We start from the raw sequence: 57,671 nt of genomic DNA, 5'->3' as shown, positions 1-57,671 counted from the left end.
GCTCTATACTTCAAACAAGGTCACTTCTACCTGCCCTCAATATATTAGTATATAACCTAAAATATAGTACAAAAGTACGAAAAATAAACTATTGGAAATAATTATAAATTGCAATTCCCAATTTTACCCAATGTATAGCAAACCATTTTCCCATAATCATTTTTTTAATTAAATCAAAGGCTTGCTTTGCAAATTGTTTTGCCATATATCTATCATATGCAGTGGGACTTCCTCCTCTTTGTTTATGTCCTATGATTGTTACATGTACTTTTCTGTTTAAAGCTTGTTGTAACAATTCGCTATAATGCATTGTTCTTTTTAGTCCTTCACAGATTGTTATTATTATGTATTTATTGCCATTACTAAATTTTTCCTTTACCATATTAACAAGTTCTTCATCACTAATTGGCATTTCAGGTATCATTGCTATATCTGCTGCACCTTGATCAAATGCAGCCTTTGCTATATTTCCAGAATCGCCTCCTAATGTTTCCACTATGTATATTTTGCCAGGCATAGCAGTAGCAGTATCTTCAATATCATTTATAACCTCCAGCGTTTTATTAATAGCGGTATCAAAACCTAGTGTATAATCTGTACCTTTGACATCATTATCTATCGTGGCTGGGACTCCAACTACCTTTATTCCTAAATCAGACAATTTTTTAGCAGCTCTTAAAGAGCCATCTCCGCCTAATACCACCAGCCAATCTACTCCACTCTTGTTCAAATTTTGCTTTAAATAAATCATTTTTTTGTCATCTTTTAAATTTTCATATCGACCTGTGAATAATATACTTCCTCCTCTTTTCCCTAATGACATACCACTTATACTATTGAAATTAAGATCGATAAAATTATTTTCCTCTACCCCTTTATACCCTCCAATATATCCAATCAAATCACAATCCGTTTTGCTACATAATTTTGCTAATTCCAATATAAACGCATTCATTCCGGGGCAATCCCCTCCACTTGTTACTACACCTATCTTCATGAAATTCACCTCGGAGATATCGATAATTATATCCTATTAAAACTACCAAATATCTCAATATATTGTTTTACAAGTTCTTTGATATCATTCTGAATAGTAGAAATTAAATGTCTTACATCATTTTTATTAATAGTTCCAATATATCTTTTTATAGTTTTAAAATATGTTATTTTTATTTCAGTTCCAATATTTACTTTACTTATACCTAATTTTATAGCTTTTTTTATATCTTCTAAAGGTATACCTGTGCCTCCATGTAAAACTAAAGACACTGATGAAATATCATTAATTTTTGAGAGTCTTTCAAAATCTAACTTAGGTTTGTCTTTATATAATCCATGTGCATTCCCAATAGCTATTGCCAAAGAGTCTACTTTACTCCTTTCTATGAATTCCACTACACTATCCGGGTCGGTTAATACATCATCAATATTTTCAACATTTTCTTCTATTCCTGATATTCTGCCTAATTCACCTTCTAATGGTATTCCTCTGTCATGGCATAATTCAGCTATCATTCTGGTATTTTTAATATTATTTTCAAAATCAAGCAGTGAGCCATCGTACATTATAGAATCAAATCCATCTTTTATACACTCTTTTATTATTTCTATATTTTTACCGTGATCAAGATGTAAAACAATAGGAATATTAAAATCTTCTTTTAGCTGTTTTACATAATTAACTATTTTTTTAACTCCTAAAAATTTAACTGTTCCCTCACTAGCCATCAAAAATACAGGAGAACTCAATTCATATGCTCCTAAAACTATGCCTAATGCATCATCATAAAAATTAAAATTAAAACCTCCAATAGCATACTTATTCTTTCTCGCCGCTATAAGTAAATCATTCAAATTATGGGCCCCCTTTTTCGCAATTTTTCTAATTTCTACTTCCTAAATTTATTCGTTAAGATATTTTAAGAATAGCTTTGGAGTTTTTAACAATATCCTCCGCTGTCAATCCATAATACTTTAAAAGCTCTTTAGGTGAACCTGATTGGCCAAATTGGTCTTTTATACCTATTCTCTTTATCTTTACTGGGCATTCTTCTGAAAAAACTTCTGCCACAGCAGACCCAAGTCCTCCTATTATGTTGTGCTCTTCTGCTGTTATAACTTTGCCCGTCTTTTTAGCTACTTCTACTATTAAATCTTTGTCTATCGGCTTTATTGTGTGGATATTGACAACTGTCGCTTCTATTCCCTCTTCTTTTAGTTTATCTGCTGCTTCAATCGCTATGGCTACCATTATCCCTGTCGCTATTATCGCTACGTCTTTCCCTTCTCTTATTACTTCACCTTTTCCTAATTCAAATTTGTAGTTTTGATCGTGTATATCTGGTACTGCCATCCTCCCCAACCTTATGTATACTGGCCCATAGTGTTCTGCAGCCGCAAATATGGCTTGTCTCGTCTCTTCTGCATCGGCTGGGTTTATTACCACCATCCCAGGTATTCCTCTCATAAGGGATATATCCTCTATTGATTGGTGTGTGGCCCCGTCTTCTCCTACTGTTATGCCAGCATGGGTAGCTGCTATTTTTACGTTTAAGTGTGGATAACCTATGGAGTTTCTCACTTGCTCATAAGCTCTTCCTGTTGCAAATATGGCAAAAGTGCTGGCAAAAGGAATTTTCCCACAGGTAGCAAGTCCTGCTGCTGTTACCATCATGTCTTGCTCTGATATTCCCATGTTAAAAAATCTATCTGGATATACTTTTTGAAAATCTGCCGTCTTTGTAGATTTTGATAAGTCTGCGTCTAATACCACTACATTTTTATTTTTTGCGCCTAATTCTACTAAGGCTTTCCCATAGGCTTCTCTTGTCGCCATAGCCATTTATACTCCACCCCCTTCGAGTTCTTGTATAGCTTTTTGTCTTTGTTCTTCATTAGGCGCACTGCCATGCCATCCTACTTGATTTTCCATAAAGGATACGCCTTTCCCTTTTATTGTATGAGCTATTATCAATGTAGGTTTTCCTTTTGTAGCTTTTGCTTCTTCTATGGCTTTGTCTATTTGGTCAAAGTCGTGGCCGTCTATTTCTATTACGTGCCATCCAAAAGCTTTGAATTTTTCATTTACTGGTTCTATGTTTTTTACTTCTCTGTTTGGGCCATCTATTTGTAAGCCGTTAAAGTCAAGTATTGCAGTCAAGTTGTCGAGTTTGTAATGGGCTGCTGTCATAGCTGCTTCCCATATTTGCCCTTCTTGTAATTCTCCATCTCCTAATATTACATAGACTCTATAGCCCTTTTTATCTAATTTACCTGCTAATGCCATTCCATTTGCAGCGGAAAGCCCTTGCCCTAATGACCCTGTGGTCATATCAAGTCCCGGTGTGGATTTCATATCGGGATGCCCTTGAAGTATTGAACCGAGCTTATCTAAAGTAGATAAAATCTTTTCTGAAAAATAACCTTTTTTAGCAAGAGTAGCATAAAGTGCAGGTGCCGCATGACCTTTTGACAGTACAATTCTATCTCTGTCTTCCCATTTAGGATTGTCTGGTTTTACATTCATTTTGTCAAAATAGAGTGTTGTTAAAATATCTACACAAGAGAGCGAACCTCCAGGATGTCCATGAGCCGCTTCTGAAATCATATTAATTATAGCTAATCGTATTTCCTTTGCTATTCTTTTTAAATTTTCTTTTTTATTCATGTTAAAAATATCTTCCCTTCCACTTTAATTTTAAAAATTTATTGAAAATTGACCAAGGAACATTTCCTTGGCCAATTTTGTAAAAATTAGATTAATTTACTTTGCATTTGCTATTTTTTGAGGTTTAGCAACAAGAGAAATTATAATAAACAGTAATATCAGTATTCCAATCAAAACATACACACCCGTCTTAGAAAAAAGCTTTGCCGCATATCCTACAATAATTCCAGTTACTGCAAAATCGGCATCACCAAAAGTCGTGTTTGCAAATCCAAGTTGACCCATAACTGGTAATAAAATTGCAGGAAGGAAAGTCAAGATTAAGCCATTGACAAAACCTCCTATAATTGTTCCCCTTAAACCTCCTGTTGCATTAGACAATACGCCGGCAGCTGCACCTACAAAAAACAACGGTATCAAACCAGGAATAATAACTGGTAATCCTATATGGGGTAATATAAGGAACATTACTATTCCACCTACAAGAGATGATAAGAAACCAACAATTACTGCATTAGGAGCAAATGGGAAAATTACAGGACAGTCAAGAGCAGGTATGGCATCTGGAACTATCTTTTCTGCAATACCTTTAAAAGCAGGCACAATTTCGGCAAGCATCATTCTAACACCTTGGAGAACAACTACAAAACCTGCTGTAAATGTTAATGCTTGAATAATAGCAAATATAAAAATGTTTTGATTTCCCGATGCTTCTAAAACTAGTTTTCTATCTGCGGAGTATAGCGTTACTAAGAAAATTATCATCATAATTATTGCTGTTGATATAGTATTATCTTTGAAAAAGCTTAATCCTTGTGGTACCTTAATATCTTCTGTTGACCGTTTTTTGTCTCCAACCAAACCACTGATATATGCGGAAATAAAATATGTCAAAGCATTATAATGACCCATTGCAACACTATCATTTCCTGTAACTTTTCTATAATAAGGTTGCACAATTGCTGGTGTAAGCACCATTGTAGAACCTAAAATTAATGAACCAACTATAACTAATTCAGTTCCTCTAAAACCAGCTGTACTCAATACTGCAGCCAAAAGACCTGACATAAATAATATATGGTGCCCTGTTAAAAATACATACTTAAGAGGTGTAAGTCTTGCTATAATTAGGTTTACTAAAAATCCAAATGCCATCATTAAAGCCATTTCTGTTCCAAACATTTTTTGTGCTAGTCCAATTACCGCTTCGTTTGTTGGAATAACTCCTTGTAAATGGAAAGCATTTTGGAACAATGGACCTAATACATTAAGTGAATTAACAATTGCTCCAGCGCCAATCTGTAAAATAATAAAACCAATTATTGTTTTTAAAGTACCATTAATAATTTCTTGCACAGATTTTTTCAAAGCAATTAAACCTATTAGGGCCATTATGCCAACCATTATTGCTGGTTGACTAAATAAACTGACTATAAATTCCATACTTATCCTCCTTTATTTTAATTTTTTTATTGCTTCTAACACTTTTTCTTCAATATCTTTTTTGTCAATTGCATTTTTTACAAATACTATATTAAAATTCAAATTTTTTAACTCGGATTCTAATTCGGAAGTTGAAACAACTAAATCCGCTACTTTCCCTTTTACAGAACCAAGGTCACACGCCTCTACATTAGCAGCAATTCCATTTTTTTTAAAATTTCATCAACAGCCATCTTGAGAATTAAACTAGTGCCAAATCCCATCCCACAAACCGTTACAATATTCATACCATCACTCCTTTATCAATTAGCTCACACAATTTTGCCTCAGCTTCTTCCAATATTATATGGCTAAGAGCCATTGCAAATTCTTCACAGAGATCAGACTCTTTATCAGGTATCGTAATACTTATATCTACTAGTTCACCTAATTTTCCTCCATTATTTCCTAAAAAACCTATTGTCTTAATATCCATTCTTTTTGCTTTCTCGACTGCTTTTATAACATTTAGAGAATTACCACTTGAACTAAGCGCGATAAGTATATCCCCCCGTTTACCTATTCCCTCTAATTGCCTTTCAAAAACTACACTATAATCGTAATCATTTCCTATCGCTGTTAAAGTACTTGTATCTACAGTTAAAGCTACCCCTGCAAACCCTCTCCTCTCTCTCTTAAATCTACCAACTATATCTCCTGTAATATGTTGGGCATTAGCTGCACTTCCACCATTGCCACATGTTAAAACTTTATTTCCATTTTTAATACATTCTACTATTTCTGAGCTAATTAAATGAATCTTGGCTATCATTTCATTGTCAACATAATTCAAAACTCTTATTCTCTTTTTTATAGCCTCTCTTGCATCAAGCAATTTCCTCGCCTCCTTTTTTATATTTTCCAATATATTCCAAAACCTCCTCCTTTCCTTCGGCTTTTTCTAATAAAGACACAAATTTCTCATCCCCCAAAAGTTCTACCAGTTCGGATAATGCTTTAAGGTGTGAAGAATGGTCAATTGCACAAAGAGAAACTACAATTTTTACTGGATCGTTTTCTTTGTTTCCAAATTTAACAGGATTTTTTAGTGTGATTAAGCTCATGCCTATTTTTTTTGCCCCTGCTTCTGGCCTTGCGTGAGGCATTGCTATTCCTGGTGCAATGACAATATAAGGGCCTATCTCTTTTACAGTGTTTATCATTGCATCAATATATCTTGGCTCAATTGCTCCGCTTTTCTCTAATAACTCACCTCCTATCCTCACTGCTTCTTCCCAATCTTTTGCTTCAACATTCAGTTTTATAGTATCCTCAGTCAAAAGGTCTTTTAACACTGGTTGCACAACTCCTCTCGCATTTTCATATGATGCTATATTTAAAAATTTTGATAAATCTTCCATCAATTTTTCACTATTGTTTATGACACAATGCTTTTCTATTATTTTTATCAAATCGTCAATAACTGTATGTTGTACTTTAGGTTTAATAACAAGATTTTTTAATAATTCTATGTCTTTTTCTGTAAGAAGGGGATTTACTTCAATAGTTTTAATATCTTCATAAGGAATTGGGACAGTAGATACTATCAAATCTATATCTTTTTCTTTCAATATTTCTTTTACCTGATGATATGCAACAGTATCTATTATATTTACATCAAAAACTGATTGTAATCTCGAAGAAAGAAGTTTCGCCGTACCTATTCCTGTACCACATACAACGAGGATATTAGGCTTAGGTGCTTTAGTAACTTTTAATCTTTCAATCGCAGCACCAAAATGTATTGTAAAATAACCTATTTCTTCGTCATTTAATGCTTTGCCTGTATAATCTTCTAAAGGTTTTAAACTTTCTTTGACTATTTCAAACAATTCTTTATAATTCGTTTTAATCTCATCCAAAATAGGATTTTTTAATTTAAGGCCGTGTCTTAACCGGTATACTGTCGGTCTCAAATGGTCCAAAAGCCCTTCAAAAAGCTGTCTATCTCCTGACAAATCTTGATGTATTTTGTTGCTGACATTTCTAATAATTTTTTCTGTTAATAGCTGATAACCAACCCAATTTTCATTACCATAAGGTCGCGTTTTTGTTAGATTACTCCCCAAGAAATGAACTGTAATATACCCAATTTCATCAAGAGGAATATAAACCTTAAAATGGTCCTCCAACATTTTTGCAATATTTGATGCAACAGCAAATTCCTTTGTAATTTCCAAAGCTTTTAATTCTTCTTTTGGCATAATTATGTCTTTCCCAAGTTGTATCCTTTTAATTGCTATTGCTATGTGTATTACAAGGCCAGAAAATGCAGCATCAGAAAAAACAGTTTCCAGTTCTCTTTCTGCTATTTGTATACATTCTTCGATATAAGGTATGTCTATATCCTCAAACAGCTTGGTAATTTGTTTATCAATTCCTACACTAGAACGAGTATAAATCGGAGATTTTACAATATCCAATGCCTTATCAGTATCAATTACCTCTGTTAAAAGTTCTATAGCGGCTCGTCTTAATTGTTTTTCATCCCCCACAACTTTGATTCCATATTTCGGTGCAGACTTTAACTGAAGTCCATGACGTGTAAGCCACTCTCTCACATCTTTTAAATCTTTTATAATGGTACTTCTTGACACCATCAATTTATCTGCAATGCTATTGATAGTGATATAGTCCTTTTGCTGTATAAGTTCACTTAATATGATATTTACTCTTTCTTTTTGAGATAAGTTGTAATAATAAATATTAAGATTATCAAGAAGAGATAAAACTTTATTTCTGTGTTCCAATAGTTCAGAAAATTTCATACCTACATTCGGTTTGCGAATCAATTGTGGCAAATTATTGTACTTTAAAAACTCATCAATTGTATCAAGGTCATATCTTATAGTTCTACTGCTTACATTGAATATTTTTGCAAGGTCAGAAATTTTAATAGGCGCATTAGAATTAATAAGTTTAATAAGAATTTGAGTACATCTTTCATTGAGTGTGATAATTATCACCTCTTTCATTTTAAATTATATTCTATTTATACTATAATGAAAAGCTTAACATTTTTCAATGTAAATGTGGCAAAAGTAAACTAAATAATAATAATAAAAATAAAATGCAGAAGGTATGCTATTCACCCTCCGCATTTTATTTTTTAAAACTTTGACATAAATTCTTTCATTCTTTTTACTGCTTCTTCTAAGTTTTCCATAGATGTTGCATAAGCCATGCGAACATATCCTTCGCCATTTTCTCCAAAAGCATTTCCCGGCACAACTGCAACTTTTGCTTCGTAAAGGAGTCTCTTAGCAAATTCTTCTGAGGTAAGACCTGTCTTTTTTATTGATGGGAATATATAAAAAGCACCTTTTGGTTCAAAACAATCAAGCCCCATTTCTCTCACACTTTGAAGTAAATACTTTCTTCTTCTGTCGTATTCTTCTCTCATCCTTAAAATATCTTCATCCCCATTTTTTATAGCCTCAATTCCGGCATACTGGCACATTGTAGCCGCCGCTGTTACACTATATTGGTGAACTTTTGTCATGTGTTTTACAAAATATTCCGGTGCAGCTATATATCCGAGACGCCATCCTGTCATCGCATATGACTTCGAGAAACCATTTATAGTAACTGTTCTTTCCCACATGTCTTTTAAAGAAGCAAAGCTTACGTGTTCAAAACCACTATATATTAGCTCAGAATAAATTTCATCAGTAACTACAATGAGGTCATACTTTTTGACCACTTCAGCTATCTTTTCCATCGCCTCTTTTGGCATTACTGCCCCAGTTGGATTGTTAGGATATGGTAAAATTAATACTTTTGATTTGTCTGTAATGTATTTTTCTAAAACATCTGCCCTTAGTACAAAGTCATCTTCTTCATATGTTGGCACAAAAACAGATTTGGCACCTGCGAGTATTGTACAAGGATGGTATGCCACAAATGAAGGCTCTGGAATTAATACTTCGTCTCCTTCCTCTACCAAAGTATTTAAAGCGACGTATATTGCTTCTGTAGCACCAATTGTGACTAAAATTTCAGTTTCCGAATTGTAAGAAAGGTTATACCTTCTTTTGAGATAATTTGAAATTTCCTGCCTTAGTTCAATAAGCCCTGGATTTACAGTATATCCTGTTTTACCTTCATCGAGGGCTTTTTTCGCTGCTTCCCTTATGTGCTGAGGCGTTACAAAATCTGGCTCTCCAATAGCAAGGGATATTGCTCCCGGTACCTCTCTAGCCATGTTAAAGAAATATCTTATGGTAGATATTTCTATGGACTTTGCTCTTTTTGCCACTCTGTCTTCAAAGTTCATCTCTAATCCCCCTAAAACAATAGTTTTATTATTATAGTTCTACAAAAATCTTAAAAATCCTCTATAATCAAAAGCACTCCACCGCAAAAAGGTGGAGTGCTTTTGATTATTATTCAACGACCACATCTGACAAAACTAATTTTACTGGATTTGCTAAAGAATCTCCTACTGGGCAAGTCTTTTCTATAAACTTTGCAAACTCTTCTACTTTTTCTTTCGGTGCATCTGTCTTTATGTGCATTTTAAATCTTATCTCTTGAAAACCTGGTCTTACACCAGCTTTTCCCATGAATCCGTCTACATCAAGATCCCCTTCTAATTCAACCCAAAAGCCTTGTAGGTCTATACCTTTTGCCTTTGCAAAAGCAGCTGCAACAATCGTCTGGCAAGAACCTAAAGCGCAAAGCAAAGCCTCTACAGGATTCATTCCTTTATTCGTACCGCCTAATTCTTTAGGCTCATCTAAGATTATTTTAAAGCCTCTTACCTCGCTTTCAACTGCTAAACCTTCTGGTAATTTTCTTGAAACTGCTTTAAAGGTTTCAATTGCCATTTCAAACTCCTCCTTTTATTTTTCAATTTTATGTATTTCGAAAGCTCTATAAGAGCTTCGAAAGCATATAGATAAATGACGTTAAAATTACACTTTGTGTACAGACTCACCAAAAATATCCTTCACAGCTTCCATAATAGTTTCACTTTTAGTTGGGTGAGCATAAACTGCTTTTTTCAGGTCTTCTACTTTTGCTCCCGCCTGACAAGCCGTTGAAAGTATGTGAATAAGTTCAGAAGCTCCACTGCCTACTACCCATGCACCAACTACTTCTCCATTTTCATTTGAAATTATCTTTGCAAAGCCCTCTGTTTCTCCATAAGTTTTAGCTCTTCCATTGTGTTTGAAATCAAATCTTCCTACTTTTATTTCTTTAAATTTCTTTCTCGCTTCTTCTTCGGTATAACCAAAATATCCAATCTCTGGCTCCGTAAACACTGCTGCAGGTATTTTCATATAATCTAAAGTAGATGATTCGCCAAAAATATTATCTACCGCAACTTCTGCTTGTGCTGAAGCAACATGAGCCAGCATCATTTTGCCTGTGACATCACCTACTGCATAAACTCCTTCTATATTTGTCTTCATGTGCTCATCAACTTTAATAGCTTTTCCTTCAAATTCTAATAATTCAGTAATTGGTCCAATATCTGTGTTTAATTTCCTTCCTATTGACACAAATACCTTGTCTGTATATATGCGTTTTATATTCTCTCCACTCTTAATTGTTACTATACTCCCACCGTTTTCTTCTTCATCTATTCTCTCAACTGTTGAAGAAGTATATATCTTGATTCCTCTTTTTTGTGCAACGAATTTAATAGAGGAACTTATCTTTTTATCAAGTGTAGGAAGAATATTAGGCATCATTTCAACAACTGACACTTTTACTCCAAATTGATTCATTATAAAAGCAAATTCCATGCCTATTACTCCGCCACCTATAATGCATAAACTTTGTGGCAAAGAGGTCATTTCAAGAATAGTATCACTATTCATGACATTTTTAGAATTAATGCCTTCAATAGGAAGTTCAGCAGGTGATGACCCAGTTGCAATAATAATGTTTTTCGCTTTAATTTTATTTTCTCCAAATAGTACATTCTTTTCTTTGTCAACTTTTGCTTCAGCGTAAAACAAGTCCACTCCATTAGCCTTCAGCAAAGCATTAATGCCTTCAACAAGCTCTCCTACAATACCATCTTTTCTCTTTACAACTTGAGTATAATCAAAAGAGTTTACTTTTACATCAAATCCAAATTCTCCAGCTCGTTTTAAAATGTCATACACTTCTGCAATTCTTGCATAAGCTTTTGTCGGTATACATCCTCTGTTTAAACAGGTACCACCTAATTTATCTTTTTCAAATAAAGCTACTTTTGCACCTTTTTTAGCAGCTTTAATAGCAGCAACATATCCTCCAGGACCTGCCCCTATTACAGCTAAATCATATTCCTTGTATTCATACTTAATTTCTTTTTGCGTCTCGGAAGGCTTGACTTCTTCAGACTGTGTAATAATTGCAATAATATTCCCTGGCTCGACTGTAGTTCCAGCAGGACAAACAATTTTTGAAATAATGCCTTCATAATCACTGTACACTTCAAAACTCATTTTATTTACTGCTATATCACACAAACAAGCTCCTTTTTCTACATATTGCCCTTCTTCAACATACCATTTTGTGATTCGCCCGCTTTTCATGGTATCTGACAAAGCAGGCATCTTTATTTCTATATCCATCAATATACCTCCACTTCCGTCTTTCTTAGTAATTTTGACCACTAACAATATCTCATTTGGCAAACTGTACCCTGGTGGGAGGGGATTAAATTTGATAAAATAAAAACGATAATTATTTAACAATTTCGTTTGTATATATTTTACCACTTTTCCGTTAAGAGTTCAACAACCTAAAAATATTTTTAACCTCTCAGAACATCACTTCTATTAAATTGTCAACAGTTATGTTGGCAAAATAATCATTCATGTCAATATTTGAAAGCACTTTTCTTATCTCTTCTTCTGAATGCTTTACTCCTTTTAAAAGGTTTTCTACCTCTGAAACATCGTATTTTCCAAAAAAGTCTCCATAAATTTTTATATCTTTTATTATTCCCTTTTCTACATTTAAATTTATTTCTACAGTGCCACCAGTAAATTTTTTCTCATTTTTAAAACTGTAATCTGGCGATGTTCCAAAATTCCATTCCCATGTGCTATACTTTTCTTTAACCAATTTCTCTATTTTTTTTATGTCTTCCTGCGTAAATTCATACATTTCACTTCCACCGGTTTGTTCTCTAATGTGATTCATAACGAGGTCTATAAACTGTTCTATTGTAATAGGCTCTTTTAGATGCTCACTTATGTTTGTAACTCTTTTAGACACAGATTTTACACCTTTATCTTCAAATTTTACAGGTCGCACTTTCAGTGCTGCTGACAAATCTGTAATGCTGGAAGAAAACAAAAGTGTTCCATGGTGTAATATTCTATTTTTGTAATAATACTGCGCATTTCCTGAAATTTTCTTGCCGTCAATTGTTATGTCATTTCTCCCTGAAAACTCAGCATTAACAGAAAGTTTTCTAAGCACATCTATAATTGGCTGTGTAAATCTTTTAAAATCACTGAAACTGCTGACATCCTCATTTACTATAAAAGTAAAATTTAAATTGCCGAGGTCGTGAAAAACCGCTCCTCCACCCGATAATCTTCTGACAACTGGAATTTTATGTTGTCGCACATAATCCAAATTTATTTCCGCTAATGTGTTTTGATTTTTGCCTACTATAATGCTAGGTTCATTTCTCCATAACATGAAACATTCTTCTTGGAATTCTTTTAAAACGTACTCTTCAGCAGCTAAATTAAAATAGGGATTTGTGTTCTTATTGTAAATATATAACATATCCACCTCTCCTCGTTTTGATTATTGACTATTACAGGGAATATAATATAATAAAAGTATAGCATATTTAAAAAAATTTAATACTGTTCTAGATGAAGATAGCGAGAGATATCTTTGTAAAAAGATAGCCGAAGGGGAAATATAAAGGCCCGCCAAGCCTTTATAGAAGCTCTCAGGCAAAAGTATCGCTATCGGATAGACCTCTGGAAAGTCTCGCAAGAGCACCGAAGGAGCAATACATAAGTAGAAGCTCTCAGGTCAAAAAACAGAGGAGTTGTGATGGCATATTCTCTTGTTGTGCTCATCATAACTCCTCTTTTAAATTTTATGAAAGGGTGTGGTATGTTTGGATAACCTCAAAAAAACACCTCTTTTTGAACTTTACAAAAAATATAATGGAAAAATCATTGACTTTGCAGGATGGGCTCTCCCTGTTCAGTTTGAAAGTATAATCTCTGAACACGAAGCAGTGAGAAATGCTGCAGGACTCTTTGATGTTTCTCACATGGGAGAAATAACTGTAAAAGGAAGAGAAGCTTTTAACTTTTTGCAAAATCTCATAACAAATGATTTGTCAAAACTAAAAGGCAATCAAGTCCTTTATACTTTTATGTGCAATTATAATGGCGGCGTTGTAGATGACTTATTAGTCTACAAATATTCTGATGAACACTTCTACTTGGTTGTAAATGCGGCTAATATAGAAAAGGATTACAAATGGATGAAAGACAATAAAGGCGTATATGAGGTAGAAATAGAAAACATTTCAGATGAAGTAGCAGAACTTGCCATACAAGGCCCAAAAGCAGAAGAAATACTTCAAAAACTTACAGATACTGATCTTTCAGAAATTAAATTTTTCTGCTTTAAAGACAATGTAAAAATAGCTGGAATTGAATGCCTGGTATCAAGAACAGGATATACGGGTGAAGATGGCTTTGAAATTTACATGCCTAATAAATACGCAGTAGAATTGTGGGAAAAAATAGTGGAAGTTGGAAAAGAATATGGACTTAAACCGGCAGGATTAGGTGCAAGAGATACTTTGAGATTTGAAGCAGGTTTACCTCTATACGGAAATGAACTTTCAGAAGAAATAACTCCTTTAGAAGCAGGTTTTGAGTTTTTCGTCAAATTTGACAAGGGCAATTTTATCGGAAAAGATGCTCTACTAAAGCAAAAAGAAGAAGGGCTTAAGCGTAAAATCGTAGGATTTGAAATGATAGACAATGGAATTCCAAGACATGGTTATGAAGTGCGTGCTCACAATCAAAAAATCGGCTATGTAACAACAGGGTATTTCTCTCCTACACTAAAGAAAAATATAGGTCTTGCATTGATTGATTCAAAATATGCCCAATTAGGAAATCAAATTGAAATTGTGATAAGAAATAAGCCACTTAAGGCTTTAATCATAAGCAAAAACTTTTACAAGAAAAATTATAAAAAATAGGAGGTTTTTGGTATGGAAGTTTTAGAAGGCTTGTATTACTCAAAAGACCACGAATGGGTCAAAGTAGAAGGAGATAAAGCATACATAGGAATAACTGACTATGCACAGCATTCCTTAGGAAACATAGTGTACATTGAGCTTCCAGAAGTAGGTGCAGAACTCTCGGCTGGCGATGTACTTGGAGTTGTAGAATCTGTAAAAGCTGCATCTGATGTTTACACACCTGTAGATGGAAAAGTACTTGAAGTAAACAATGCTATCGTTGACGACCCCTCTTTAGTAAACAATGACCCCTATGGCAGTTGGATGGCATTAGTAGAACTCAAAGACAAGTCACAGCTTGATAATTTGATGACAGCCGAAGAATATAAAAAATTTTTAGATGAGGAGTGAGAGCATGTTTCCTTACCTTCCTGCCTCCTCCAATGACGAAAAAGAAATGCTAAAAACAATAGGAAAAAATTCTATAGAAGAACTGTTTGAAAACATACCTCAAGAAGTTCGCTTAAAAAGGCCTTTAAATTTAGGTAAGCCCATGTCAGAAATAGAGCTTACAGCTCACATAAAGAAATACGTAAAAGAAAATAAAAGCCTTGAAGAGCTGACAAGTTTTTTAGGCGCTGGAGTATATGACCATTACATTCCTTCTGTGGTAAAGCACATAATATCTCGTTCTGAATTCTACACAGCCTACACTCCTTACCAGCCAGAAATAAGCCAAGGAACACTACAAGCTATCTTTGAGTACCAGACAATGATTACAAACCTTACAGGAATGGAAGTCACAAACGCTTCAATGTACGACGGAGCAACAGCCTGCGCAGAAGCTGCAATTATGGCTTGTGAAAACACCAAAAGGAAGTCTATAATAGTTTCAAAAACCGTAAATCCAGAAACGCGAAAAGTTTTAAAGACTTATATGCATTTTAGAGATATCCAAGTAATTGAAATAGACGATAATGAAGGAGTAACAGATTTAGAAAAATTAAAAGCGGAAATTGGGACTAACACTGCGGCAGTAATTGTACAGTATCCTAATTTCATGGGAATCATCGAAGACCTGCAAGAAATTGAGAAAATAACCCATGAAAATAAAGCAATGCTCATTACTTACGTACATCCAATACCTCTCGGCATACTTAAATCGCCAGGAGAAATTGGCGCAGATATAGCTGTAGGAGACGGTCAGTCTCTTGGCAATGGATTAAATTTTGGTGGTCCTTATCTTGGTTTTTTAGCTACAACACAAAAGCTTGTGCGGAAAATGCCAGGAAGAATAGTAGGCCAGACAAAAGACGTAGATGGTAGACGTGCTTTTGTGCTTACTTTGCAAGCAAGAGAGCAACACATAAGAAGAGAAAAAGCCACTTCGAATATATGCTCAAACCACTCATTAAATGCCTTAACAGCTGCAGTGTATCTAGCAACTATGGGCAAAAAAGGTATAAAAGAAGTGGCTTATCAGTGTACTCAAAAGGCTCATTACGCTTTTTCAATGCTTACCGCATCAGGAAAATATAAACCTGCTTTTAACAAGCCCTTCTTTATGGAATTTGCATTAAAGACTGATGTAGATGTAGACTTAATTAATAAAAAACTTTTAGAAAAGGGCATATTAGGCGGATACAACCTCCACAGAGATTACGACAAATACAAAAATACAATGTTACTAGCCTTTACAGAAAAAAGGACAAAAGAAGAAATTGATGAGTTAAAAGCTCTGTTGGAGGTGATAGTGTGAAAGAGTACAATAAATTGATATTTGAATTGTCAAAGGAAGGAAGAAAAGCCTACACTCTCCCTAAGTTGGATATAGAAGAAAAACCTTTAGAAGACATACTTCCGCAACAAATGATGAGAAAAGAAGAAATAGAGCTTCCCGAAGTAAGTGAAGTAGACATAATAAGACATTACACCCTTTTGTCAAATAAAAACTACGGCGTCGATACGGGTTTTTATCCATTAGGTTCTTGTACTATGAAGTACAATCCTAAAATAAATGAAGACATGGCATCCCTTATCGGTTTTACAGCTCTACATCCCTATCAACCAGTAGAAACTGTGCAAGGCGCTTTGAAACTCATGTATGAATTAGAAAACATGCTCTCTGAAATAACTGGAATGGACAAATTTTCATTACAGCCTGCTGCAGGTGCCCACGGAGAATTGACGGGACTCATGATAATTAAGGCCTATCACGAACACAGAAATGACAAAAAACGTAAAAAATAATCGTGCCAGACTCTGCTCATGGTACTAACCCCGCTAGTGCAGCAGTTGCAGGTTTTGACGTAATTGAAATTAAATCCAACAAAGAAGGGGCTATAGATTTAGAAGCCTTAAAGGCTGTTTTAAATGATGAAGTAGCAGGACTTATGCTGACAAACCCAAGTACTTTGGGGCTTTTTGAAGAGAACATAGTAGAAATCGCAAGATTAATACACGAAGCAGGAGGTCTTCTATACTACGATGGTGCAAATCTAAATGCTATAATGGGAATTACGCGTCCTGGAGACATGGGATTTGACGTTGTACATCTAAATCTTCACAAGACCTTCTCTACACCTCATGGCGGTGGTGGCCCGGGTTCTGGACCTGTAGGTGTCAAAAAAGAGCTTGCCGACTTTTTGCCAGTGCCTGTAATAGAATTTAAAGACGGCATATATAGCTTAAACTATGATAGGCCGCTTTCTATTGGAAAAGTGAGAAGCTTTTATGGCAACTTCAATGTGCTTATAAAGGCTTATTCCTACATTTTAACTATGGGAGCTGAAGGACTTAAGAGAGCCAGCGAAATGGCAGTTTTAAATGCTAATTATCTTAAAGAAAAACTCAAAAATCACTACAAAGTCGCTATTGACAAAGTATGCATGCATGAATTTGTTTTAGCTGGTCTTTTAGAAAAAGTCAATGATATCACAACATTAGATGTAGCTAAAAGACTTATAGACTACGGTTTCCATCCACCCACAATATATTTTCCATTAATTGTTGACAGCGCCATAATGGTAGAGCCTACTGAAACAGAAAGTAAAGAAACATTAGACGCTTTCATTGAAGCAATGATTAAAATAGCAGAGGAAGCAAAAGAAAATCCGCAACTTTTAAAAGAAGCTCCACACAACACGCCTGTAAGAAGGGTTGATGAGGTACTGGCTGCAAGAAATCCTGTTTTAAAGTGGAGCAAATAGAGGGGGACCATTGAAAAAGCGGGGGATAAAAAAGACGGGACATACCCGTCTTTTTTATCTTTCCTTGCTGCGAGTTGCTACATCAAATATGACAGCGGCAGCCAAAACTATTCCAAGAATTATATATTGAAGCGAAATATCCACCCCTAGAAGATTCATTCCATTAGTCAAAGTTGACATAACAAATGCTCCAATCAATGAGTTGATTACTTTTCCCACTCCGCCTGCTGCAGATACTCCTCCTATATAAGCTCCAGCAATAGCATAAAGTTCAAAAAGAGTACCAGCAGTAGTTGTAGCTGATTGAAGTCTGGAAGCAAACAATATTCCTGATAAACCTGAAAGAAAACCCATCGAAGCAAAGACAATAAGGGTAATTTTTTTCACATTAATTCCACTTAAAGCAGCCGCTTCTGGATTACCACCTACTGCATAAATATGTCTTCCCAAAACGGTTCTATTAGTAATAAAACTATAAATAACTGTGGTAATTATCATAATTACAAGGGTCCATGAAATCCCTCGATGAGCTGCTAAAATAAAAGTTATATATAACAATAAAGCATCAATAAAAAGCAATTCGATAAGGAAAATGTCTAGTGGAAGTACATCAAATCCTCTTTTTATTTGTTGGGCTCTATTCTTAAGAGAAAAATAAACAATTAGCACTGCTGCTACAATACCCACTAACAATGTAAGCTTATGATAATTAGGTAAAATATTATTTATAAAAGGCAAGTCTGGAATAAAACCATTGCCTATAGCATTAAAAGTTTTATTGGTAATTATAATAGTTCCAGATCCTTTTGTAGCCAACAAAAGAGCGCCACGATAAGCTAACCAACCTGCTAAAGTAGCAACAAAAGATGGGATTCTTAAGTAGGTTACTAGCGAACCGTTTAGTAATCCAGCTAATGTTCCTAATCCTAGCACTATTATAATGGCTGATAAAGCAGAAAAGTGATAAAATTGCATCAATATAGCTGCAATTGCTCCTAAAAATCCAGACAAAAATCCTACAGAAAGGTCAATATGTCGTATAACAATAATTAAAGTTTCTCCAATTGCAAGAACAGCTATATATCCCGTCTGATCCACAAGATTACTAATATTAACAGGTGATAAAAAATCGCCGCCAGAGAGGGCCGCAAAAACAGCCATTATTGCAAAAAGTGCTATAAACATAGCATAATCTCTTACATGATCTTTCAAAAATTCTTTTAAATGGCGAATAAATTCCTTCAATCTTAAACCCTCCTTTAGCTCACGGCATAAGCCATTACGATTTCTTGATTGGCTTCTTCTGATTTCAATTCCCCTGTAATTTTACCTTTGCTCATTATATATATTCTATCACTCATTCCCAATATTTCCGGTAATTCAGAGGATATAAGGAGAATGGCTTTGCCTTCACTTGCTAATTCTCTTATTAATGTGTATATTTCATATTTTGCGCCAACATCTATACCTCTTGTAGGTTCATCCAAAATAATGACATCTGGTTCAGCAAAAAGGCCTTTAGCTACCAAAACTTTTTGCTGAGTCCCTCCGCTCAAAGTAGAAACATTAACTTCAACATTACGAGCTTTTATATTAAGTCTTTTCTGAAAGCCTTGGGCTATTTCTATCTCTTTGGCTTCATCAACTGTAATTCCTTTCTTCAAAGCTTTTAAATTCGCCAAACTTATATTTTCCTTTATGCTGTTTATCAAAATCAGCCCTTTTTCTTTTCGATCCTCCGTTAAATAAAGCACTCCCTGCTTAATTGCATCTTCCGGAGTCTTGAACTTTACTTTTCTGCCCTTTAATATTATATCTCCAGAAATAATGTAGCCATATGGGTTCCCAAAAAGGCTAAGTCCAAATTCTGTACGTCCAGCACCAACTAATCCAAATAACCCTACTATTTCTCCTTTTTTTAATACAATGTTTGCATCTTTTACTAAATAGCGGCCTGTACTGGGTTCAATTACATTCCAATTTTTAGTTTCCATTATAGGTTCATCTAGAGGTTTGGCTATAGGCATTGGATAAAGATTTGTAATCTCTCTTCCAACCATATGTTTTATTATCTTTTTTTCATCTATTTCTTCAGTTTTGCAATTAAAATAGGCTACTGTTTGCCCATCTCGTAAAACAGTTATAGAATCCGCCACTTTCAAAACTTCTTTTAATCTATGACTTATAAGAATAATTGTAACTCCTTGTTCTTTAAGTTCTTTTAAAAGAATAAGGAGATTTTCACTTTCAGTTTCACTTAAAGCAGAAGTTGGCTCATCCAGAATTAGCACTTTGGGATTTTTTGAAAGTGCTTTTGCTATTTCAACAAGCTGCTGCATACTCACGCTAAGGTCTTTAACCTTTGCAGTAGGATTAATATTTTCACCTTTGACTTTTAATAAAAGTTGTCGTGCTCTTTCTATTTCCTCAAAAGTATCTACTATACTTCCCTTTTTAATTTCATTTCCCAAAAAGATATTCTCATATACTGTCATCTCTGGAACTAAAGAAAGTTCTTGATGGATAATGGAAATTCCGGCTTTTTCACTGTCTTTTATGCTAAAAAATCTTACAGGGTATCCCTCAAGTCTTATCTCTCCTTCGTATTCACCATAAGGGTATACCCCGCTTAAGATTTTCATTAAAGTACTTTTGCCGGCTCCATTTTCTCCAACTAAACAATGTATCTCCCTTGGTTGAACTTTAAAATTTACACCAAATAATACTTGTACACCTGAAAAACTTTTACTTACGTTTACAAGCTCTATAAGCGGGGTACCCATTCTTCACACCTCCAACATTATTTAGGCCAAGTAAAATCGCTTTCTTGGTAATATCCAGAATCTATTAGAACTTGTTTTACATTATTCTTATCCACTACTTGTACAGGAGATGGTTTAGAAGGAACATCTTTTACACCATTATTATAAGTTTTCGTAGCTTCTGGTGTTTTTCCGTCTAAATATGTCAAAGCAGCATTTATTGCATCCTTAACAAGAATCCTAACATCTTTGAAGACAGTCATGGATTGTTTGCCATCAATAATGTATTGAATAGATGGTTTTTCAGCATCTTGTCCAGTAATTACATAACTTTTAATGTCCGGATCTGCTTTAAAAGTATCTGCTATTGACCTTGCGGTACCGTCATTAGGAGCAAGTATAAATACATTACCCTTTAAATTTTTTGGCGCCTTAGCAAGGTTTGCCTGAGCAAGGTTTTTAGCAGTATTGAAATCCCAATTTGTAGTAATTTGTCCTATAATACTTGCCATTTCATCACGAGTTAAGTCTTTTTTATCTTTTAATGCAACTGCTTTGTCAGAATTTGCAATTACAAAAGTACCATCAGCGATCTTTGGCTGTAAAACTTCCCATGCTCCTTGGAAGAATAAGAAAGAGTTATTATCAGATAAAGCACCAGCATAGAGATATAGAGGATTGCCTTTACCTGTTGCATGATCAACTAAATACTGACCTTGTTCTTTACCTACCTGTACACTATCAAAAGTGACATAATAATCTACTGCATCTGTATTAAGTATTAACCTATCATAAGATATAACCTTTACACCTGCTTTTTTAGCCTCCTCTGCAGAAGCGGCTGCTGCATTTGCATCTTGAGGACATAGGATAAGTACCTTTATACCTTTACTTATCAAAGTTTCTACATTGGCTTTCTCCTTAGCAGGATCGCCTTGGCTGAAAAGAACTTCAGCAGAATAAGGGGTATTTTTTAATGCATCCTGAAAGCGAGTCTCGTCTTGAATCCATCTTGGCTCATCTTTTGTTGGTAATACAATACCAACAGCTATTTTGTTATTAGAAGCCTGGTTTGAAGAAGATGAATTAGAAGACGAATTAGAAGTTTGTTTTGAGGAAGAAGAACAACCACCTAGAAAAGCAGATACTAACAACAGGACTGCTATTACTACCACTACAAGTCTGCGCTTGTTACTCATTGTACATTACCTCTCCTTTCTAAAATTTTATTTTAATAATTAATTCTACTTCCCCCCTCAAAATGCCTCTGGAACTTTTTTTGATATCCTTTACTTTTTTGGCGATTTAAATTTTTTAACTTATCAATCTGTATTTTTTTAAGACAAAAAAATACAGGCTTAAAGCCTGAATAATCATTTAGAGACATTTCTGTATACCTCATCGCGGGTATGAAAACCATCTTTTATTACGGTATCGTCTATGTTGGTTTTATCAACAGCAATTGGTTCAAGAACATAATAAGGAACGTAATATTTCCCGTCATATATGGTATTTTTCACGTTTAATTTTTCTCCCTTTGCAAGTTTCATAGCCATTTTTGCGGTGGCTTCAGCCAATTTATCAATTGGTTTGTACACTGTCATAGCCTGAGTTCCTTCCACTATCCTTTGACATGCAGCAAGGTCAGCATCCTGAGCTGCAACCAATACTTTCCCCGCCAATCTGTGCTCTGATAAAGCCTCTATAATTCCTCCCGCTAAAGCATCATCCCCTGCTATTACGGCATCAATTTTTACACCCTTTTGCAACAATTCATCAGTAGAATTAAAAGCGTATTCCGTCATCCAATTAGGTGCCCAATCTTCTTTTACAATTTTTATATTTCCACTTTCAATCCTGGGTTTTAGGACACTGTCATACCCTTCCTTTATCATTTTTGTGTTATTATCCGTCGTAGCACCATTTATTATTAAATAATTTCCTCTCGGTACTCTTTTCACTAGATATTCCGCCATGAGTTTTCCAACTTTTACGTTGTCAAAGGATATATAAAGGTCTACATTTGATTTTGTAACAAGTCTGTCATAGGATATCACTTTTACCCCTTCTTTTTGTGCCAATGATACCGCATAAGACGCTTTTTCAAGGTCATTTGGAACAATGATAAGTACGTCGATTTTTTGGTCCAAAAGATATCTCACCTGTTTTAATTGGTCTTGGTCATCGTTGTTAGCATTTTGTACTAAAACTTCTGCTCCTAATTCCCGTAATTTTGCCATTACTATATCTCTGTCTTTAATCCATCTTTCTTCTTTTAAGGTACCAAGAGAAAAACCAATTTTAATTTTGTGCTCTTTGCTGTTTAATGCGTTAGAGCTTATATTTTTTATTTCTCTATATGCTATTACATGCTTAACAGTCAAAAAAACTAAAACACCAAAAATAATCATAAGGACAATTGCCACTATCACTTTGATTACATTTTTACTCTCCACCAACCACACCCCTTCCTTTGTAAATAGCTAACCTATATTCTGTAGGTGTCATCCCCGTGGCTTTTTTGAATATCTTGCTAAAATAATTTGGGTCGCTGTAGCCAACCTTGTAACACACTTCTTTTATGCTTACACTCTCATCCTCTAAAAGTTCTTTGGCTTTAGTTACTCTCAAATTTGTCAAGTAATCAATAAAATTTTTCCCAGTTTGATCCTTGAAAAATTTGCTGAAATAGTGGTAACTCATATTAACTTCTTTTGCAACGTCATCCAGTGTAATATCTTTATTAAAATTGTCCTCCATAAATCTAATTATTTTGGCTAAAAGGGTATCCATTTTTTCTTTGTTGATGGTTTTTATGCTGTCAAATAGATTTTTCAGAGTATTGATAAATATAAACTTTATTTTGTCAACATCGTTTATTTTTAAAATTTCTTCTAGTTCTCTGTTTTCAATAAAATTTTCTTCCTCAGCATAATAGGAAAGATTCCTTTTAATAACACCGATTATTTCTATAAGTTTGGACTTTATTTTGTCTACATCCTCTTGGTATTCCAAAACCATCCATTCATAAATTTCATTAAATATACTGAAAGATCCTTGAAGGTCTCCAGTCATAAGTCTATCAATAAAAAGTCTTTCTTTATTAATAGGATAAGGCTTAAATCTATCTTGTGGCATTGCGATATCATCAAAATGTGCAATCATTTCATTTTTTGCCATTTTTAATGCCATTTCTGCTTCATAATAAGATTTCAAAATATTTTCGAAATTGTAAACTCTACCTATTCCAATCCTGTAAGGAATTTTCACTTTTTGGTTCATAGCTTCTCTTAACCTTTGCGCTGTTTCTATAGAATTATTTTTAATCTCAAAGGAATTTTCCTCCTCAACAGGAAAGTATACAAATACTTTGTCAATAAAGGATAAACCTACTAAACATTTTTTAATATTTTTTACAATTGTTTTAAAATAATCATAAAAATTCTGTTTCTCTATGCTTAATTTTAGATTTTGACCTTTGAAATTGTTATCAACATCCTCCACTGTTACTATCATAGCATAACCACGTTTCAATTTAATTCCAAATATATCTTCATAAAAGGACACGTCCTCATAGGTTATACCACTAAAAAGAATAGTATACAAAAATTGCCCTTCCAAATAAGGAATAATCTTATTGAGTTTCTCCTTTAGCTCTAACTCTTTTAACATTGCCTCTCTTCTTTTTTCAATTACTTCTGAAGCTTTTTTTATAGTTTCTACGACTTTATTTCTATTAAGAGGCTTTAAAAGATAATCTAACACTCCAAGGTCTATTGCCTCTTTTGCATAATTAAAATACTCGTAAGCGGTAATAATAACAAAAATTATGTCCTTATGCCTTTCTTTAATTTGCTTTATGGCTTCAATTCCATCTATTCCTGGCATCTTTATATCCATAAAAACTACATCAGGTTTTAAAATTTCCACTTTTTCAATGGCTTCTCTTCCAGATTTAGCAAAACCAATTATATCAGCTTTTACATCATTCTTTTCTATGATAAATTTAATTGAATCTATAACTATTTGCTCATCGTCCGCAATAAACAATTTAATCATTTTCTTTATCACCCTTCATTAAAGGAATTTTTAAAGTAACTTTTGTTCCTTCTCCTATTTTGCTATCTATCTCAATTACATCTTCTATAGCAGAAGTGTTATAAAAAAGTCTTAGTCTGTTTATGATATTGTGCATGCCAATACCCGTAACATGCCTTTTAGATAAATCCTCATTGTCTGCTGATAATATTGCCCTTACTTTTTCTTCACTCATTCCTATCCCATTGTCAATAACCTCTATTAAAACTTTATCATTATCCTTCTTTACCGTAAGTTTAATAAAACCTCCTTTTTCTGTATCTTCTAATCCGTGAATAAAAGCATTTTCAACTACAGGCTGAATTATTGTACAAGGCATTTCTATATCTAAAACCCCTTCGTCTACATCTACTTTAAAATCTACTCTGTCGCCAAATCTCGTTTTCAAAATGTACATATATGTCTTTACATTGTTTATCTCGTCTTGCAAAGTAACTGTAGTATCCAATTTTTTTAGATTATATCTAAATAGGTTTGCAACGTTTTCTATAAACTCCGAAGATTTATCTGCCCCTTCCATCATCGCTAATTGTGCAGCTGCATTTAAGGTATTAAAGAGAAAATGTGGATTTATTTGAGACTGCAAAGCCTTAAGTTCTGCCTCTTTTAAAATATTTCTCATTTTGAGATTTTGCATCTCTTGTTCTTTTAATTTTTTCTCTACTTCTGCCTGATTTTTGATTTCCCCTATATAATTTTTTATGCTTACTACCATTTTATTAAAAGCTTCTGCAAGTATATTTATCTCATCGTTTGTCTTTATAGAAAGCGGTCTTACATCAAAATCTCCTTTTGAAACTCTCACTGCCAAATGGGAAAGGTCTATAAGAGGTTTTGTAATTCGATAGGTAAAAAATATTGCAAGAAATATGTTAAAAAGAATAGAACCTATTATCAAAAACACATTCAAATAGCTTATAAACTCCATGTTTTTTGTTATAGATGCATATTTTAAAGAGCCCTCTTGCAATTTACTGTTGAGAAGATTATTAATGTAAAGTTTTATATATTCACTTATTTTATTGGACCTCGTAAAATGTGCAATGTACTCGCTGCTTATCCTGCCTCTTTTAGCATTTATTGCTGCGTCAGTTTCATTCAAAAGGCTTTCAATCATATTCCCTATATCCTTTAACATTAAACCATCCTGGTCATAGTTTTTTTCATTTAAAATAACTGAAGCTTGTTCTTGAAGTTTGTTATTGAGGGTATAATAATTTAAAAGAGCGTCTGAGGATTTGGTAGATAAATACTTCTCCACTTCTGTTTCCAGCGTGTTTACATCGGTATTTAAATTGTTAAGGTATATATAATCCACAAAAACTGATTTTAAACGATTTATAACTGATTTTGCATTATAATATGAATAAAAACTTGTGATACCCATCAAAACAGTGATTAGGAGATAATAAACTATCAATTTTCGCCTTATGCCTGTAAATCTCCACATATCTTTTTTCATGCCATCACCTTACTCCATTGATTGTATTCTTTTGAAATATTCTTTGACATTGTCCTTAGTAATAACATTTACTCCTATATCAACAAATGTAGAGACATTATTTTTTTCTTTAATTTCCACCATGGATTTTACACTTTCATATCCTACTCTGTAAGGGTCACTCATAACTGTGCCGTATATTATTCCTTTGTCTATATACCTCAAAATATCCGCAGTATCTCCATAACCTACAATCGCTATGTCTCCCACTTTGTTAAAATCAACTATTACTTGTGCAGTACCAATGGTATCTACAGAATCTGTAGTGTAAATAGCACTTATGTTTTGTTTACTGCTTATAATTGACTGAGTAATCTCTTCTGCACTTAAAGTACCTAACTTGGAAGTATAAACCTTTACAACTTTCATTTGAGGATAATCTTTTATGGCATCTAAAAAACCATTGATTTTTAAATTTTGGTTTACAGAATCCAATTGGTAATCATTGCTAACGATTATAGCAATGTTAGCTTTTCCTTTGGTAGCCTTAATCATAAGCTTTCCGGCTTCTTCTCCTAATTGAAAACTGTTTGTACCTATAAAGGCCTGTCTTTTGCTGTCTTTTGCGTCATTTTCCATTGTAATTACGGGTATTCCTTCTTTATAGGCTTCTTCAATCAAATCTACAAACTCTTTACTGTTGGAAACATGAGTTATTATGCCATCAACTTTAGACAGTATAGCAATATCCAAATACTGAAGTTCCTCTTGGATGTTATTAAATTTGGGGGCATTAAATTCAATTGCGACATTGTAACGTTTTGCAGCATCCATAGCACCCATTTTTACCTCTTTCCAAAAAGGGTCTACAGAATTTTGGGCTACCATGTAAAAGTGATATTGCGGCGTTTTTGCAAAAATAGGTTCTTCTACCTTTTGAAGCTTATATAAAAAAATGCTCAATGCTGCTATCAAAATGACCAAAATTAAAATGACCTTGTCCATTAACTTAAAAAATTTCTCATTTAACGTTTTCATAAAGCTTATTATTTCCTCCCTATGTCCCTTTTACACTAATAATAAAATATTGACGATCAAATATCAACTTAAAATTATTAAATAGTTGTCACACAAAAATTGTCTAATCTTTTATATTTATTCGTTAAATTTTTCGAAAATCCTTTGTTAAAAAAATTTAAGAATGAGGCGCAATTTGCACCTCATTCTTTCTCCCATCTCTCTCGAAGTTTTTCAACAACATGAGGAAGGGTAGTGTATTCTAATTCTTCCAAAGGCAACCTGTGAGGCTCAAAGGGTCCCATCTTTCTTATGTAATCGGCTATTTCTAACGCTTTTTTCCTTGCATTATCAAAAGCGACATCTTTAAAGAAATCCTGCGGACCAATAAGCTTACCCTCTGCTAATTGAAAGCCAAGGGCGCATACTCTTGGTGGCCCATCAAATCTGGTAGGCACAGCGTTTTCCAATGAAACAGGTATCATAGGCCCATTATGAGACCCCCTCATCCAGCCAGCAACAAGATAGGGATTAGCAAAAGGTTCCAATGCTTCACCTACTGCTGGAAGACCATTTTGGCACCTCACAATAAGTACAGGGTCATCCTTTCCTATATATTTCCCCGCCATAAAATTCATCCTTTGAGTAGATGACACTGCTGCAATTTCATTGTTTTTTGTATACACTTTTCGTATAGAGTATCTCCCTGTAGCTCCAATGAATACCAACATATCATAGATATCCTGCGGAGTATCAAATATTATCTTTTTGTGTTCAATCATATCGTAAACTTCAAATCTAAATCCCTGGTGCATATTAGGGTCAATTACCAGTCCTACTGTATTGAAAGGGTCCGCAAACATCTTATAAAGTGGTAAATTCCACGCTCCGGGCTCTGTTTTGTCAGCCATAAAGATTATGACAGGTTCACTTTTTCTTTCTTCAAATTCCATCTCTGCAACTCCCGGTCCTAACCCCTTTATATTGCCTGAAAATGAATCTTTCAACAAATCTTGTCCTGCACCGTACAATTTAAGTTCTTTAGCTTTCTCACCACAAGACCAAAGTGCATCCCATGCAAGTTTATGAACTTCTTCGTTATCTATTCCTTCTCTATGAGTCATTATAAGTTCAATGTCATCTCCTACTCTAGTCACATGAAAGTCAATGAGCATTTTCCCTTTTTCTTTTAAATGTTTCTTAGCGATTTCAAGAAGTTCAGGATGTACGTCTGTATGCCCTACAAAGCCACCAACATCTGCTTTAATTACTGTTAATGTTATTTTTGGCATAAAATCTTCCTCCTTCTTAGTTTAGTATGTTATATTATATTAATAATGTTATACTATTTATGTTTATATTTTAAATTATTATACATATTTTTTCAACAGTATGTCCTATTTTTTGTTCTTATTGAGTTAGATAGGGTCTCAGACCCTAAAGAATATCTTAGTTATTCATTTATTTTAAAAATTAATTTCAAAAATAATTGAAGGAATTTTTAAAAGTTTGTCGAAATAGTAATGAATAGTGGTAAAAATACATAGAAAGGGATGATATAAATTGGGTTCCTATCTTGCTTTAATTTACGGGGTCATAGTCATTGCAGCCCTTGTCATAATTGGTTTAATTAAATTTATATTTTCACAAGATAAAGGCGATGAAAAAATGCAACAAATTTCAGATGCTATAAAAGAAGGAGCTATGGCTTTTCTAAACAGGCAATATAAAACAATTGCGTTTTTAGCCTTAATTGTAGCTGTAATAATTATTGTAGCTAATTATTATGGACATCTATCTGAAGGAACAAGTACTGCGTTAAGTTTTGCATGGCATGTAGGACTCGCTTTTATTACAGGTGCTTTTTGTTCAGCTCTGTCGGGTTACATTGGAATGTATATGGCGGTAAATTCGAATGTAAGGGCTGCTGCTGGTGCAAAATCTGGTCTTAATAGAGCTCTGCAAATTGCTTTAAAAGGAGGAGCTGTGACAGGTCTGGCTGTAACCGCCTTGTCCCTCTTTGGGGTTGCTACCTTGTTTTTGACATATGGTGGTTTGTCAGGTCAAGAAGACTTGATAAAAGAAGCTCCTTCTCTAATCGTCGGTTTTGGTTTTGGTGCTTCTTTTGTAGCATTATTTGCCCAGCTAGGCGGTGGTATATATACCAAAGCTGCCGATGTAGGTGCTGACCTTGTGGGTAAAGTAGAAGCTGGAATTCCAGAAGATGACCCTAGAAATCCTGCAGTTATAGCTGACCTTGTTGGAGATAATGTAGGAGACTGTGCAGGAAGAGGAGCTGACCTCTTTGAATCAACCGCTGCTGAAAATATTGGCGCTATGATATTAGGAGTAGGTCTTTATCCTGTATTCGGGTGGAAAGGAATACTTTTCCCATTAGTAGCTCGTGCAATAGGTATAATTGCCTCTATCATAGGCATCTTTTTCGTCAATGCAAAAGATGAATCAAAAGACCCAATGATAGCTTTAAATAAAGGTTACTTTGTCACTACAATTGTAAATTTAATTGCTCTTTTCTTTGCAGTAAAAATAATGCTTTCTGGCCATTTGCCTGATGGCAGTGAAGTTAATTATTGGTTACTGTATGGTGCAGTAGTAACAGGTGTTGTACTAAGTTACATCTTTGTATTCTTGACAGACTATTATACTTCTGTAAATAAACGTCCTGTACAGGAAATTGCCAAAGCTTCCACAACGGGAGCTGCTACAAACATAATTACAGGTATTTCTGTGGGTATGGAATCTACTGCCCTTCCAGTTATATTTATATCTGCAGCAATATTTATAGCTTATAAACTTGGTGAATTAGCACTTCCTCATATAGGGACTTCTGGACTTTACGGCACAGCTATTGCAACAATGGGCATGCTATCAACAACCGCCTATATACTTGCAATGGATACTTTTGGACCTATTACTGATAATGCTGGTGGAATTACTGAAATGTCAGGTGCACCAGAGCCAGTAAGACATGTGACAGACAGGTTAGACGCTTGTGGAAACACTACAAAAGCTTTGACAAAAGGATACGCAGTAGGTTCAGCCGCTCTTGCAACTTTCCTGCTTTTCTCAGCATATCTGGATGAAGTCAAAAAGATATTAGGTAAACCCATTGATTCTTGGTTTGCTGTAGATATAGGAAAACCCGAAGTTTTCATAGGAGCATTTATAGGAGCAATGATTGTATATCTCTTTAGTTCAACTGCAATAAGAGCTGTTGGTAAAGCGGCACAATATGTAATTCTGGAGGTAAGAAGGCAATTTAGAGAAATTCCCGGCATAATGGAAGGTACTGCAAAGCCGGACTATGCTAAAACAGTAGATATTGTAACTAAAGGCGCTTTAAAAGAAATGGTGATTCCGGGACTTATCGTAGTAGTAACACCAATATTAGTAGGTGTAATCCTCGGTAAGGAAGCCGCAGCAGCTTTCTTAATGATAGGTACTATTTCAGGTGTAATACTGGCTTTATTCTTAAACAACGGCGGCGGTGCGTGGGATAACGCAAAGAAATTTATAGAACTTGGCAATTACGGTGGTAAAAAGTCTGAAGCTCATAAAGCTGGAGTTGTAGGAGACACTGTAGGTGATCCATTTAAAGATACAGCCGGTCCTTCACTGCACGTTCTCATAAAGCTCATAAGCACAATAACCCTTGTCTTTGTGGCTCTATTTAGATAATAAAAAAGGCGGAAAACCCGCCTTTTTTAAATTAAACTCACTCCTCTTGAGTTAATTAAATAAGCAAAAGTTGAAGGGTTGCTTTTTGTGATATAATTATAGTGTAAAAAATAAAAATTAGAAGGATGTGGTTTTATGGGGTATAAAAGTGTATTAATTGAAAGAAGGTTTATGGGAAAATTTCCATACGGAAAAGACCTTTTAGAAGAAATTAATAAAGTCATCACCAGTGAAAATATACGTTCTGGTGAAGTACGCATAATAGGTGCTGTATCAAAAGCAGTATTTGGCTACTATGATGCACAAAGCAAAAACTACATCTACATATCAAAAGACGAACACATGGAAATACTAAATGCCATAGGAAATATTTCAGTAAAAGATGGCAAGCCCTTTGCTCATGTCCACATAACATTAGCAGATAAAAACGGAAACGCTTTTGGCGGTCATTTAATGGAAGGGACTATAATATTTGCTGCAGAATTCGTAATAACAGATTACGGTGACAATAATTTGGAAAGAGTTTACGATGAAACAACAGGACTTCAATTGTGGAATATTTAAGGCCCAGTTTAATCACTGGGTCCTGTTTGTTATTTTCACAAGAAAATGTAAATATTTTATCACATCTAAATTAGTTTTGTACATCACTCTTTTAACTATAGGATTTCCAATCACTTTTACTATTCTATCATAGTCTTCATTTTTTATACTATCCATCATCTTCCTAAAATCTACAAGTTTATCAACTTTATCTGTTATTTTCTTTACTTTTTTCTCATAATCTTCGCCATGTTTTATTGATTCAGCTGAATAAACCGCACTTTCTACAGCGTTTAAAAGTCCAAATCCTAAAAAAGGATCTAAAAAACCTCCTGCATTTCCTATTAGATATATATTGTCTATTTGGTGTCTATCTGTTATACTTATGTCTAATTCCGTCTCAAAAGTTTCTATCATCTCATAATTTAGTTTTTCTTGATACAAAAAGGTGTACCACATATTTTCAATCTCTTCTTTTTGCGTATAAGTAGCCACAAGAATTATTGACGCTTTATTTTGACTAAGAGGTACAAGATATCCAAACCCTGACCTCGCGTACATTGTGTTAAGCCATAAGTACACAGTATGAGGCTCAAAATCTCCTAAAGCAATTCCTCCTTTGATCCTTGAAGAAACTATATTTTCAACTTCTGTAAGTTGTTTTGCTATCATACTATTTCCTGTAGCAACTACCACATAATCGTAAGATTTGGCTAATTCCTTGTAATCCGCATTAATATTAAAATTTATCTTTGCATTTATTTTTTTTGCCAATTGGTTTTCTACACTTTCTTGCTCTTGACCTCTTTGCACAATATATCCAAGATTTTCTCCCTTAATAACTGTTATGTTTTTTGGAGATTTGATAATTATTTTTTTCACTTTGGTCAAAGGTATAATAGAAATTCTAAACTGACTCTCCATAAACTTAAGAGGATCTTTGTGAGGCCTATGAACAATTTGCAACAGCAATTCTCCAAAAGAATAGAGGCTTCCAATTGTATGCTTCCTTTCATAAATATCACACTGTACACCTAATTTTTCAAGAATGTAAGCGCAGCATAAGCCTGATACTCCTGCGCCGATTATTGCCACTTTCATTTTTATACCCTCTTTCTATGTTCATAAGGCTTATTGTGTAGCTTGTTTACTGTATATTCCATAAAAAGTGAACCGTATTTTATCGCATTGAAATTAGTATTGTAAACAAGTTTTTTCACAGGAGGAAAAGTAAGAATTTTTATAAACTTGTCCAATTTATCATTGTCCATAAGGTCTAAAGCTTTTCTAAACTCCAACATTTTTATATTAGCATTTGACAAAAAACTAATTTCTTTTTCAAAGTCAATTCCCTCTGCTATGCTTTTAGCAGCTATTGCCCCACTCATAATAGAGTTAAAAGTTCCAAATCCTAAAAAAGGCTCTATCGCCCCTCCTGCATTCCCAACAAAAAGCAAGTTTTCATATTGCTGTGGAAAACAATTACCCGAAGTATGCTGCAAATCCACCATATTGACAATATCTACATTCATTTTCTCTACCTTTAGAAAGGTATCCCAATAATACTGCAGCTCTTCTTTTGAAATGTAAGGTATAACCATAGCTAAAACAGCTCTTTTTTCATTGTAAGGAATCAAATACACATAGCCGCTCTTAGTGTATAAAGTATTTATCAACATTATAAGAGTTTTTGTATCAAAATTTCCTAATACATTTGCAACTCTCACCCAGGTCGTCACCAGCTCTTGCCAACACCCCAATTCTTTTGGAATTTGCGAACTTCCCGTAGCAATAATGACATAATCGTAATTATTTTTTAACTTTTTATAATCAGCTTCTATATTGAAATTAACTGGTATTTCTAACTTATTATACAATTGATTTTCAAGAGAGTTTGCGTCCTGCCCTCTTAAAATCATATACCCAAGATTACTCCCAGTAACAGAAGCCGTTACAGTTGGCCCCTTCATAACTATTTTGTCAATTGTGTTAATTGGCTTAACCTCTATTCCATAAACATTTTTAAGATGATGAAGCGGATCCTTTATAGGCCTATTTATCACTTTTAATAACCCCGCAACATGGTTAAATAATTCACCTATTTTGCACTTTTTTTCGAAAATATCTGGTGTAATACCATATCTTTGAAAAGTAATCGCCGCAGCCAGCCCTGAAACACCAGCGCCAATAATAGCCACTTTCATGTTAACTCATCTCCGGTGTATTTAAAACTGTGTTATTTGGAATAGAAGGTTTCGATTCCAGACTTTCAATCTCCATTTGAAGAATAGAAATAAATCTCATAACATCATCTCTCATTTGAGTAAACAATTGCCTTACATATGGATTAGTTATATTTACGACACTTTCGTTGTAAAAAGCCTGAATATTGACTAAATTTTTTAGTAAATCTTGAAGCATGTCTAAAGGCTCTTGAGACATGTTCTTTTTGGAAAGCGAGCCAATATGCATAGTTTTTTCTGCTTTCTTTATATCCTCTTTGTGGTTTTTGACCATTATTTCAATTTGTTTTAGCAATGCTTTTGTTTGATTGTCCATCACTTCTTTCCCATATTCTCTCACTTTGTCCAATAATATTTTTTCCAAATTTTGAACTTCAACAAAAGAACTTAGTATAATCTCTTGTTGTGTTATCTTTTGCACAGCCATCACATCCTAAAAAATCATTGTTTTAATTATTATATTTTCACACTGTGACTTTTTATATGCAAAAAAGAGGGTTTCCCCTCTTATATATCAAGCTCTTGTATTTCACTTTTTATAATTTCGGCTGACCTTCTAAAAGCAGCAATTTCTTCCTGTGAAAGTGGTAATTCAAGTATATTCACGATTCCATTTCGTCCAACAACGGAGGGAAGGCTCAAAGCCACATCTGTAACACCATATTGGCCGGTTAGCGGAGATGACACAGTCAAAATGGAATTTTCATCTCTGAAAATAGCTTCCACAATTCTTCTTACTGCGAGAGCAACCGCATAATATGTCGCACCCTTTTTTTCTATTATCGTATAAGCGGCTCTTACAACATTATTAAAAATCTCCTCTCTAAAATCTTTTTCACATACTCTTCCACATAAATTGCAATAATTATCAATTGGTATGCCTGCTATGTTTGTAATGCTCCAAGCTGCAAGCTCAGAATCGCCATGCTCCCCAATTATATATCCGTGTATATTCCTCGGATCTATGTTACAATGTTTGCTTAAAAGATATCTGAATCTCGCACTGTCAAGAACTGTGCCAGACCCCAATACTCTTCCGTATGGCAAACCAGATATTTTATAGGTAACGTATGTAAGAATATCTACAGGATTTGTAACTATAAGGTATATTGCTGTGTCATTTACTTTAATAAGTTTTGCCACTATGTCTTTAAAAATCATTGTGTTTTTCTTCACTAAGTCAAGTCTGGTTTCCCCCGGTTTTTGTGCTGCTCCCGCTGTAATAATTATTATGTCAGAACCTGCAGCATCACCATAATCTCCCGCGTACACTTCAACTGGACTAATAAACGGTACACCGTGGCTTATATCAAGAGCATCACCTTCCGCTTTGTCTTTATTAATATCTATTAATACAATAGTTTTGGCAATACCACTCAAAGCCAGTGTGTATGCAGTAGTAGCACCGACAAATCCAGAGCCTATTACAGATATTTTGCTCATAATATCTTCTCCTTTTCAACATTAATTTTCCATTAATAAAAGTCTATCAAACTTTAAAAAATAGTCAATTCTATTTTTTCCTCCAATAATTTAATGTATTCAACGTTTAAAATAATTCCTCTGTGGAATATTAAGAAAGAGGTGATATTTTATGGGAGATATACAAGAAATAAAGTCTTTGATGGAAGAACTCATAAAAAGCGAAAAAGATAAAGAAATGGCAAGTAAAAAAATGCAAGAGGTGCTTGAAAAGTCTATATCAGAAATAAAAAGTATATTTTTGGCAATAAAAAAATACATAGGAGTCGAAAATATAAAACTTAGAAGTTATAGCGGAAAAACCTTTGAAATAGGAGAAGGTATAATAATCTACGATAAAAGCATAGATGAAAAAATAGTTTTAAAACCTGACAACATTTTTTATCACTATAAAATAGAAAGTGAGGAATTAATCGCAGTTCCAATCTCCGACCTTGAAATACATAATTACATCACTTATGATGCGCTTTTTGAAACCGTAAAAAACTCTCTTAAAAAATGTATACAAAAAAATGAAGAAGATATACGCATATACAAAAGTACCATGTTTAAAATAGATAAATACAATAAAGAATTAGAGGAAATATTATCCCTTAAAAACTCCATAGAAAACGCAATAAAAGAAGACTCTCCTGAAACTCTGATATGAAAAGTATCAGAGTTTTTTGTAACCTTTTTGTAATAAAAACTTAATAATTTCTTAATAAATTTTAATATTTTCCGTGTTATAGTATTTATAGAGTGTTACAGTTATTTATAGAAATGTATATAAGCTGAAACCAAAAGCAAGATGAATGCGTCTTTTTATATAGAGAAAGGATGTGGAGAAATTGAAAGGAAAGACATTACAAACTTTATCCTTGATGCTTGTATTTATTGCAATGGGTCTCATGATTTCTATGCAATTTAAAACTGTACAAGGCGGCAATAGACCTCCTACCTCTATTTCAGCTACAAATTATGCAAGATTAGAAGAACTTACTCAGCAGCTCAAAAAAGCTCAAGAAGAAAAGGCAAATTTAGAACAGCAATTAGAAGAACTCACTAAAAGATTTAAAGAGTACGAAGATGCTGCATCAAAAGATGATGCCGCTTTAAAAAATCTACAGCAGGATGTTGAAAAATATAAAATTTTAGCAGGACTTACAGATATGGTAGGCCCAGGAGTTATAGTAACGGTAAATGACAGCGACTTACAGCCTCGAGACGGCGAAGACCCTAATTTGTACTTAGTCCACGATGAAGATTTATTAAATATTGTAAATGAATTGAAAGCGGGTGGTGCTGAAGCAATAGCTATAAATGACCAAAGAATAATTGCAATGTCTGAGATACGATGTGTAGGCCCCACAATAAACATAAACTCTACAAGGTACGCTCCTCCTTACGTAATAAAAGCAATAGGAGACCCTGACACATTACAAGCAGCCATTAATTTAAAAGGCGGAATAGTAGATACTTTAAGATTTTATGGTATCAAAGTAGATATACAAACTTCTGATAAAATAGTAGTGCCTAAATACAGTGACCCTATTAAATTCTTTTACGCTAAACCTGTGACTCCCTAAACCCTCTTACCTTCTTAATATAGGAAAGACAGGTTCTATCCACTAAACCTGTCTTTAATTTTTTTGATAATTTTGTTTTCCGCAATTATGTAGTAGCAGAAAAATTTGCCTGCCATTGTGGGCCTTGCCGCCACAAATCGCATATTTCGCTTTTTTGAAGAAGTCCAGTTTTTTTTGTACTCTTCATCTCCTCTTAAAAAGTCAAATATTCTATCTCCTTCTTCAATAGACTGCTTTATAGCAAGACCTAAAGTTATAGTGCCAACACTTCTTTTGCTATAATCCAAGTCATAACCGCTTATATAATAATACCTTTTACCCCCTACATGATAACTTAAAAGACTAGCAACTGTTTTTCCCCCGTCTTTTAATTCAAAAAGACTCAATTCTCCTTTTGATAACATGTCTTTTGCCACATCCTTGTGGAACTCCCTTATCCTCTTAGAATAAAAAGCTCCAGGCATGTGCCTTTGTCTCCATCGCCTTTGATGAAGAACTATTAAATTATCCATTGCTCTATCTATCGATTCTATATCCTTCACCATTGAAAAACTTCCGTCATATTCCTTAAAAAATCTTCTGATTTCATAATTGAGATTTCGTCTAAATTTTCCATCTAAACTATTTAAATATTCTTCCCAGCTTTGAGGTAATTCCACATAAGGACATACATCTTGCACATCATAATCGTAATAAAGGTTACTACCCATTATATAGGGGAAAAACTCACTCTTTTCAGGAATATGTTCCAAATCTAAAACAGTAAAAGCATCTATATATCTTTCCAAAAAATTTACTAAGCTTGTATAAAATTCATTTTCATGTCCTTTTCTCACGATAAAATCAAGATAATCACTATTGTTAGAACCTATAAATTTTATCCTTTTAACCAAAAGTCCTTTTTCAAAATATGTTATCATAAAAGGCGCAATTCCAATGGGCATATTTTCTTCATAAACCAGTAATACCAACATTTTTTTACCATATCCAAAATGTTTCCACCAGTTTAACACCCATTCAAAAGTATTAAAAGGATAAATTTCCGCCACATTCTCTAACTCATGCCATATATCCTCTATATCTAAAAGTTCAGAAACATTTGTTATCTTCTCAAAAATTACGTTAGATACTTTTCTTTCATCCAAAGAAGTACCCTCCAAACTATATATAAAAATATCATAAAGCCTATTGTAGAAGCAAAATATACCCAAGGCGGTTGACTTTTCGCAAAAAAGTCTATTTTAATCAATTGCATAGCAGCAAGATAAGACACTACTGCCCAAAAAGTAGACCATATAAAATCAGCAATAGCAGAAAATATCACATACACAGTAAAATTCATACGGGTTATACCTGAAGCCCAAATAGCCGGCGTCCTTGGAAGACCTACAAGCCTACCTAATAAAACCGTAAATCCTCCATATTTAGCAAACCATTTATCCATAGCTTCAAGGTCTTTTACTGTTATTTTTAAATATTTACCGTATTTTTCAACAACAGGCCTACCTTTATAATAGCCTACCAAATAAGCTATCACATTTCCTGTCACATTTCCTAAAGCAGCGATGACTATAACATAAAAAAGGTTCATATCCCCTTTTGTGACTAAATACGCTGCCGCAAAAAATAATATTTCTACAGGGCCTGGCATTCCCGTTCCTTCAATCATAAGCCCTATAAAAAGCGCTATATATCCATAATTTATTATTGCATTATAAAGAAAAGATTGTCCTTCCATCGCCACACCATCCATTATTTTTAAATTTATTATAGCACAAATAAACAAAGCAGGGCAATTGTCACCCCTGCCTTAGCGCATTTATTTTTTATATTTCTCTATTACATCCTTGTACATCTCATAAGTCTTTTTAGCAATGCTTTCCCAACTAAACATCTCTTCAACACGTTTTCTCCCATTTTCTCCAAATTTTATAGCTAAATCTTTGTTATTTAAAAGTATGTTTATATATTTTGCTAATTCTTCAGGATTGCCTGGTTCTACAAGGAATCCTGTCTCTTCATGAACTACAACCTCTTTAATTCCTCCTGTAGCACTTGCCACAACAGGAGTTTTACAAGCCATTGCTTCTAAGTTTATTATGCCAAAAGGCTCATAAACAGAAGGGCATGCAAAAACTTCCGCATTGCTGTATAACTCTATAATTTCTTCTTTTTCCACCATTTTATTTATCCAAATAATATTGTCGTAAAGTTTAACTTTTTGCTCTACTTCTTCTAAAACCTCTTGGGTATCTGGAGAACTAGCGCATAATACAACCTTTATATCCTTAGGTAGATACTTTACTGCATCTATTAAATGAGTAATGCCCTTTTGCCTTGATATTCTTCCTACAAAGAGAATGTATTTACCCTCAATTCCATATTTTTTGCGAGCAATATTTCTATCTGTTTTCTGGTATTGGTTCAAATCTATGCCGTTATATATAACTTCAACTTTTTCTTCTGGAATATTGTAATACTTCAATATATCTTCTTTCGACCCCTTGGAAACTGCTATAACCCTATCGGCGGCTTCAATTCCTGTTCTTTCCATCCAAGAACTTAGCTTATATCCATTGCCTAACTGTTCTTCTTTCCATGGCCTTAAAGGCTCAAGGCTGTGAATTGTAACCACAAGAGGTTTATCATACAATTTTTTAGCTAAAAAGCCCGCCATAAAAGTATACCAGGTATGGCAGTGTAAAATATCTGAGTCTATCTCATCCTTCACCATTGCCAAATCAATGGAAAAAGGCCCCAAAACTTTCTGATATCTTGGATCTGAATTTTCCTTTAACTTATCCCACTGTTTATATCCACGGACTTTTAGATTATCAGCCGTATAATCTTGGTCACCAAAGCATCTCACATCTACTTCCATCAGTTTAGACAGTTCCCTAACAAGATAATCTACATGAACACCAGCTCCACCGTAAATATTAGGAGGGTATTCATTTGTAAACATTGTAACTTTTAACTTATCCATAGTTTACCTCCGATCCGTGTTTTTCTAATTTCAAATCCTCAATACACCCTAAAATACCTTTTAAAGGTATTTTAAACCAAGAAGGTCTATTATTTACCTCATAAATTCCTTCAAAAAGAGCTTTATCTAATTTAAAAATAGCTAAAGCCTTATCGAAATTTTCACCTTCTGGTATAATGTCTGGTGCTTCCCTTGTCACCAATTCCAAATAGTTTTCTACAAAAGTCTCCGTGACAGCTTCTTCCCACACTGACAGCACTTTTTCTATTTTTTCATCCTGCAACTTACCTTTTGCATTAAGATAATTAAAATAAGCAGCATAAGCAGCATAACTAAAAGAACGTACCATGCCTGCCACATCTTTTAAGGGAGATATTTTTTTTCTCCTCACCTCAATAGGTTTTGTCGGTTCCCCTTCAAAATCTATTATCACATATCCCTCTTCAGTCTTTAAAATTTGCTCTAAGTGTAGGTCTCCATGACATCTTATATATTTGCCAAAAACAGCAGTATCTTTAAATTCTTCTAATTTGCTCATTAAAAACTCTTGTTGCCTTACAATCTCTTCTATCATTGAAGTTATTTGTTCATCAAAAGTAGACAATTTTATAAAATTTAAAAGTTTAGCGAAATTATTTTTTATGCTCTTCAACACTTCTTCAACATCTGATATTTCAACATTTCTTTTCGCAAAATCTTCTTTATCAATATAAGACAATTTAATATGCATATCGGCAATTATCCTTGCTATCTCTCTTACCTCTTCAAAGTAATTGCTCAAGTATCCTTCTACGTAACTTTCTTCAATTTCCTCATAATCGGATAAAGTAGAAATTACAGAAGACAGATACTCTTGCGTATATTGCCACATGTCTCCCATGTTTTTAATGTGTTCCACTATTATAGCAACAGTATACCTATCTCCGCTACTGTCTTCATATAAAAAATAACCTCTTATATCCTGAACATTTCCAAAACCTGCATTTTTAAGTTCAAAAGTCATTTCAAGGTCAGGATTAACTCCTTTTACAAATTTTCTATAAGTCTTTATTATTTCATCTTTTTGTAAAAATGTTAAACTATTACTGGACTTATTGCTCAGCCTTCGTGAACTGTATATATCGTCTTTTTTAAGATTATAAGGAATTAATTGGGCACCAGACTCAAATTTTATAACTGTTTCTTCACTTAACGCTTTATTTAAAAACTTAACATAATTTATATCGTCAATTCCATCGTATATAAAAGCTTTTAAATTTGGACTCTCAATAATATCTATTAAATCATTATTCCTAAAATAAGGAGTTATAATTAAAGGCACATAATAAAGCAAAGTAATCTCTTTCTTACTCGTTGGAGCTTTCACCACAAAAGCTATAATAGCTGCAATTATAATCTCAGCTTCCTTTTTAGACAATATTGCATAATCAAATAAAAATATATCTAAAATATTATAAGCCTTCTCCTGAAACCATCTAAACTTTTTAAAATTGTCTTTATCTATATTTTTAATTATATCTTTCAGTTTTGTAGGTATATCTTCAAAGTTGAAGGTTTTACCAATATACATTTGACCACTTCTTTCAATAGAATTTCATTCTATTCTTAAAACTGATGCTGCCAATTCTGGTGGCACAGGATTTATATAAACTCCTGTCCCTAACTCGAAACCAGCTGCCACAGTAAGCCTTGGAATAATTTCAATATGCCAATGATAATTTCTTATATCAGAAATTGGTACTGTATGAACCACAATATTATATGGCGGAAAGTTAAATTCTCTCTCGTACTTTTCTATAAGAGGCTTCAAAATTTCGGTCAAATTTGCAATATTTTCTTCTTTTAACTCTTCAAATCGCTCTTGATGCTCTTTGGGTATTATCCATGACTCATAAGGATATTGAGATGCATAAGGAGCGATAACAATGAAATTCTCATTTTCACCTATTATCCTTTTACCTTCTTCTTTTTCACATTTGACAATTTCACAATAAGGACATTTGCCCTTCTTCTTAATATATTCTTGTATACCTGTTACCTCTTTTTCTACTACATCTGGAATAAAAGAAGTAGCTATAATCTGCCAATGCCCGTGTTCTAAGGAAGCTCCTCCTCTTGCTCCAAAATTTTTAAACACTTGAATGTATTTTATTTTATCGTCTTGAGAAATTCTTTTGTATCGCTCAATAATCGCTATAAAAACTTTTTGCATTTGTTCTAAAGTTAATCTCCCAAAAGTTGCATTATGGTCTGGTGATTCTACTATTACCTCTGCTACACCATAACCATATTCCGCTTTATAAAGGGATGGTACCTCAAAACTCTTTAAATCTGTGTTCACTGTTGCAAATTTATTTTCAAATCCTCTAACTAACCACTTCCCTTTTTTATCCTTAATTTCAACTAAAGTAGGAGGAGTCATCTCTTCATTTCCTGGGCAAAAAGGACAAACGTTGTTTTTCTTTTCACTATGAACTATTTTAAAATCATGAGGTCTCTTTCCCCTCTCCGTAGCTATAATCACCATTTTACCAGTTATGATGTCATATCTTATTTCAGACATTATTTAATCTCTCCTATTCTTTTTAGTAAATGCAATCGAATGCATCGTCAGATTAAAAAAAGAATTTGATTAATTATGAAAATTAATCAAATCGGGGAGAAATGCTAAAACTTTTATGCAACCGAATGCATTCTACTATTATAATATACTTTTCCTTTAAAATTGTCAATGTTTTTTTGAAGATTGATAGTGTCAAGATACTGTAGGATTTTTTTAAGACAACCCCTGAAACTTAGTTAATTTCCGCCTTCAACTTATCATGCATTTTATATAACTTGCGCATATTTTATTGCTCTTAAAACCTTATATATTGGTGTTACTTTCCCTATATTCAAAACCGTAATATTATTTATTTTTTCATTTGTAGACGTTTTAACTCTCCTTACCGCCTCTTTTATTTGCTTCTTCGTTAATTTGTAGCTCCCTTCATTTATATTCTCTTTCTTACCCCATTCTATTTCTCTCAAATCTCCTCCATTCTTGCTGAATACTCTTAATTTCGCCATTAACTTTAATCCTTCTCTACTCCATCCTAATGGATTCCTACTTAATCTAGAAGAAAATACATGACTTATATGCCCTTCTGCACTGCACCCTATTACATCTTTGTCTTTACTGTATATCTCTACTCCTTCCCAATTATTTAGTATGTACCTCTTGGCCTCTTTTACCTTCTCTTTTTCTCTCTCTTCCTTTGTTACCTTTATTAGTTCATTAAATACCTTCTTTAGTTCTTCTTTATCTCCTTCATTTATTGCTCTCCATATCTTATCCCTGTATTTTGGCTCTTTCGATGTAGCTTTTAATACGTATTTGTTTAAATGATATCTGTCTAACACAAACCTTGATTTTACTATCCACTCTAATCCCTCTTTTATCCACGGCGCTCCATCTCCTGCTATGTATATCTTCTCTATCTTCTCTTCCTTGTAATTTTCTTCTATGTAATTTGCTACATCTATCCATATGTCTTCAGCTTTCTCTCCTACGTATGCCTTGTAATACACATTTTTCAGTACGTTTCTTCCGTTTCTCTCTTCCCTCCCTTCATGTATGTACACCAATCGAGGTGTTTCATCTCCACCCTCTTGTAAAGGTACATGGTCTTCATCTGCCTCTATGTATAATACCTTTACTTCTTTCTTCTCTTTTATTTCTCTCTTTACTTCTACTTCTCCTATTTCCCTTATTGCGTTTAATACCGTCTGTTTACTTAGCTCCTCTGGACATGCTTTTTTACTACTTCTTTCATATGATTCTTCTATCGCGTTTTCTACTAACTTTATCTTTACTCCCTTTTCTATCCTATCGTGCCGCCCTATCTCTAATGCATCATCCACCAAATATGTATATCTCCCATCCTGCCTAGATTTGTAATATGTCATCTCATATTCAATATCTCCAAGAATTGTCGTTAACCTCTTTTTATCTTTTCTTTCTACTATCCATTTTTCTTTCCTTCTCTTGTCTTCTTTTATTATCCTATCTAACTCTTCAATAATTGCTTCTATTACTTCACTACCTAGTTTGTCCGTGATTTCCTTTATTCTTGCTACAAGTCTTGTAATATCCATTCCTTCGTTTAATAAATCACCAAAAATTTCTATCACTTCTCTAGTGAAATTTAGAGCATTTTGTAGTATAATATCTTCAAAAATATATTTTTTCACAAGAGACACCCCTTTCTGTGATGTTTTGTTTCCTATTTCTATTTTATCACAGGGGTTGTCTCTTGTTTTTTTCACTTTAAAAATCCTACGATAATTTTACACTATCTTGAAGATTACTAATTCATTTTTAAATAATTTCTCCTCATGAAGGAAAAAATAAAACAAAAAACTGTTGACAAAACTAAAAATTAATATTATAATAAAATTGAAATTAATACAAAATTAAATTTAATACAAACGAGGTGGGATAAATGGAAGTAAAAGAGTTGGTACTAAAAACTTTAAAAGAATCCTCTGAACCTTTAAGACCAGGAGATATTGCTCAAAAAGCTAATTTAGACAAAAAAGAAGTAGACAAAGCTATAAAAGAGCTAAAAAAAGAGGACTTGATAATGTCTCCCAAAAGATGCTACTACGCAGCAAAATAATCGTGAGAAAGAAGTAATGAAAATGACTTATACAATAGAGCAATTAAAAGATTATTTAAAGAGACATGATATAAAGCCTTCTACCATAAGGATAAAAGTATTAGAATACCTTTTAAACAATAGAATACACCCAACAGCTGATGACATTTATCAATACTTGATAAGCGAAATACCAACCCTTTCAAAAACCAGTGTTTACAACACATTGGAATTGTTTATGGAAAAAGGAGTTGTAAATGCTTTATCTTTGAAAGAAAAAGAATTGCGATATGATATAAACACTTACTTTCACGGACACCTTAAATGTGAAATATGTGGCAACGTATACGATTTTCCCGTATCAGAGGAAATTATAAATGTAGAAGAATTAAAAGGCTTTGTAATTAGAAATGTTGACATAAATGTTTATGGCATATGCAAAAAATGTAATGAAAAAATTAAGGGGGTTTAAAAATGGAAGAAATTAGGATGAAATTGTTAGGAGAAAAATTCCCATCTATGGAAGTAGTGACCACTCACGGAGTAAAGAGACTGCCTGAGGATTACGCGGGAAAATGGTTTGTGCTTTTTAGCCACCCAGCAGACTTTACACCAGTTTGCACAACAGAATTTGTAGAATTTGCAAGGAAAGCTAATGACTTTAAAGAATTAAACACTGAATTAATAGGTCTATCAGTTGACCAAGTTTTCTCCCACATAAAATGGGTAGAGTGGATAAAGGACAACACAAACATAGCTATTCCTTTCCCAGTCATAGCTGATGACTTAGGAAAAGTCTCTAACCAATTAGGAATGATTCATCCAGGCAAAGGCACCAATACTGTAAGAGCAGTATTTATAGTAGACGACAAAGGAACAATAAGACTTATAATGTATTATCCACAAGAAGTTGGAAGAAATGTAGATGAAATATTAAGAGCATTAAAAGCATTGCAAACAGCAGACCAATACGGGGTGGCACTCCCTGAGAAATGGCCAAACAACTACTTAATTAAAGACCATGTAATAGTCCCACCATCCACTAATGAAGCTTCTGCAAATGAAAGAAAAGAAAAAATTAAATCAAAAGAAATTGAAGCTTTTGACTGGTGGTTTGTACACAAGCCTTTGAAATAAAGGTCACCCATAAAATATCCCTTCTTTTCGACAGCGACGACCTGCTTTGTTAAGCAGATCGTCGCTTTAGTTTGTTGACAAATGAAATTTTTATGAGATGTGATATAATGGAAGTAAGCTTAAGTTGATAGGGGGATAAAAATGAAATATATAGATTTGAGAAGCGATACAATAACTCTTCCAACACAAGAAATGCGAGAAGCTATGTACAAGGCTGAAGTAGGTGATGACGTCTACGGCGAAGACCCTACAGTGAGAAAACTTGAAGAAATGGCAGCAGAAATGTTGGGAAAAGAAGCAGCAATGCTAGTAACAAGCGGTACACAAGGTAACCAAGTCTCAATAATGACTCACACTCATCCAGGAGAAGAAATTATTGTAGAAGAAAACTGCCATATCATAACTTATGAAGTTGGAGGAGTGGGATACCTTGCAGGCGTACAGACAAAAGCTTTGAAAAGCAACAAAGGTGTCTTAAATCCTGCCGATGTAGAAAAGGCCATAAGGCCAAAGGACATACATTACTCCGTCACAAGTCTTATCTGCCTTGAAAATACTCATAACAGAGCTGGTGGCACTGTAACTCCAATTGAAATTATGAAGGAAATATACGAAATAGCTCAAAAACACAATATACCTGTTCATTTAGATGGTGCGAGAATATTCAATGCCGCTACTTATCTCAATGTAGATGTAAAAGAAATTGCAAAATACACTGACAGCGTAATGTTTTGCCTCTCCAAAGGCTTATGCGCCCCTATTGGGTCGGTAGTCGTCGGCACAAAAGATTTCATTGAAAAAGCAAGAAAATACCGCAAAATGTTAGGTGGTGGAATGAGACAAGCAGGTTTTATTGCAGCTGCTGGCATTGTAGCACTTGAAAAAATGACAAAAAGGCTACAGGAAGACCATGACAATGCAAGATTTTTAGCAGAAGGATTAAAAAATATACCGGGAATAAACCTCGACCTGGAAACGGTACAAACAAATATAGTAATGACCGACATATCAAAAACAGGAATGACTGGCAAAGAATTTGCTCTAAAATTAAAAGAGCATGGAATTTTAATAAATGGCGGAAATGATTTTGCAGTAAGATTTGTAACTCATTATTACATAAGTAAAAAAGACATTGAAAAAACTCTCGATGCAATTGAGAAAATTGTAAGACAGTTTTAGAGAGAAGGTATCCCCTTCTCTCTATGTATATTCTATTCTCACCTTACTCCCTTCGCCAGAGACGGCAGGTGGTGTAACAATTAGTTTTACAGGTACTCTGTCTTTTAATTCTTCTACATGGCTTATTATGCCCACTACCATTTTGTCTTTTTTAAGCCTTTCTAAAGAGGTCATCACTATATCCAAAAGTTCCGCGTCAAGACTTCCAAAACCTTCATCTAAGAAAAAGAATTCTAAAGGGGCTCTTCCCTTTAATTGTATATGAGAAGAAAGAGCCAAAGCTAAAGAAAGGGATGTCAAAAAAGTTTCACCGCCAGATAAAGTATCTACAGACCTTCTTACTCCGCCATTGAAGTCATCTCTCATTACAAAATTGTTGTCTGAATCAATCTCAAGGGCATACCTTCCCCTGCTTATTTCCTTAAGCCTTTTTGATGCAAAAAAGGTTATATATTTAAGCTGTCTTGCGGCAATAAAATCTACAAATTTATTCCCCTGAAAAAGATTGTCCAATTCATTTAATATATCCACTACACGCTCTAATTCCTTTTTCTGCTTCGTAAATTCTTCTACTTTTTGCAAATTCTCTTGCATATCTGAAATAGCCTTTTCTGTAGCGCCTATTTCCTTCCTTTTTTCGTTTAAGACCTGTTCCAACCCTTTAATGCTTTCTTCTAATTGATTCCATTCTTCTTCATTAATTTTCTGCCCTTGCAATATCTCCATCAGTCTGTCTATACTTTTGTTTACAGATACATATTCATTTTCAAAATTCTTAATTTCTTCCTCAATTTTTTTAATATTTTCACTGTCTAATAAATACTCCAAAGCCTCTTTTTTATCCTTGAATCCCTTTTCTAATAGAGCATTTTCTAATTTTTCACTTTGTTCCCTAAACATATTATTTAAAAGGTCCCGACTCTCAAGGGTAGATATCTTTTTACTCTCTATATTTTGTTTATCCTTTCTTGCCCTTTCTAAAGTTTCTTTTAAAGCACTCTCCATTTTTGTAATTTTTTCTTTATTATACTGAATCTCTTTTAAATATTCTTCTATGTCTCTACCTTCTGATAAAGAATCAAACTCCTGCTGCCTCTCCCGAAGGTTTTTACTTTTTTCCTTACCTATTTCCTCTATCTGTCCTTTCCTTATTGAAAGAGCATTGAGATTGTTTGAAAGGGTTTCCTTTTTATTTGTCAATTCTTCAATCGTATTTTTAAAATTCTCTATTTCATTCCTCAGCCCTTCTATTTCCCTCTCTTTTTGATTTATTTCCTCCACTTTTTCTTTAAAATCTGAAATCCCCAATTCTTCCCTTGATATTCTTAACTGACCTTCTAATTCACTGTAAGTTATACTAATAGCCTCAAGAGAAGACTCAAACTCTTTCAAAAGGCTAATATCTTTATTTATACCTTCTTTTAATCTTGTATGTTCTAAATCTAAACTTGCTTTTTCCTCCTTTAATTTTTAATTAAGGTCTCTAATTCTTCCTTACTCTTATTCCATTTTTCTAATTTTTCTTTCCACTGTATAAAATCAGACTCCATCTTATTTAATTCTTCTTCTAACTTTAAAAGGTTAATGTCTTTTAATATATCCCACAGTTTATCATATTCTTTCTTATACATCTCTTCTTTGACTTCTATTCCTGATAATTCACCTTTTAATTTAAAAAGCTTACTTTGATAGTCCATTATATCCTTTTCTAAGTTTGCCTTTATTTCCTGCTTTTCTTTTATTAAGTCTTCCTCTACCTTTTGTGCCAATCTTACATGATGAATCGAACCACAGACAGGACAGGGAACACCTTCTTTTAATCCCTCTGCCAGTTCACCTGCCATGTTGTTTTTTACAAGTTCCTCTATATCTTTTTTTACTTCTTCCAAACTATTATTTTTATTTTTTAATTTCTCTTCAATCTCTTTTATCTCATTATTTATTTCTTCTTTTATTTTTAAAATTTCTTTTAAATTATTTTCCGCCTCATTTTTTAACTTTTCTTTTTCTTTCAATTCTAAAATTTCTACTCTTTTTCTTTCTAAACTTTTTTGCAGGTCCAAAAGGTCTTCATTTGTGGGAGGCTTTTGCATTTCAAGTTTTTTTATATTATTGTCAACCTCTTGTATTTCTTTTTCTTTTCGTTTCAATAAATTATCTATTTTTTCAATATCTTTCTGCTGCTTACCTATTAGCTCTTTTAATTCTAAAATTCTTTTCTCCTTTTCTTTTTTCTCTTTGTCTGCCCTTTCAAACTCTTTCTGAATCTCAAAAGCAGCAAAAATTTTTTCCCTTTTATTCGAATCAACTTTAATTTCATTAATTCTTTTTTCCTTCTCACTTAAGCTTTTTTTTGCTATATCTATAGAATCGGACAGGGCTTTTATTTCTCTTCCTATCCCATCTATCTGCTTTTTTAAATCTTTATACTCCTTTACAAGTTTCTCCCTTTCACTATTAATCTTTTTTATCTCATCTCTCAGTTTAAAAGCCCTTTTAAGCCTTTCTTCCTTTTCAATTATGAGAGGAATTTTTTCTTCCTTTTCTTTTAATGAAGCCTCATATTCTTTTTCTACCTTCTCAAGTAATTTTTCAGCCTCCTCCAACTCTTTAGAATACTTTTCCACATCCTTTTGATTTGAAATGAGTTTTTTCTCTGTCTCCACTAAAGAGTCTATATACGGTTTTACTGATAATGCCTTTTCCGCTTTTTTTAACTTTTCCTTTTTACCTTCTATTTCTTTTAATTGCTGGTCTAAGACTTCCTTCTTCTGCAAAAATTGATTTAACTCCTGCTGTTTTTCCCATATCCCTTTAAGTTTTTCCCTTTCTTTATCTAATTTATCCTTTTGTTCTTTTAAAGTTTTCTCTTCTTCTTTTAAAATCTCAAACTTTTTCTTTAAATCTTCCAATGCTTCTTTAGTAACACCTTCGTGCTGACTCAACTTCGCAATTACCTCATTCAATAAATTACTTTTTTCTCTCTTTACATCTCTTATTCTAACAAGTAATTTGCTTCCATACTTTTCTAAGCCAAAAATCCTCTCTAACATGTCCCTTCTTTCTTTGCCTGTTAGCTTTAAAAATTCACTAAATTTCCCTTGTGGAAGCACTACAGAACGAGTAAAATCCTCTGCTGTAAGTCCAATTAAATCCACTATTTTTTGCTGAACTTCCCTATCTTTTTCTGCCAAAACTCTTTCTCCACTTTCCCCTATTTCCCGCAGTCTTGCTAATGTAGTTTTATAACCGCCGCTTTTTGCGTCCCTTTTTACATTTCTCTCAACTATATACCTTTTTCTTGCCCCATCAACACCTATTTCAAACTGGTATGTCAAAGACATAGATGTAGATTGAGTATTTATAAAATCCTTGCTATTTCTGGGAATTTTCCCGTACATTGAAAGAGTAATTGCATCTATAATAGTGGATTTTCCACTTCCTGTGGGACCAAATATGCCAAAAAGTCCTTTTTCTGTTAGGACTTCAAAATCAATAATTTGTTCTTCTACAAAACTATTAAGCCCAGCAATTTTAAGCTTCAGAGGTCTCATCTTCCTCATCCTCTTCCTTTACTATACTCATAAAAAGTTCTAAAACCTCCTCTGTTGGAGGAATTTTGTTTTCCTTTAAATAAAATTCTTCAAAAAGTTCCTTTACACTTTTATCATCTATCTCATAGTCTTCAATTTCCATCTCATCCTCTGGCAAAATTGGCTTTATTTCAACTATATCCGGTAATATGCTCTTCATTTCTTTTATCTTTGAAGAAGGCAGTGGAGACTCAGTTTTAATCTCGAAATATGCCCATATATCTTTATCCCTGTATTCATTGCAAATCTCTAAAGCCTCCTCTATACCATTACACCTAAACACTTCAATAGGCTTGTAATTTTTAAAATATATTTCCTTCACAAGTGCAGGTTCTCCTACCTTTAAATCTACTAAATAAGCACATTTAGAATGGTTCATCTCACTTTTGCTGTACTGAAGAGGGGAACCAGAATAATAAGCAGGAAGAGTAGAAGAAATTCTCTGAGGTTTGTGAAGGTGTCCGAGAGCTATGTACTGCGCCTTTTGTGGCAGGTGCCTTATTTCTACTGTAAAACTTCCTCCTAACTGAATAGGCCTCTCTGAACCTGACTCCTCACCTCCTGCAACAAAAATATGAGATACCGCAATGTTTATAGTATCTTCTCTGTATTTTTTCGAAAGGTCATTAAAAATTTCACCAACTCTTTCAGAGTAACTTTTCTGCCTTTTCTCTTCCTCCAATTCTGATGTAAAAATTTCATTTAGCCTTTTTTCACTGGGATAAGGAAGAGCTATAATTACAGCTTTTTCGCCTTTTAACTCTATTTCTAAAAAACCTTCTCCCGAATCTAAAATTTTAAACTTTCCAAAGTCTCCTTTAGGAGCAATACTTTTAGGAGTACCTAAAAGTATCACTCCATGTTCATATGCAAGGGGGCTTGCAGCTGAAAGCCTCTCTGGATTATCATGATTTCCTGCTATGACCAAAATCACTCTTTCCCCGTTGGAAAGTTTTTTAAAGTTGTGTAAAAAAGCATTTCCGCCCTTGCAGGAGGGTTTGAAGAATCGTATATATCCCCGGCAATTATGACCAGGTCTACATTATTTTCCTCCACCATCTGCACAAAATCCTCTAAAAATTTCTCCTGCTCTTCAATCCTTGAAAAATTTTCAAGGCTTTTTCCCAAATGCCAGTCTGAAGTATGTAAAATCCTCATTTTATCACCCTTAATATTCCAGAATCATTCCATTAAAGAAGAGGTAAATATATTTTTCTTTGACTCTTTTGCCAGTAATCTTTTCTAAAGCCTTTGCATAAAGATCTATCTGCACTTTATATTTTTCTTTTATTTCCTCCATCATTTCCTCTGTCACATAATCCGTCTTGTAATCAATAAGGATTATTTTTCCCTCTTCTTCAAAAAAGCAGTCAATAATGCCTTGCACAGCTATAAATTCATTTTCGTATTCTTCAGGCAAATCTTTGTAAACTTCTGTACTTTTAATTTTTATATGGAAAGGCACTTCCCTTTTTACATTTTGAGAACTTAACATTCTCCTTCCAAGAGAAGCTCTAAAAAATTCTTCAATTCTTCTTATGTCTATCTCTTTAGCCTGTGCTTCTGTCAAAATCTCTCTATCCACCATATTCTTAATTTGCTTCTTTATGCCTTCTACACTCAAATCCCCATTTAAATCTAATTTTTGCATGACAAGGTGCATAGCTATACCTTTTTCGGCTGCAGTAAGTCCTTTTTTCTTTTCTAAAAAGGCAGGGATTTTAAGGACTGTTTTTTCAAATATTGAAGTAGTGTCCTCATCTATTACTTCTTCGTTTAAAATTCTTTTAATTTCTGTAACAGAAAGTTTCGCAGGCAAATGGCAGGCTTTTTCATGAGGATATACATAATTTAAACGCCTTGTCACTTCATCATAAAATTCACTGCTAGGGCTATCTAAATCTAAGTTTTCAAGCCTTTGCAATAAGTTTGTCTCTTCCTCAACCTGTTTTTTATCAAAAATCACATCTTTTTTATTCCAAATCCTTACCTGCCACTGTGAGCTATCCTCTTCCACAGCCACATATTGTACCTGTGCAAAATCCCTTAAAGGTTTTAAATCCGCATGCTTTATAACAGCAGGACCTATCCAATCTATATAACTTTTACCTTTTAAAATTTCATACTCAGGCACCTTACTCTCCAACATAGCAATATTGCACCATTTTTTCACTTTTTCCTTTATGTCTTTAACACTTCCAACTAATATTAACTTTTCTTTTGCCCTTGTCAAAGCAACGTACAAAACTCTCATCTCTTCAGAAAGGCTTTCTAACTTTATTTTGTTTTTTATTGCCTCTTTCACAATGCTGGGATAAGAAATTCTTCTTTTGAAGTCCACAAACTCAGGGCCTAATCCTAATAAATGATGGTACAATACGCTTTGACTTAAATCCTTTAAATTAAACTGTTTACCTAAGCCTGCAACTATAACTACCGGGAATTCAAGACCTTTACTTTTGTGTATACTCATTATCCTGACTACATTTTCATTTTCTCCTACTATTTTAGCACTTCCCATATCGCCACTGCTGACTTTGAGGCGGTTTATAAAATTGATAAAGTTAAACAGCCCTTTAAAACTTGTTTCCTCGTACTGCTTTGCCCTTTCAAACAAAATCCTCAAGTTTGCCTGCCTCTGCACTCCTTGAGGCATTGCCCCTACATAGGCATAATAACCAGTGTCTTGATATAAATACCACAAAAACTCATCCACCGGCATATAAATGGCTTTCTCTTGCCACTTTTTCAATGATTCTAAGAAACTTTTAGCTTTTTGCCCTAATTCAGCCTCCCTTTGTGATACCTTTTTAAGTGCTTCATATATAGCTCTATTAGGCTCTTCTAACCTTATGTCAATTAATTCTTCTGGGGTAAAGGAAAAAATAGGAGACCTCAAAACTGCCAACAACGGAATATCTTGCATTGGGTTGTCTATCACCTGAAGGAGAGATATTATAGTCTTTATCTCCGTTGTTTCAAAGTATCCCGTTCCTGTGTCCGCAAAAGCAGGAATACCGACATTTATAAATTCTTCTAAAAATACAGGTGCCCATCTTTCTGTAGCCCTCAAAAGTATTACTATATCCCTATACTCAACAGGCCTATAATTTTTGAGGTTTTTATCATAAACCATAAAGGTATTTTTCTCATTTTGTGTAACTAATTCCTTTATCCTTTGAGCTACCACCCTTGCTTCTACTTGTATGTTGTCAATAATCTCTTCCTCTTCTTCCCCATAAACCTCTAATTCTTCCTCTTCAGGAGTTTCATCATTTTTCTCTATCAAATGTATTTCCACAGGTCCACCTACAATGGCATCAAGAGGAGGTGTTCCAAAATCTGCTCCACAATTTAACTTCTCTTCCTCTGTATAATCTATCTCCCCTACATTCTTAGACATTATTTTTTTGAAAATGAAATTTACCGCATCTATGATTTGGGGTCTGCTTCTGAAATTTTTATAAAGCAGTATCTTTTTATTTTTATCTTCCTCTTTTGAAGAATAAGTATTGTACTTTTCAAAAAATATATGAGGATTTGCCTGCCTAAACCTGTATATGCTCTGTTTTACATCTCCTACCATAAACCTGTTAGGTGTGTCTTCTCGGGCTATAGTGCTTAGTATAACTTCCTGTATTAAATTAGAATCTTGATATTCATCCACAAAAATTTCTTGGAATTTTTCTCTATACATCAAAGCTGCCTCTGAAGGCTTCACATTCCCGTTTTCATCGACTTCTGTCAAAATTTGCAGTGCAAAATGTTCAATGTCATTAAAGTCTATAATGCCTTTTTCCCTTTTTTTATCAGTATATTTTTTATCAAAAAGTAGAATCAAATCCACTAAAGCCTTTATGATAGGGTACAAAGCTTTAATTTCTTCTTCAATTTTTTCTATGTCATCTGAAAAAAACTTATTTCTTATCTCCTTAATTTTAGCTTTAACCTCATTTCTTATTTTTGTCACTTCATCTTTTACTTTATGGTCTGCATCTTTACCTGCTCTGGGAAGTCTATCAAACTCTATGGCATTTATCTGTTTTCTAAATTCCTCCCAATTTTCACAGTCTAGAAGTTTTTCCAAGCTTTCCGCCTCTATTTCAAAATTATCAAGATAGCTTTGTAGCCCATTTTCACCATGAAGCTTATCAATTGCCACATACATTCCATTTAAAAGCCCTGACATTTCTACTTTTAAACTGTCTAATATTACTGCCGCCCATTGTGAATTTTCAAAATGAAAATCCTCTTTAACTTCAAAGCTTAATAACACATCCCTAAGCCATTTTTCAGGCCAGGGAAGTGATTTTACAAAATCGTACAATTTTAAAAGAATATCTACAAGGGGTTTATCGTCCTTTGTGCCTCCATAACTTTCAACCAATGTCAAAAAATCTTCATTATCCTCTTTTTGATATAATTCCTCAAAAAGCTCCTCTACCGCCTCTAATTTTAAAAGTAAAGTTTCTGTATCATCCCCTATTCTAAAGTTAGGGTCTAAATCTATGAGAAAAAAGTTATTTCTCACTACTTCCAAGCAGAAGGAGTGAATTGTGGTGATTGTAGCTTTGTTAAGTAATGTTAGCTGATTGCTAAGCCGCCTGTCTTCCGGATTTTGGTCTAACTTAGAAATCAACGCTTCTGCTATCCTTTCTCTCATCTCAGAAGCGGCAGCATTTGTAAAAGTAACAACTAAAAGTTTATCAATATCTACAGGATTTTTGTCATCCGTGACAAGTTTTATGATTCTTTCAACTAAGACAGCCGTTTTGCCAGAGCCTGCACCTGCTGCCACCAAGAGATTACTGCCCCTTGTATTTATAGCCAGCTGTTGTTCATAAGTCCATTTGGTTTCCATCTGACTCCACTTCCTGTTCCAATATACTCCATATCTCCTCAACATCTTTACTCTTTATAATCCTGTACTCATTCCCTTTAAAATTCGTTTCAAATTGGCAGACAGAAGAGTAAGGGCAATATTTACAAGGAGTTTCTTTATCTTTTTTATATGGAGAAATTGAAATGTTTCCCTCTAACATCTGTTCGCTGAGACGTTGTATGGTCTTTTTGACGTGCCTTCTCAACAATTCAAACTGCTCTTTTGTGGCTCCTTTGGTGTTTTTGCCTACACTCCCGTCTTTATTGATTGTTGCTGGAATTATATAAGAAGTACCTTCAATTGATTTGTCCATCTCTTTTATGATTTGAGCATCATTTAAAACAAGCCCTTCCAATCTCAACTTTTTAAAAATTTGCATTTGCAACTCTTCATCTGATATATCTTTATCTGCCTTTATAATCGGGTCATCTATTTTAAAGTAGAATATGCCAGCCGGATTTAAATTTGTGTTTCCGTTTATTGCACTTTCTAATATAGCATCTAAATATATCAAAAGCTGAAGTTCTAAACCATAAAACACATCTGAAAGGTCTAAAGTTTTGTTGCCAGACTTGTAATCTATTATCCTTATATAGGCTTCATCCTCTTTTTCAAATATATCAACCCTGTCTATCCTCCCTATGAGATTTATCTCCTCACCATTTGACAGCACAATCTTTATAGGAGGATACTTTTGGTTATCGCCAAAAGCAACCTCATGGTCTAAAGGCACAAAAGAACTTCTCTTTATATGCTCAGATACCACCCATACCGCATTAGAAAGCACTCTTTTTAACCTTTCAGCAAGATATTTGTATCTGGGACTGCTGTTTAAAATATATCCTGGTATTTTTTGTATCATGTCATCCACAATAATAGCCACAGCCTCATCGCACCACTCTCTGTCAATATCCTGCCAAGTAAGTCCTTCTTCCTCCAATGCCTTTGAAAATCTGTCAAGGACATTGTGCATAAAGGTCCCTAAATCAGGAGGCTCGAAACTAAATATTTTCCTTTCTTTCGCTTTAAGCCCGTATTGGACAAAATAAGCAAAAGGACAAGCTGCGTATTTTTCAAGTCTGGATACGCTAAAATACATTTCATCCCCATACAACTTTTTTACCTTGTGGGCAGGTACTTTTTCAACCTGATTAGTGTAATAAAGTCCTTCTAAAGCCCTTGTCAATTTCGGCTTCCATGATTCACTTTTAGCATACCATTTATACACATCCAACCACAGAGGATGCATTTTGTTTGTAATATCCCATTTTTTAACTGCACTTACCATTTCATTAAAAGTAGGTGAAGGTGTTGATACGCGATTTAAATTTTCCTCTGCTGTATCCATCTCTACCACGTTGCTAAACTGCTTTATTTTAGGAAAAATCTTTTTCAAGCGGGAAATTATTATAGAGGGTCTTAAGCTTTTCCCTTCATGGTCAGCAATGGGATAGCTTATCCTTAAAAATTTACTTGTGGAAGTCAGAGCAGTGTAGACTAAAAATTGCTCTTCAAATATTTTAGTCTTTGTATCTCTGTCTAACTCCACATTATGGGAAGCTAAAATTTCCCTATCCCCATCTGTCAAAATTCCTTCCTCAAAAAGAGCAGCAGGAAATATACCATCATTTACGCCGATTATGTAAAGGGCTTTTGCATTGTGACTTTTCATCCTATCGACACTGGTAACCAAAACTTCATCAAGTGCAGGAGGAATACTTCCAATTTGATATTCATCAAATCCTATGCTGAGTATCTTCGCAAACTGTTCTACTGTAACTTTCTCTTCCCCCATCACTTCTACCAATTGATCTAAAACATCTACAACAATATCCCAAACCTGTGCGTATTGATTTGCTGTGTCATATTCCTTTTCTTCTTTGAATTTTTCAATTAATTTTTCAATCTTTTGAGGCAATTTCATTTCAACTAAAAAGTCATACAAAGTGCCACAAGCTTCTTTAATATTCTTCGATTTAGAAAATTTTTTATAAAAATCCTGTAAGGAAGTTGCGATTTTTCTTTTTATTTCATTCACTCTCTCTATTATCTCTTTTTCATCTTCCTCTATTGAAAGTCTATCAAATCTGTAATTTAACCTGTAATTCCAAACTTCCTCTTTCCATTTATCTCCCTTTATACCGTTAGCTAAAACATAATTCTCAATAAGGTTTATGTCCTCTTTTTCTAAATCTGTAAAACCTGTCTTTAGGTATCTAAAAACAGACTCATAAGACCATCTTTTTAAATGAATATCAAAAAGAGAGGTTATAAAAACGATGATGGGGTTGTTTTTTATTTCTATCTTTAGATCTATAAAATAGGGAATTCCATATTGAGAAAATATAGCTTTTATGAGTTTATGATATCTATTTAAATCGCGAGTAGCTACCACAATGTCAGAATACCTAAACCCCTCATCTCTCACTAATCTTATGATATCTCTTGCAGTCTCTTCAACTTCGCTATAGACATTGACAGCCTTAAATATGCTTATATCCTCTGTTTCTTTTAGATATACTTTGTAAGGGTAGGAAAAGAGATGTTTTTCTATAAAACTTAGTTCTTCACTTTCTCTAAATCTTTCAGGTATTTCTCCATTTAAGTACACCGGTTTTTCATAAGATATATTATTTCTTTGGCATATTTCTAAAAGTTTGTCTTCTGTCTTTTTAGTAGTGTAAAAAAGGTCTGTAGTATCAATTTCATAAGAGTTGTGTGATGTATCCATGCAGAGGGTGACATTTACTCTTGAAGCTTTCTTTAAAAGCTTTTCTATCACCCTATACTGCTTTGGCGTAAAACCTGTAAAGCCGTCTATCCAAAATTCCGCTCCTTCAAATTGAGAAGAATATTCGAGTTTCT

The 57,671-nt window shown here is 33.9% G+C and carries 43 protein-coding genes, 4 pseudogenes and 2 riboswitches (1 of these 49 running past the window's edge); of the genes and pseudogenes, 12 read left to right on the top strand and 35 right to left on the bottom strand.

Translation table 11 applies throughout. The features are described 5' to 3' along the window. Nucleotides 1-88: 88 nt before the first annotated feature. From THEWI_RS01540 to lplA, 12 genes and pseudogenes are all read right to left on the bottom strand, one after another. Nucleotides 89-997, bottom strand: coding sequence for an ATP-dependent 6-phosphofructokinase (locus tag THEWI_RS01540; protein ID WP_014062172.1), 909 nt, complete (start codon nt 995-997; stop codon nt 89-91). A gap of 26 nt (nt 998-1,023) precedes the next feature. Further along, nucleotides 1,024-1,854, bottom strand: coding sequence for a class II fructose-bisphosphate aldolase (locus THEWI_RS01535; protein ID WP_014062171.1), 831 nt, complete (start codon nt 1,852-1,854; stop codon nt 1,024-1,026). A gap of 55 nt (nt 1,855-1,909) precedes the next feature. Next, nucleotides 1,910-2,842, bottom strand: a complete 933-nt coding sequence (locus THEWI_RS01530; RefSeq protein WP_014062170.1) for a transketolase family protein — start codon at nt 2,840-2,842, stop codon at nt 1,910-1,912. Next, on the bottom strand, nt 2,843-3,667 hold the full coding sequence (locus THEWI_RS01525) for a transketolase (RefSeq protein WP_014062169.1): 825 nt from the start codon (nt 3,665-3,667) through the stop codon (nt 2,843-2,845). A gap of 96 nt (nt 3,668-3,763) precedes the next feature. Next, nucleotides 3,764-5,110, bottom strand: a complete 1,347-nt coding sequence (locus THEWI_RS01520; protein WP_004400217.1) for a PTS ascorbate transporter subunit IIC — start codon at nt 5,108-5,110, stop codon at nt 3,764-3,766. Nucleotides 5,111-5,122: 12 nt separating this feature from the next. Next, a pseudogene (locus THEWI_RS15370) lies at nt 5,123-5,343 on the bottom strand (PTS sugar transporter subunit IIB). Between the two features lie 50 nt (nt 5,344-5,393). Beyond that, nucleotides 5,394-5,984: a D-sedoheptulose-7-phosphate isomerase gene (locus tag THEWI_RS01510; protein ID WP_041589292.1), complete on the bottom strand. Its 591-nt coding sequence runs from the start codon at nt 5,982-5,984 to the stop codon at nt 5,394-5,396. Then, nucleotides 5,977-8,124, bottom strand: a complete 2,148-nt coding sequence (locus tag THEWI_RS01505) for a BglG family transcription antiterminator (protein WP_014062167.1) — start codon at nt 8,122-8,124, stop codon at nt 5,977-5,979. The genes THEWI_RS01510 and THEWI_RS01505 overlap by 8 nt, the downstream gene beginning before the upstream one ends. 134 nt (nt 8,125-8,258) lie before the next feature. Then, on the bottom strand, nt 8,259-9,425 hold the full coding sequence (locus THEWI_RS01500) for a pyridoxal phosphate-dependent aminotransferase (RefSeq protein WP_014062166.1): 1,167 nt from the start codon (nt 9,423-9,425) through the stop codon (nt 8,259-8,261). Nucleotides 9,426-9,534: 109 nt separating this feature from the next. Then, on the bottom strand, nt 9,535-9,978 hold the full coding sequence (locus tag THEWI_RS01495) for an OsmC family protein (RefSeq protein ID WP_003870816.1): 444 nt from the start codon (nt 9,976-9,978) through the stop codon (nt 9,535-9,537). A gap of 87 nt (nt 9,979-10,065) precedes the next feature. Continuing rightward, nucleotides 10,066-11,721 (bottom strand): dihydrolipoyl dehydrogenase, encoded by a 1,656-nt coding sequence (gene lpdA, locus THEWI_RS01490; protein ID WP_014062165.1) that lies wholly within the window; start codon nt 11,719-11,721, stop codon nt 10,066-10,068. Between the two features lie 190 nt (nt 11,722-11,911). Further along, entirely contained in the window at nt 11,912-12,892 is a 981-nt protein-coding gene (lplA, locus tag THEWI_RS01485) for a lipoate--protein ligase (protein ID WP_014062164.1), read from the bottom strand. Between the two features lie 92 nt (nt 12,893-12,984). Then, nucleotides 12,985-13,090, top strand: a riboswitch (glycine riboswitch). Nucleotides 13,091-13,092: 2 nt separating this feature from the next. Continuing rightward, nucleotides 13,093-13,164: riboswitch (glycine riboswitch) on the top strand. Between the two features lie 74 nt (nt 13,165-13,238). Here lplA and gcvT point away from each other — a divergent pair. The 4 genes and pseudogenes from gcvT to gcvPB all read left to right on the top strand — a co-directional run bounded on the left by gcvT (nt 13,239) and on the right by gcvPB (nt 17,536). Continuing rightward, nucleotides 13,239-14,345 carry a glycine cleavage system aminomethyltransferase GcvT gene (gene gcvT, locus THEWI_RS01480; RefSeq protein WP_006569280.1) on the top strand — a complete coding sequence of 369 codons (1,107 nt, stop codon included), beginning with the start codon at nt 13,239-13,241 and terminating at the stop codon, nt 14,343-14,345. 12 nt (nt 14,346-14,357) lie between these two features. Continuing rightward, nucleotides 14,358-14,738, top strand: a complete 381-nt coding sequence (gene gcvH / locus THEWI_RS01475) for a glycine cleavage system protein GcvH (protein WP_003870812.1) — start codon at nt 14,358-14,360, stop codon at nt 14,736-14,738. A gap of 4 nt (nt 14,739-14,742) precedes the next feature. Continuing rightward, entirely contained in the window at nt 14,743-16,086 is a 1,344-nt protein-coding gene (gene gcvPA / locus THEWI_RS01470; protein WP_014062163.1) for an aminomethyl-transferring glycine dehydrogenase subunit GcvPA, read from the top strand. Beyond that, nucleotides 16,083-17,536 (top strand): annotated as a pseudogene (gene gcvPB, locus THEWI_RS01465) (aminomethyl-transferring glycine dehydrogenase subunit GcvPB). Before gcvPA ends, gcvPB begins: the two are co-directional and overlap by 4 nt. 54 nt (nt 17,537-17,590) lie before the next feature. Here the strand turns inward: gcvPB and THEWI_RS01460 are convergent. From THEWI_RS01460 to fbp, 8 genes are all read right to left on the bottom strand, one after another. Beyond that, nucleotides 17,591-18,781: a sugar ABC transporter permease gene (locus THEWI_RS01460; protein ID WP_014062161.1), complete on the bottom strand. Its 1,191-nt coding sequence runs from the start codon at nt 18,779-18,781 to the stop codon at nt 17,591-17,593. 14 nt (nt 18,782-18,795) lie between these two features. Continuing rightward, on the bottom strand, nt 18,796-20,319 hold the full coding sequence (locus THEWI_RS01455) for a sugar ABC transporter ATP-binding protein (RefSeq protein ID WP_014062160.1): 1,524 nt from the start codon (nt 20,317-20,319) through the stop codon (nt 18,796-18,798). A gap of 17 nt (nt 20,320-20,336) precedes the next feature. Further along, nucleotides 20,337-21,338, bottom strand: coding sequence for a sugar ABC transporter substrate-binding protein (locus tag THEWI_RS01450; protein WP_425274176.1), 1,002 nt, complete (start codon nt 21,336-21,338; stop codon nt 20,337-20,339). A 333-nt stretch (nt 21,339-21,671) separates the two neighbouring features. Next, nucleotides 21,672-22,754 (bottom strand): sugar ABC transporter substrate-binding protein, encoded by a 1,083-nt coding sequence (locus THEWI_RS01445; RefSeq protein ID WP_014062158.1) that lies wholly within the window; start codon nt 22,752-22,754, stop codon nt 21,672-21,674. Beyond that, nucleotides 22,744-24,357, bottom strand: a complete 1,614-nt coding sequence (locus tag THEWI_RS01440) for a response regulator (RefSeq protein ID WP_014062157.1) — start codon at nt 24,355-24,357, stop codon at nt 22,744-22,746. Before THEWI_RS01440 ends, THEWI_RS01445 begins: the two co-directional genes overlap by 11 nt. Continuing rightward, nucleotides 24,350-25,858: a sensor histidine kinase gene (locus THEWI_RS01435; protein ID WP_014062156.1), complete on the bottom strand. Its 1,509-nt coding sequence runs from the start codon at nt 25,856-25,858 to the stop codon at nt 24,350-24,352. The genes THEWI_RS01440 and THEWI_RS01435 overlap by 8 nt, the downstream gene beginning before the upstream one ends. 9 nt (nt 25,859-25,867) lie before the next feature. Then, nucleotides 25,868-26,875: a sugar-binding protein gene (locus THEWI_RS01430; protein ID WP_014062155.1), complete on the bottom strand. Its 1,008-nt coding sequence runs from the start codon at nt 26,873-26,875 to the stop codon at nt 25,868-25,870. Nucleotides 26,876-27,057: 182 nt separating this feature from the next. Beyond that, the gene (fbp, locus tag THEWI_RS01425; RefSeq protein ID WP_014062154.1) at nt 27,058-28,146 is read right to left on the bottom strand and encodes a fructose-1,6-bisphosphate aldolase/phosphatase; all 1,089 of its coding nucleotides are present in this window, start codon (nt 28,144-28,146) and stop codon (nt 27,058-27,060) included. 271 nt (nt 28,147-28,417) lie between these two features. Here fbp and THEWI_RS01420 point away from each other — a divergent pair, with 271 nt between their 5' ends. Together THEWI_RS01420 and THEWI_RS01415 are read left to right on the top strand one after the other, a co-directional pair. Beyond that, nucleotides 28,418-30,553 (top strand): sodium-translocating pyrophosphatase, encoded by a 2,136-nt coding sequence (locus tag THEWI_RS01420; protein WP_014062153.1) that lies wholly within the window; start codon nt 28,418-28,420, stop codon nt 30,551-30,553. A gap of 135 nt (nt 30,554-30,688) precedes the next feature. After that, nucleotides 30,689-31,117, top strand: coding sequence for a PPC domain-containing DNA-binding protein (locus THEWI_RS01415; protein WP_014062152.1), 429 nt, complete (start codon nt 30,689-30,691; stop codon nt 31,115-31,117). Nucleotides 31,118-31,129: 12 nt separating this feature from the next. On the opposite strand, the gene THEWI_RS01410 is transcribed toward THEWI_RS01415, so the two are convergent. The 4 genes from THEWI_RS01410 to THEWI_RS01395 all read right to left on the bottom strand — a co-directional run bounded on the left by THEWI_RS01410 (nt 31,130) and on the right by THEWI_RS01395 (nt 34,782). Further along, nucleotides 31,130-32,197: an NAD(P)/FAD-dependent oxidoreductase gene (locus THEWI_RS01410; protein ID WP_014062151.1), complete on the bottom strand. Its 1,068-nt coding sequence runs from the start codon at nt 32,195-32,197 to the stop codon at nt 31,130-31,132. Between the two features lie 2 nt (nt 32,198-32,199). Beyond that, the gene (locus THEWI_RS01405) at nt 32,200-33,300 is read right to left on the bottom strand and encodes an NAD(P)/FAD-dependent oxidoreductase (RefSeq protein ID WP_014062150.1); all 1,101 of its coding nucleotides are present in this window, start codon (nt 33,298-33,300) and stop codon (nt 32,200-32,202) included. 1 nt (nt 33,301) lies between these two features. Next, nucleotides 33,302-33,760, bottom strand: coding sequence for a ferritin family protein (locus THEWI_RS01400; RefSeq protein WP_041589169.1), 459 nt, complete (start codon nt 33,758-33,760; stop codon nt 33,302-33,304). A gap of 86 nt (nt 33,761-33,846) precedes the next feature. Continuing rightward, nucleotides 33,847-34,782 carry an L-lactate dehydrogenase gene (locus THEWI_RS01395; RefSeq protein ID WP_014062148.1) on the bottom strand — a complete coding sequence of 312 codons (936 nt, stop codon included), beginning with the start codon at nt 34,780-34,782 and terminating at the stop codon, nt 33,847-33,849. Between the two features lie 151 nt (nt 34,783-34,933). On the opposite strand from THEWI_RS01395, the gene THEWI_RS01390 reads away from it, so the two are divergent. Both THEWI_RS01390 and THEWI_RS01385 read left to right on the top strand, forming a co-directional pair. Beyond that, nucleotides 34,934-35,470 (top strand): hypothetical protein, encoded by a 537-nt coding sequence (locus THEWI_RS01390; RefSeq protein ID WP_014062147.1) that lies wholly within the window; start codon nt 34,934-34,936, stop codon nt 35,468-35,470. A gap of 172 nt (nt 35,471-35,642) precedes the next feature. Further along, the gene (locus tag THEWI_RS01385) at nt 35,643-36,389 is read left to right on the top strand and encodes a DUF881 domain-containing protein (RefSeq protein WP_014062146.1); all 747 of its coding nucleotides are present in this window, start codon (nt 35,643-35,645) and stop codon (nt 36,387-36,389) included. Nucleotides 36,390-36,424: 35 nt separating this feature from the next. Here THEWI_RS01385 and THEWI_RS01380 read toward each other — a convergent pair whose 3' ends face one another. The 6 genes from THEWI_RS01380 to THEWI_RS01355 all read right to left on the bottom strand — a co-directional run bounded on the left by THEWI_RS01380 (nt 36,425) and on the right by THEWI_RS01355 (nt 43,608). After that, the gene (locus tag THEWI_RS01380; RefSeq protein WP_014062145.1) at nt 36,425-37,534 is read right to left on the bottom strand and encodes a GNAT family N-acetyltransferase; all 1,110 of its coding nucleotides are present in this window, start codon (nt 37,532-37,534) and stop codon (nt 36,425-36,427) included. Then, a complete protein-coding gene (locus tag THEWI_RS01375; protein WP_003869092.1) occupies nt 37,507-38,127 on the bottom strand; it encodes a DedA family protein in 621 nt (206 codons plus the stop codon). Before THEWI_RS01375 ends, THEWI_RS01380 begins: the two co-directional genes overlap by 28 nt. An 81-nt stretch (nt 38,128-38,208) precedes the next feature. Then, nucleotides 38,209-39,375 (bottom strand): glycogen synthase, encoded by a 1,167-nt coding sequence (gene glgA / locus THEWI_RS01370; RefSeq protein ID WP_014062144.1) that lies wholly within the window; start codon nt 39,373-39,375, stop codon nt 38,209-38,211. Next, nucleotides 39,368-40,945 (bottom strand): hypothetical protein, encoded by a 1,578-nt coding sequence (locus THEWI_RS01365; RefSeq protein ID WP_014062143.1) that lies wholly within the window; start codon nt 40,943-40,945, stop codon nt 39,368-39,370. The genes glgA and THEWI_RS01365 overlap by 8 nt, the downstream gene beginning before the upstream one ends. A gap of 24 nt (nt 40,946-40,969) precedes the next feature. Then, complete coding sequence (gene galT / locus THEWI_RS01360) at nt 40,970-41,938, bottom strand: galactose-1-phosphate uridylyltransferase (RefSeq protein WP_014062142.1); 969 nt, start codon at nt 41,936-41,938, stop codon at nt 40,970-40,972. Nucleotides 41,939-42,204: 266 nt separating this feature from the next. Beyond that, on the bottom strand, nt 42,205-43,608 hold the full coding sequence (locus tag THEWI_RS01355) for an ISLre2 family transposase (protein ID WP_041589291.1): 1,404 nt from the start codon (nt 43,606-43,608) through the stop codon (nt 42,205-42,207). A gap of 251 nt (nt 43,609-43,859) precedes the next feature. Here THEWI_RS01355 and THEWI_RS01350 point away from each other — a divergent pair, with 251 nt between their 5' ends. The 4 genes from THEWI_RS01350 (at nt 43,860) to ltaE (ending at nt 46,331) form a co-directional block, all read left to right on the top strand. Then, nucleotides 43,860-44,036, top strand: coding sequence for a MarR family transcriptional regulator (locus THEWI_RS01350; protein WP_003867080.1), 177 nt, complete (start codon nt 43,860-43,862; stop codon nt 44,034-44,036). 16 nt (nt 44,037-44,052) lie between these two features. Further along, nucleotides 44,053-44,487, top strand: coding sequence for a Fur family transcriptional regulator (locus THEWI_RS01345; protein WP_014062140.1), 435 nt, complete (start codon nt 44,053-44,055; stop codon nt 44,485-44,487). A gap of 2 nt (nt 44,488-44,489) precedes the next feature. Next, nucleotides 44,490-45,152 (top strand): peroxiredoxin, encoded by a 663-nt coding sequence (locus tag THEWI_RS01340; protein WP_004400278.1) that lies wholly within the window; start codon nt 44,490-44,492, stop codon nt 45,150-45,152. A gap of 141 nt (nt 45,153-45,293) precedes the next feature. After that, a complete protein-coding gene (gene ltaE, locus THEWI_RS01335) occupies nt 45,294-46,331 on the top strand; it encodes a low-specificity L-threonine aldolase (RefSeq protein WP_014062139.1) in 1,038 nt (345 codons plus the stop codon). Between the two features lie 21 nt (nt 46,332-46,352). On the opposite strand, the pseudogene THEWI_RS15365 reads toward ltaE, so the two are convergent. The 5 genes and pseudogenes from THEWI_RS15365 to addB all read right to left on the bottom strand — a co-directional run. Beyond that, nucleotides 46,353-49,885 (bottom strand): annotated as a pseudogene (locus THEWI_RS15365) (AAA family ATPase). Next, nucleotides 49,866-50,303: an exonuclease SbcCD subunit D C-terminal domain-containing protein gene (locus tag THEWI_RS14555; RefSeq protein ID WP_244262343.1), complete on the bottom strand. Its 438-nt coding sequence runs from the start codon at nt 50,301-50,303 to the stop codon at nt 49,866-49,868. Before THEWI_RS14555 ends, THEWI_RS15365 begins: the two are co-directional and overlap by 20 nt. Nucleotides 50,304-50,348: 45 nt before the next feature. Next, nucleotides 50,349-51,082: pseudogene (locus THEWI_RS14550) on the bottom strand (metallophosphoesterase family protein); the annotation flags it as partial. A 10-nt stretch (nt 51,083-51,092) separates the two neighbouring features. Next, entirely contained in the window at nt 51,093-54,785 is a 3,693-nt protein-coding gene (addA, locus tag THEWI_RS01320) for a helicase-exonuclease AddAB subunit AddA (RefSeq protein ID WP_014062136.1), read from the bottom strand. Continuing rightward, nucleotides 54,763-57,671 carry the 3' portion of a helicase-exonuclease AddAB subunit AddB gene (addB, locus tag THEWI_RS01315; protein WP_014062135.1) on the bottom strand. It continues 553 nt past the right edge of the window, so the window shows 2,909 of its 3,462 coding nt (coding positions 554-3,462); its start codon lies off the right edge, out of view; it ends in the stop codon at nt 54,763-54,765. The genes addA and addB overlap by 23 nt, the downstream gene beginning before the upstream one ends.

It is taken from the genome of Thermoanaerobacter wiegelii Rt8.B1 (assembly GCF_000147695.2).
Taxonomy (GTDB): Bacteria; Bacillota; Thermoanaerobacteria; order Thermoanaerobacterales; family Thermoanaerobacteraceae; genus Thermoanaerobacter; species Thermoanaerobacter ethanolicus.
Note: the sequence above shows the minus strand (reverse complement) of the source record. Positions and strands in the feature narration are given on the sequence as shown.

Excerpts from the sequence above, each read along its gene's own strand:
- THEWI_RS01520 (WP_004400217.1), bottom strand. The coding sequence starts at position 5,110 with ATGGAATTTATAGTCAGTTTATTTAGTCAACCAGCAATAATGGTTGGC.
- THEWI_RS01410 (WP_014062151.1), bottom strand. The coding sequence starts at position 32,197 with ATGAAAGTGGCAATAATCGGCGCAGGAGTATCAGGCTTATGCTGCGCT.
- THEWI_RS14555 (WP_244262343.1), bottom strand. The coding sequence starts at position 50,303 with ATGAACCATTCTAAATGTGCTTATTTAGTAGATTTAAAGGTAGGAGAA.
- THEWI_RS01505 (WP_014062167.1), bottom strand. The coding sequence starts at position 8,124 with ATGAAAGAGGTGATAATTATCACACTCAATGAAAGATGTACTCAAATT.
- THEWI_RS01390 (WP_014062147.1), top strand. The coding sequence starts at position 34,934 with ATGGGAGATATACAAGAAATAAAGTCTTTGATGGAAGAACTCATAAAA.
- THEWI_RS01435 (WP_014062156.1), bottom strand. The coding sequence starts at position 25,858 with ATGAAAAAAGATATGTGGAGATTTACAGGCATAAGGCGAAAATTGATA.
- ltaE (WP_014062139.1), top strand. The coding sequence starts at position 45,294 with ATGAAATATATAGATTTGAGAAGCGATACAATAACTCTTCCAACACAA.
- THEWI_RS01340 (WP_004400278.1), top strand. The coding sequence starts at position 44,490 with ATGGAAGAAATTAGGATGAAATTGTTAGGAGAAAAATTCCCATCTATG.
- THEWI_RS01375 (WP_003869092.1), bottom strand. The coding sequence starts at position 38,127 with ATGGAAGGACAATCTTTTCTTTATAATGCAATAATAAATTATGGATAT.
- lplA (WP_014062164.1), bottom strand. The coding sequence starts at position 12,892 with ATGTTATATATTTACAATAAGAACACAAATCCCTATTTTAATTTAGCT.
- THEWI_RS01430 (WP_014062155.1), bottom strand. The coding sequence starts at position 26,875 with ATGAAAACGTTAAATGAGAAATTTTTTAAGTTAATGGACAAGGTCATT.
- THEWI_RS01345 (WP_014062140.1), top strand. The coding sequence starts at position 44,053 with ATGAAAATGACTTATACAATAGAGCAATTAAAAGATTATTTAAAGAGA.
- lpdA (WP_014062165.1), bottom strand. The coding sequence starts at position 11,721 with ATGGATATAGAAATAAAGATGCCTGCTTTGTCAGATACCATGAAAAGC.
- THEWI_RS01365 (WP_014062143.1), bottom strand. The coding sequence starts at position 40,945 with ATGTATATTGGTAAAACCTTCAACTTTGAAGATATACCTACAAAACTG.
- THEWI_RS01415 (WP_014062152.1), top strand. The coding sequence starts at position 30,689 with ATGGGGTATAAAAGTGTATTAATTGAAAGAAGGTTTATGGGAAAATTT.
- glgA (WP_014062144.1), bottom strand. The coding sequence starts at position 39,375 with ATGGATAAGTTAAAAGTTACAATGTTTACAAATGAATACCCTCCTAAT.
- galT (WP_014062142.1), bottom strand. The coding sequence starts at position 41,938 with ATGTCTGAAATAAGATATGACATCATAACTGGTAAAATGGTGATTATA.
- addA (WP_014062136.1), bottom strand. The coding sequence starts at position 54,785 with ATGGAAACCAAATGGACTTATGAACAACAGCTGGCTATAAATACAAGG.
- gcvH (WP_003870812.1), top strand. The coding sequence starts at position 14,358 with ATGGAAGTTTTAGAAGGCTTGTATTACTCAAAAGACCACGAATGGGTC.
- THEWI_RS01500 (WP_014062166.1), bottom strand. The coding sequence starts at position 9,425 with ATGAACTTTGAAGACAGAGTGGCAAAAAGAGCAAAGTCCATAGAAATA.
- THEWI_RS01455 (WP_014062160.1), bottom strand. The coding sequence starts at position 20,319 with ATGGGTACCCCGCTTATAGAGCTTGTAAACGTAAGTAAAAGTTTTTCA.
- THEWI_RS01495 (WP_003870816.1), bottom strand. The coding sequence starts at position 9,978 with ATGGCAATTGAAACCTTTAAAGCAGTTTCAAGAAAATTACCAGAAGGT.
- fbp (WP_014062154.1), bottom strand. The coding sequence starts at position 28,146 with ATGCCAAAAATAACATTAACAGTAATTAAAGCAGATGTTGGTGGCTTT.
- THEWI_RS01540 (WP_014062172.1), bottom strand. The coding sequence starts at position 997 with ATGAAGATAGGTGTAGTAACAAGTGGAGGGGATTGCCCCGGAATGAAT.
- THEWI_RS01395 (WP_014062148.1), bottom strand. The coding sequence starts at position 34,782 with ATGAGCAAAATATCTGTAATAGGCTCTGGATTTGTCGGTGCTACTACT.
- THEWI_RS01530 (WP_014062170.1), bottom strand. The coding sequence starts at position 2,842 with ATGGCTATGGCGACAAGAGAAGCCTATGGGAAAGCCTTAGTAGAATTA.
- gcvPA (WP_014062163.1), top strand. The coding sequence starts at position 14,743 with ATGTTTCCTTACCTTCCTGCCTCCTCCAATGACGAAAAAGAAATGCTA.
- THEWI_RS01350 (WP_003867080.1), top strand. The coding sequence starts at position 43,860 with ATGGAAGTAAAAGAGTTGGTACTAAAAACTTTAAAAGAATCCTCTGAA.
- THEWI_RS01405 (WP_014062150.1), bottom strand. The coding sequence starts at position 33,300 with ATGAAAGTGGCTATTATTGGCGCTGGTGTTTCAGGGCTGGCTGCGGCG.
- THEWI_RS01440 (WP_014062157.1), bottom strand. The coding sequence starts at position 24,357 with ATGATTAAATTGTTTATTGCGGACGATGAGCAAATAGTTATAGATTCA.
- THEWI_RS01525 (WP_014062169.1), bottom strand. The coding sequence starts at position 3,667 with ATGAATAAAAAAGAAAATTTAAAAAGAATAGCAAAGGAAATACGATTA.